54 protein-coding genes and 1 other RNA gene (2 of these 55 only partly in view) are annotated in these 57,671 nt (G+C 45.7%); 49 read left to right on the top strand and 6 right to left on the bottom strand.

From position 1 onward, the window contains the following. From ACE04G_RS24860 to rnpB, 19 genes are all read left to right on the top strand, one after another. Positions 1-295: the end of a hypothetical protein gene (locus ACE04G_RS24860; RefSeq protein WP_221821985.1), read on the top strand. The gene continues 305 nt to the left of window position 1, outside the view; 295 of the gene's 600 nt are visible here — the last part of the coding sequence; the start codon falls outside the window, past its left edge; it ends in the stop codon at positions 293-295. A 181-nt stretch (positions 296-476) separates the two neighbouring features. Continuing rightward, entirely contained in the window at positions 477-770 is a 294-nt protein-coding gene (gene yqfC / locus ACE04G_RS24855; protein ID WP_017687241.1) for a sporulation protein YqfC, read from the top strand. After that, positions 767-1,960, top strand: coding sequence for a sporulation protein YqfD (gene yqfD, locus ACE04G_RS24850; RefSeq protein WP_221821987.1), 1,194 nt, complete (start codon positions 767-769; stop codon positions 1,958-1,960). The genes yqfC and yqfD overlap by 4 nt, the downstream gene beginning before the upstream one ends. 6 nt (positions 1,961-1,966) lie before the next feature. After that, positions 1,967-2,938 carry a PhoH family protein gene (locus ACE04G_RS24845; protein ID WP_017687243.1) on the top strand — a complete coding sequence of 324 codons (972 nt, stop codon included), beginning with the start codon at positions 1,967-1,969 and terminating at the stop codon, positions 2,936-2,938. A gap of 16 nt (positions 2,939-2,954) precedes the next feature. Further along, positions 2,955-5,204 carry an HD family phosphohydrolase gene (locus tag ACE04G_RS24840; RefSeq protein ID WP_036674803.1) on the top strand — a complete coding sequence of 750 codons (2,250 nt, stop codon included), beginning with the start codon at positions 2,955-2,957 and terminating at the stop codon, positions 5,202-5,204. A gap of 115 nt (positions 5,205-5,319) precedes the next feature. Continuing rightward, on the top strand, positions 5,320-5,817 hold the full coding sequence (ybeY, locus tag ACE04G_RS24835; RefSeq protein ID WP_036615036.1) for an rRNA maturation RNase YbeY: 498 nt from the start codon (positions 5,320-5,322) through the stop codon (positions 5,815-5,817). Next, the gene (locus ACE04G_RS24830; protein WP_076211618.1) at positions 5,817-6,188 is read left to right on the top strand and encodes a diacylglycerol kinase family protein; all 372 of its coding nucleotides are present in this window, start codon (positions 5,817-5,819) and stop codon (positions 6,186-6,188) included. Before ybeY ends, ACE04G_RS24830 begins: the two co-directional genes overlap by 1 nt. Before the next feature lie 304 nt (positions 6,189-6,492). Continuing rightward, positions 6,493-6,906, top strand: a complete 414-nt coding sequence (locus ACE04G_RS24825) for a cytidine deaminase (protein WP_017687247.1) — start codon at positions 6,493-6,495, stop codon at positions 6,904-6,906. Positions 6,907-6,943: 37 nt separating this feature from the next. Next, the gene (gene era / locus ACE04G_RS24820) at positions 6,944-7,843 is read left to right on the top strand and encodes a GTPase Era (protein WP_047843779.1); all 900 of its coding nucleotides are present in this window, start codon (positions 6,944-6,946) and stop codon (positions 7,841-7,843) included. Positions 7,844-7,947: 104 nt separating this feature from the next. Beyond that, the gene (locus ACE04G_RS24815) at positions 7,948-8,088 is read left to right on the top strand and encodes a YqzL family protein (RefSeq protein ID WP_091013993.1); all 141 of its coding nucleotides are present in this window, start codon (positions 7,948-7,950) and stop codon (positions 8,086-8,088) included. Positions 8,089-8,121: 33 nt separating this feature from the next. Then, the gene (gene recO, locus ACE04G_RS24810; protein ID WP_047843778.1) at positions 8,122-8,874 is read left to right on the top strand and encodes a DNA repair protein RecO; all 753 of its coding nucleotides are present in this window, start codon (positions 8,122-8,124) and stop codon (positions 8,872-8,874) included. Between the two features lie 410 nt (positions 8,875-9,284). Beyond that, a complete protein-coding gene (glyQ, locus tag ACE04G_RS24805; RefSeq protein ID WP_145323243.1) occupies positions 9,285-10,172 on the top strand; it encodes a glycine--tRNA ligase subunit alpha in 888 nt (295 codons plus the stop codon). Continuing rightward, the gene (glyS, locus tag ACE04G_RS24800; RefSeq protein ID WP_449004888.1) at positions 10,165-12,240 is read left to right on the top strand and encodes a glycine--tRNA ligase subunit beta; all 2,076 of its coding nucleotides are present in this window, start codon (positions 10,165-10,167) and stop codon (positions 12,238-12,240) included. Before glyQ ends, glyS begins: the two co-directional genes overlap by 8 nt. Positions 12,241-12,469: 229 nt before the next feature. After that, on the top strand, positions 12,470-12,937 hold the full coding sequence (locus tag ACE04G_RS24795) for a YaiI/YqxD family protein (RefSeq protein WP_017687254.1): 468 nt from the start codon (positions 12,470-12,472) through the stop codon (positions 12,935-12,937). A gap of 47 nt (positions 12,938-12,984) precedes the next feature. Next, positions 12,985-14,805, top strand: a complete 1,821-nt coding sequence (dnaG, locus tag ACE04G_RS24790; protein WP_221821991.1) for a DNA primase — start codon at positions 12,985-12,987, stop codon at positions 14,803-14,805. Between the two features lie 43 nt (positions 14,806-14,848). After that, positions 14,849-15,988 (top strand): RNA polymerase sigma factor RpoD, encoded by a 1,140-nt coding sequence (gene rpoD, locus ACE04G_RS24785; protein WP_017687256.1) that lies wholly within the window; start codon positions 14,849-14,851, stop codon positions 15,986-15,988. Positions 15,989-16,172: 184 nt separating this feature from the next. Next, positions 16,173-16,931, top strand: a complete 759-nt coding sequence (locus tag ACE04G_RS24780) for a tRNA (adenine(22)-N(1))-methyltransferase (RefSeq protein ID WP_133385556.1) — start codon at positions 16,173-16,175, stop codon at positions 16,929-16,931. Continuing rightward, positions 16,907-18,022, top strand: a complete 1,116-nt coding sequence (locus ACE04G_RS24775) for a Nif3-like dinuclear metal center hexameric protein (RefSeq protein WP_221821993.1) — start codon at positions 16,907-16,909, stop codon at positions 18,020-18,022. Before ACE04G_RS24780 ends, ACE04G_RS24775 begins: the two co-directional genes overlap by 25 nt. Before the next feature lie 82 nt (positions 18,023-18,104). Further along, positions 18,105-18,514: RNase P RNA component class A (gene rnpB, locus ACE04G_RS24770), an RNA gene on the top strand. Between the two features lie 255 nt (positions 18,515-18,769). Here the strand turns inward: rnpB and ACE04G_RS24765 are convergent. Continuing rightward, positions 18,770-19,999: an aminotransferase-like domain-containing protein gene (locus tag ACE04G_RS24765; protein ID WP_221821996.1), complete on the bottom strand. Its 1,230-nt coding sequence runs from the start codon at positions 19,997-19,999 to the stop codon at positions 18,770-18,772. Positions 20,000-20,106: 107 nt separating this feature from the next. On the opposite strand from ACE04G_RS24765, the gene pdxR reads away from it, so the two are divergent. Both pdxR and ACE04G_RS24755 read left to right on the top strand, forming a co-directional pair. Further along, a complete protein-coding gene (gene pdxR, locus ACE04G_RS24760) occupies positions 20,107-21,627 on the top strand; it encodes a MocR-like pyridoxine biosynthesis transcription factor PdxR (RefSeq protein WP_221821997.1) in 1,521 nt (506 codons plus the stop codon). Positions 21,628-21,713: 86 nt separating this feature from the next. Then, positions 21,714-21,971: a hypothetical protein gene (locus ACE04G_RS24755; protein ID WP_076211601.1), complete on the top strand. Its 258-nt coding sequence runs from the start codon at positions 21,714-21,716 to the stop codon at positions 21,969-21,971. A gap of 100 nt (positions 21,972-22,071) precedes the next feature. Here the strand turns inward: ACE04G_RS24755 and ACE04G_RS24750 are convergent, their stop codons facing one another. Beyond that, on the bottom strand, positions 22,072-23,946 hold the full coding sequence (locus ACE04G_RS24750; protein ID WP_221821999.1) for a S8 family peptidase: 1,875 nt from the start codon (positions 23,944-23,946) through the stop codon (positions 22,072-22,074). A 283-nt stretch (positions 23,947-24,229) separates the two neighbouring features. Between ACE04G_RS24750 and ACE04G_RS24745 the strand changes: the two genes are divergently transcribed. The 6 genes from ACE04G_RS24745 (at position 24,230) to thiI (ending at position 29,081) form a co-directional block, all read left to right on the top strand. Then, the gene (locus ACE04G_RS24745; protein WP_017687263.1) at positions 24,230-24,736 is read left to right on the top strand and encodes a YpuI family protein; all 507 of its coding nucleotides are present in this window, start codon (positions 24,230-24,232) and stop codon (positions 24,734-24,736) included. Positions 24,737-24,902: 166 nt separating this feature from the next. Beyond that, positions 24,903-25,121: a DUF1540 domain-containing protein gene (locus ACE04G_RS24740; protein ID WP_076211597.1), complete on the top strand. Its 219-nt coding sequence runs from the start codon at positions 24,903-24,905 to the stop codon at positions 25,119-25,121. Between the two features lie 36 nt (positions 25,122-25,157). Then, complete coding sequence (locus tag ACE04G_RS24735; RefSeq protein WP_221822001.1) at positions 25,158-25,571, top strand: hypothetical protein; 414 nt, start codon at positions 25,158-25,160, stop codon at positions 25,569-25,571. 189 nt (positions 25,572-25,760) lie between these two features. Beyond that, positions 25,761-26,513, top strand: a complete 753-nt coding sequence (locus ACE04G_RS24730; protein ID WP_221822003.1) for a lytic transglycosylase domain-containing protein — start codon at positions 25,761-25,763, stop codon at positions 26,511-26,513. 172 nt (positions 26,514-26,685) lie between these two features. Next, positions 26,686-27,834 carry a cysteine desulfurase family protein gene (locus tag ACE04G_RS24725; protein ID WP_449004887.1) on the top strand — a complete coding sequence of 383 codons (1,149 nt, stop codon included), beginning with the start codon at positions 26,686-26,688 and terminating at the stop codon, positions 27,832-27,834. Positions 27,835-27,839: 5 nt separating this feature from the next. Further along, positions 27,840-29,081, top strand: coding sequence for a tRNA uracil 4-sulfurtransferase ThiI (gene thiI / locus ACE04G_RS24720; protein ID WP_449004893.1), 1,242 nt, complete (start codon positions 27,840-27,842; stop codon positions 29,079-29,081). A gap of 122 nt (positions 29,082-29,203) precedes the next feature. Here the strand turns inward: thiI and ACE04G_RS24715 are convergent, their stop codons facing one another. Then, positions 29,204-29,914, bottom strand: coding sequence for a TerC family protein (locus tag ACE04G_RS24715; protein ID WP_221822006.1), 711 nt, complete (start codon positions 29,912-29,914; stop codon positions 29,204-29,206). An 87-nt stretch (positions 29,915-30,001) separates the two neighbouring features. On the opposite strand from ACE04G_RS24715, the gene ACE04G_RS24710 reads away from it, so the two are divergent. From ACE04G_RS24710 to ACE04G_RS24685, 6 genes are all read left to right on the top strand, one after another. Then, complete coding sequence (locus ACE04G_RS24710; RefSeq protein ID WP_449004886.1) at positions 30,002-30,661, top strand: TerC family protein; 660 nt, start codon at positions 30,002-30,004, stop codon at positions 30,659-30,661. Positions 30,662-30,956: 295 nt separating this feature from the next. Next, a complete protein-coding gene (locus ACE04G_RS24705) occupies positions 30,957-31,451 on the top strand; it encodes a hypothetical protein (protein ID WP_221822008.1) in 495 nt (164 codons plus the stop codon). A gap of 177 nt (positions 31,452-31,628) precedes the next feature. Beyond that, positions 31,629-33,473 carry a translational GTPase TypA gene (gene typA, locus ACE04G_RS24700; RefSeq protein ID WP_449004885.1) on the top strand — a complete coding sequence of 615 codons (1,845 nt, stop codon included), beginning with the start codon at positions 31,629-31,631 and terminating at the stop codon, positions 33,471-33,473. A gap of 298 nt (positions 33,474-33,771) precedes the next feature. After that, positions 33,772-34,068 carry a YlaH-like family protein gene (locus ACE04G_RS24695; RefSeq protein ID WP_036614990.1) on the top strand — a complete coding sequence of 99 codons (297 nt, stop codon included), beginning with the start codon at positions 33,772-33,774 and terminating at the stop codon, positions 34,066-34,068. Between the two features lie 90 nt (positions 34,069-34,158). Then, positions 34,159-35,220 carry an LCP family protein gene (locus ACE04G_RS24690; protein WP_449004884.1) on the top strand — a complete coding sequence of 354 codons (1,062 nt, stop codon included), beginning with the start codon at positions 34,159-34,161 and terminating at the stop codon, positions 35,218-35,220. A gap of 98 nt (positions 35,221-35,318) precedes the next feature. Beyond that, entirely contained in the window at positions 35,319-35,771 is a 453-nt protein-coding gene (locus ACE04G_RS24685) for a pyridoxamine 5'-phosphate oxidase family protein (RefSeq protein WP_076211583.1), read from the top strand. A 7-nt stretch (positions 35,772-35,778) separates the two neighbouring features. Here ACE04G_RS24685 and ACE04G_RS24680 read toward each other — a convergent pair whose 3' ends face one another. Further along, the gene (locus tag ACE04G_RS24680) at positions 35,779-36,474 is read right to left on the bottom strand and encodes a YhcN/YlaJ family sporulation lipoprotein (protein WP_449004883.1); all 696 of its coding nucleotides are present in this window, start codon (positions 36,472-36,474) and stop codon (positions 35,779-35,781) included. Between the two features lie 152 nt (positions 36,475-36,626). Between ACE04G_RS24680 and ACE04G_RS24675 the strand changes: the two genes are divergently transcribed. Together ACE04G_RS24675 and ACE04G_RS24670 are read left to right on the top strand one after the other, a co-directional pair. Beyond that, positions 36,627-37,961, top strand: a complete 1,335-nt coding sequence (locus ACE04G_RS24675) for a PhoH family protein (protein WP_449004882.1) — start codon at positions 36,627-36,629, stop codon at positions 37,959-37,961. A 222-nt stretch (positions 37,962-38,183) separates the two neighbouring features. After that, positions 38,184-39,455 (top strand): extracellular solute-binding protein, encoded by a 1,272-nt coding sequence (locus tag ACE04G_RS24670; RefSeq protein ID WP_339305048.1) that lies wholly within the window; start codon positions 38,184-38,186, stop codon positions 39,453-39,455. 23 nt (positions 39,456-39,478) lie between these two features. Here ACE04G_RS24670 and ACE04G_RS24665 read toward each other — a convergent pair whose 3' ends face one another. Further along, the gene (locus ACE04G_RS24665; protein WP_339305046.1) at positions 39,479-40,558 is read right to left on the bottom strand and encodes a coiled-coil domain-containing protein; all 1,080 of its coding nucleotides are present in this window, start codon (positions 40,556-40,558) and stop codon (positions 39,479-39,481) included. 184 nt (positions 40,559-40,742) lie between these two features. Further along, positions 40,743-40,979, bottom strand: coding sequence for a DUF2626 domain-containing protein (locus tag ACE04G_RS24660; RefSeq protein WP_017687281.1), 237 nt, complete (start codon positions 40,977-40,979; stop codon positions 40,743-40,745). A gap of 314 nt (positions 40,980-41,293) precedes the next feature. Between ACE04G_RS24660 and ACE04G_RS24655 the strand changes: the two genes are divergently transcribed. From ACE04G_RS24655 to ACE04G_RS24590, 14 genes are all read left to right on the top strand, one after another. Continuing rightward, positions 41,294-41,944, top strand: coding sequence for an RsfA family transcriptional regulator (locus tag ACE04G_RS24655; protein ID WP_076211575.1), 651 nt, complete (start codon positions 41,294-41,296; stop codon positions 41,942-41,944). 149 nt (positions 41,945-42,093) lie between these two features. Beyond that, complete coding sequence (locus tag ACE04G_RS24650; RefSeq protein WP_449004881.1) at positions 42,094-43,074, top strand: ketopantoate reductase family protein; 981 nt, start codon at positions 42,094-42,096, stop codon at positions 43,072-43,074. Beyond that, positions 43,053-43,427 (top strand): DUF3397 domain-containing protein, encoded by a 375-nt coding sequence (locus ACE04G_RS24645; RefSeq protein ID WP_036614898.1) that lies wholly within the window; start codon positions 43,053-43,055, stop codon positions 43,425-43,427. Before ACE04G_RS24650 ends, ACE04G_RS24645 begins: the two co-directional genes overlap by 22 nt. 153 nt (positions 43,428-43,580) lie before the next feature. After that, entirely contained in the window at positions 43,581-45,278 is a 1,698-nt protein-coding gene (locus ACE04G_RS24640; protein WP_221822019.1) for a peptide ABC transporter substrate-binding protein, read from the top strand. A 189-nt stretch (positions 45,279-45,467) separates the two neighbouring features. Then, positions 45,468-46,400 (top strand): ABC transporter permease, encoded by a 933-nt coding sequence (locus tag ACE04G_RS24635; protein WP_076211567.1) that lies wholly within the window; start codon positions 45,468-45,470, stop codon positions 46,398-46,400. 47 nt (positions 46,401-46,447) lie between these two features. Beyond that, entirely contained in the window at positions 46,448-47,329 is an 882-nt protein-coding gene (locus ACE04G_RS24630) for an ABC transporter permease (protein ID WP_370511422.1), read from the top strand. A gap of 17 nt (positions 47,330-47,346) precedes the next feature. Then, positions 47,347-49,116: an ABC transporter ATP-binding protein gene (locus ACE04G_RS24625; RefSeq protein WP_091028470.1), complete on the top strand. Its 1,770-nt coding sequence runs from the start codon at positions 47,347-47,349 to the stop codon at positions 49,114-49,116. Between the two features lie 157 nt (positions 49,117-49,273). Next, entirely contained in the window at positions 49,274-50,905 is a 1,632-nt protein-coding gene (gene bshC, locus ACE04G_RS24620; RefSeq protein ID WP_449004880.1) for a bacillithiol biosynthesis cysteine-adding enzyme BshC, read from the top strand. Positions 50,906-50,949: 44 nt separating this feature from the next. Next, the gene (locus ACE04G_RS24615) at positions 50,950-52,215 is read left to right on the top strand and encodes an adenosylhomocysteinase (protein WP_449004879.1); all 1,266 of its coding nucleotides are present in this window, start codon (positions 50,950-50,952) and stop codon (positions 52,213-52,215) included. Positions 52,216-52,488: 273 nt separating this feature from the next. Further along, positions 52,489-52,926, top strand: coding sequence for a division/cell wall cluster transcriptional repressor MraZ (gene mraZ, locus ACE04G_RS24610; protein ID WP_221822025.1), 438 nt, complete (start codon positions 52,489-52,491; stop codon positions 52,924-52,926). 18 nt (positions 52,927-52,944) lie between these two features. Further along, entirely contained in the window at positions 52,945-53,895 is a 951-nt protein-coding gene (gene rsmH, locus ACE04G_RS24605) for a 16S rRNA (cytosine(1402)-N(4))-methyltransferase RsmH (protein WP_221822028.1), read from the top strand. A gap of 27 nt (positions 53,896-53,922) precedes the next feature. Then, a complete protein-coding gene (locus tag ACE04G_RS24600) occupies positions 53,923-54,351 on the top strand; it encodes a hypothetical protein (RefSeq protein ID WP_221822030.1) in 429 nt (142 codons plus the stop codon). Between the two features lie 12 nt (positions 54,352-54,363). Continuing rightward, on the top strand, positions 54,364-56,706 hold the full coding sequence (locus ACE04G_RS24595) for a penicillin-binding transpeptidase domain-containing protein (protein ID WP_405157600.1): 2,343 nt from the start codon (positions 54,364-54,366) through the stop codon (positions 56,704-56,706). Positions 56,707-56,800: 94 nt separating this feature from the next. After that, positions 56,801-57,671: the beginning of a stage V sporulation protein D gene (locus ACE04G_RS24590; protein ID WP_282320756.1), read on the top strand. It continues 1,082 nt past the right edge of the window; only the first 871 of its 1,953 coding nucleotides appear in the window; the start codon lies at positions 56,801-56,803; its stop codon lies beyond the right edge, outside the window.

The following is a 57,671-nucleotide window of genomic DNA, read 5'->3' as shown; positions in this document are numbered from 1 at the left end:
TTCTCGCCCCGCAACTGACTACAGAAGTGAGGGCACGATGAGTGCCATGGAAAATTCACTTGAGGCACAGATGAGAGGTATGGAAGAACAGCAGCGTTTGATTCAAGAGAGATTAAATCGCTTCTCTTCTGCAAATAAACCTGTTGTGTCTGATTCCAGTTGGGATATACCCAACACCGATGAATCGGGAGCATCTCCGCTTCGCCCTGCTGATATTCGTACAGGTGTGCTGTGGGCAGAAGTATTGGGTCCTCCTCGTTCCAAACAGCCGTTTGGTACAAGAGGGAAACTGTAAACAAGTCTTCATTATGAACAGAAAATAGAGCCGTCTCTGGTGCGCAGAAAGCCGCCGGAGACGGCTTTTTCTGTGTTCCTTACTTTTTTCTCAACATTCGTCCCTAACACGCTCCGGAATTTTCATAAATTCATGAATCTGCGCATAAGTTGAACTGTAGAGGAAGGGGGAAGACCTTCGAATGACCCGGATCAGCCGCAAGCTGCGCAGATGGACCAGTGAAGTGTTGGATCTGCCGCAGGATGTGCTTTATGATATGCCACGGTTAACCCTGATTGGCAGTAAGCAACTGTATATAGAGAATCATCGCGGTGTCATCCATTTCACCCCGGATCGTATCGTGTTGGCTCTTTCCCAAGGCCAGTTGGAGATCAAAGGAACTGCCTTGGTGATACGTAACATTTTGCCGGATGAAGTAGCTGTTGAAGGAACGATTCTGGATATTCATATGAATGGAGTGGAGGGGAACGGATGAAGCAGCCCAGTCTGTATAAACTGCGGGGAGCAGTCCGAATCACGGTCACTGGGGGAGACATTGAAACATTAATCAACACGGTGGCAGAGCAGGGGCTGGAAGTTTGGAACCTGCGTGCTCACGATGGACGCGTGGCAGAGATGAACATTCTGCTGCCGCATTTTTTCAGGTTGCGTCCTGTGTTGAAACGGACAGGCTGCAGGGTGAAAGTAACCCATCGCAGTGGTTTCCCTTTTTTTGCGGCCCGATTATTGCGGAGGAAGTTCTTTCTTGGGGGGATGCTGTTTTTTGTGGCAGCTTTGTTTGCGTTGTCGTCCATGGTATGGGATGTGGAGGTCAAGGGTAACGTCACCATTCCTACCGACGAGGTGCTCGCAGCAGCGAAGAAAGAGGGCATATATCCTTTCCAATGGGGGTTCCGCTTGCAAAGCCAAGACAAGCTCTCCAGGCAGCTTGCACTCGCTCTGCCGGATGTAACCTGGATTGGCGTGAGCAAAGAGGGGACAACCATCACCATTCAGGTCGTGGAATCGGCACAACCAAAGCGCGAACCATTACTGAATCCCAGACATCTGATCAGTAAGTCAGATGCTGTTGTCACTCAAATCTATGCGGAGCAGGGACGCCCTGTTGTTCAGAAGGACATGCGTGTCAAAAAGGGTCAGGTATTGATCTCGGGGATTCTCGGGGATGAGGAGAACACCAAAACCATTGTTGCCAAAGGTGAAGTTCGTGGTCTGGTATGGCGTGAGTATCAGGTAGAGGTTCCGCTGGTGCAAAAACATAATACAATGACAGGTGAGAGCAAAGAACGTTTTTACATGGTGCTGGGGAAATGGGCAATCCAACTGTGGGGGTACGGAAGTACACCGTTCAGTTCATTTGATACCGAGAGTAATCATAAACCATTGACGTGGCGATCCTTTACACTTCCCATGGGTTGGCTGACAGAGAAAGATCTGGAGACACGAGAGCATGAGCAACAACAGACGGTAGAATGGGCCAGAACGAAAGGATTGGAAGGAGCAAGGAATGATATTATGGCCAAAAACGGCAAAGGAACAAAAATTATAAGTGAAAAAATTTTGCATGAGAAGAAAGAGAATGGTAAAGTTTATATGAAAGTCTTATTTGAAGTAGAAGAAAGCATTGCGGAAGAACTTCCGCTAGTCCATAGTCAAGGAGAATGAGGATATTTGTCAGAGCAAACACGCAGCATACAAATCTCCCTCCAGAGTGCGGGAGAGGGCCAATCCCTTTTTGGACCCCAAGATACTTTTCTTAAACTGATTGAATCCGAGATTCCTGCCCAGATTGCATCCCGTGAAGCGGAGATTGTGATTTTTGGCAACGCACAGCAGGTGGAATCGCTTGAACAATTATTTGATGTGTTACTGCAATTGATACGCAATGGATATGTGTTAACCGAGAGAGATGTGAAGTATGCGATTGAACTTGCCAAGGATATGCGGGCAGACCAACTCTTGGACCTGTTCAAAGGCGAGATTACTACGACATACCGAGGTAAACCAATCCGTGTTAAAACCATTGGACAGAAGCACTATGTAACTACAATTAAAAAACGTGATATTGTATTTGGCATTGGTCCTGCCGGTACGGGTAAAACCTACCTTGCTGTTGTACTGGCTGTTGCCGCAATTAAAGAAGGCAGCGTCAAACGCATTGTACTCACACGGCCTGCTGTTGAAGCAGGAGAGAGTCTTGGGTTTTTGCCAGGTGATCTTCAGGAGAAGGTAGACCCTTATCTGAGACCGCTGTACGATGCCTTATATGACGTTATGGGGCAGGAACAGACCGCGAAGGCACTGGAGCGGGGGTTAATCGAAATCGCACCACTCGCCTACATGCGGGGGCGTACGCTGGATGACTCCTTCATCATTCTCGATGAAGCACAGAACACAACGCCTGAACAGATGAAGATGTTTCTGACCCGGCTTGGTTTTGGCTCCAAAATGGTCATCACCGGAGACGTTACACAGATTGATTTACCGCGTGGTAAGAAATCCGGGCTTGTGGAAGCGAATACGATCTTGAACGAAGTTAACGAGATTGGATTTGTCTATTTTGCCGAGCAAGATGTTGTACGGCATTCCCTTGTCCAGAAAATTATCGTGGCTTACAACCACGCCGCAGAAAATCAAGCATAGAAAGGGATTGTCTAAAGTGACCTCGAAGGAACCGTCAAAAGGCAAATCTTTTCAGAATAAGGCTACAGGATGGAAGTATAGCGTGTGGGCACGCTATCTTCTGTTTTTGTTTCTGGTGATTCTTTTCTACGTGAGTCTGGCTTCGAAGCTGCTCCCTGAGCGCTATGATATTCAGGAAGGGACACGGAGTGAAGTGGACATTGCTGCGCCCATGCAGATTCCGAATAACAAGGCCACACTCAAAGCACAGGAAGAAGCTGCTGAACGGGTACAGCCGATATTTCAGATTGTCCAGTTGCGAAACGAAAATTTGATGACTACCCTGCTAGACCGTGTAGATCGATTAAATCAGGATGATCAGATTTCAAGTCAGGACAAGATTGATATTTATCGGGATGAAATTCCGCAGCGCCAGAAGGACTTTGTGACCAACTATATCAATAATAATCGGAAAGCCGGTACATACTCCGAGACTCTTTTGGAAGAGATCAGAAATGTGGTACAGGAGCAAAGCTACCGTATTCCCGAAGAAACCTACATCAAAATCTCACGGCTGACATCAGATGATATCCAGGAGATGAAACCGGTTGCGAGGGATATTGTTGCCCGGTTAATGACGGATCAGATCAGCGATGCAACCACTGCCCGTGCCAAAGTAGCTGAGATGGTGAGTGTCAGCTCTCTTGGTAAGCGTACGCAACGTGAGGTCGTGCAAGAGCTTGCTCGCCTCGTGGTGACCGCTAACCGCTTCTACGATGAAGAGGGAACCAAGGAAGCGAAAGTTCAGGCGCGTGAGAACACGCAAACTGTCTTTATCAAGCAAGGGGACACACTAGTTGCCAAGGGTGAGATGATCACCCCGGAGATGTATACTTTGCTGGATGAGAATGATTTGCTGAAAAATGAAGTGAACTACTGGCCACAGCTTGGTCTTCTTATGTTTTCCTGCCTGTTGTCAGCAGCAATTCTGATGTATATTCAGCAAGGCAGCGGAACGCATTTCAAATATAATAATGCGCAGCTGTTGATGCTTGTTCTCATTTTTATTATTACGATTGTGGTTATGCATGTGACAGCGATTATCCAAACCAATGAGCGGTCTTATGTGGGCTTCCTTGCACCTGTTGCGGTAGGGGCGATGTTAATTGCGCTGTTGCTGGATACGTCGCTTGCCTTTGTATGTTCGATATTGATCGGTATGTTGTCCAGCATTATTTTGAATACGCATCAGGGTCAACTTTTTGACTTCGAGCTGGGTTTCTTCGCTGTATTGGTTTCATTTGTTGCGATCTTTGCAACTCATAAGGCTAGCCAGCGATCAACGATCCTGAAAGGAGCCATTATGGTCTGTCTGTTCGGGTCCATAGCCGTCTTCACCTTGGCTTTGATTGACTCGGGCGATTGGAATCGAACCACGACACTGTATGGCGTTGGGTTTGCATTTGCTGGTGGCGTGCTGACTGCCATACTGGTTATTGGGCTGATGCCATTTTTTGAAACTTCATTTGGCATTTTGTCAGCGCTCAAACTGGTAGAACTATCTAATCCGAACCATCCGCTTCTTCGCAAGTTGCTGACGGAGACACCGGGTACCTATCATCACAGCGTTATGGTAGGCAATCTGTCCGAAGCAGCAGCAGAAGCCATAGGAGCTAATGGATTGCTCTGCCGAGTGGGTTCGTATTATCATGATATTGGCAAGACAAAGCGGCCTATCTATTTTATTGAGAATCAGAACAATATGGAGAATCCGCATGATTCAATTGATCCGAAACTGAGCAAATCTATTATCGTTGCCCATGCGCGCGATGGGGTGGAAATGCAGAAGGATTATAAGCTGCCCAGACCTATTCGGGATATTGCGGAACAGCATCACGGCACGACATTTCTCCACTATTTCTATCACAAAGCACTGCGCCAGGCGGAAGAAGCAGGCGTTGAGCCTGATTTCACGGAAGAAGATTTCCGTTACCCTGGGCCAAAGGCTCAGTCCAAGGAATCGGCTATTGTTGGCATTGCCGATAGTGTGGAGGCTGCTGTGAGATCTTTGCGCAAACCGACAGTGGAACAAGTGGAGTCCATGATTGAGAAGATTATTAAAGGACGATTGGACGATCATCAATTCAATGATTGTGACCTTACGATGCGTGAACTGGATATCGTCGCCAGAACATTGAAGGAAACGGTGATGGGTATCTTCCACTCCAGGATCGAATATCCGGAGGAGATTAAGAAACCAAAGCCGACTTCACCCGAAGCAGGCTAATTTAATAATAGTTCGTGTTCAAAAAGGTCGGTTTTCAGTACCGAGAGGATGGGATGAAGCTAGAAATGCTTTTTTGAACAACCTCTAAATATGAGCAGACAGGAGTTATGAAAGAATGAGTCTTAATCTTGCATGGAATAATGAACAACAGGATAAAGAAATTACAGACCCGATGATTGCAATGCTGGAACAGTTGCTTAATCTCGCGGGAGAAGCGGAAGGTGTTGCAGACGGGGAAGTGGCTCTGACTTTTGTAAACGATGAGCAGATCCATGAGTTGAACCGTGATTATCGCGGTATTGACCGTCCTACGGATGTATTGTCTTTTGCGATGAACGAAACGGTGGATGAAGAACTAGATATTATCTATGAGCTGGACGAAGATGAAGAGATGGAAGAAATGCCGGATGTTCTTGGAGACATCATCATTTCCGTACCACGGACCATCCTGCAAAGTGAAGAGTATGGACACTCATTTGAACGTGAACTCGGTTTTCTGTTTGTCCATGGTTTCTTGCACCTGCTTGGATACGACCATCAGGATGAAGCAAGTGAGGCTGAAATGATGGGCAAACAAGAAGCGGTATTGGCCCAGGCCGGGTTGACACGATAATGAAAAGACGCTCCTGGGGTCTGGTATTCCGCAATGCTGCGGAAGGAATCGCATATGGGTTGCGGACTCAGCGTAATGTGAGAGTTCACACGGGAGTGGCTATTTTGATGTGTGTAGCCGGCTTTTTTTTCAGAATCTCAAGAACGGATTGGATGTTTGTGCTGACCGCTGTCTTTTTGGTCCTGGTGACTGAATTGATGAACACGGCTGTAGAGGCAGCGGTTGACTTGGCACACCCCCATATCCATCCGCTGGCAAAAGCGGCAAAGGATACCGCGGCTGGGGCAGTTCTGCTGGCTGCGGTATTCGCCGTCATCATCGGTTGTATCGTTTTCATTAAGCCCGTGATGAATTGGCTAGGTTTGTACTGATTTTGTTTTAACCTTGTTTTGATTTGATTTGATTTTAATACTACACAACTTTGTGAAGTTAGACCTTGTTTAAGTTGAACTTGTAGACATTACACGATAACGAAGAGGACAGAAATAAACCTGTAGAAGCGAAGCGTTCGCCTTTATCCCCGGATTTTCACATTGAAAAGTGAATCAAAAAATCTGGGGATAACAGCGATCGAAGGGTTATTCTGGACTCGGAGTGACTAGTGTAAATTTGGCTTTGGTTGAACTTAATTCGTAGGTAGTAACTTTATATTGCACCCTAAGGGAGAGAATAATGATGGATAACGGTTTGTTAATGCAAGAAGCAATTAAGGCACGTACGAAGGCGTATACGCCGTACTCCCATTTTGGTGTAGGCGCGGCTTTGCTTGACAGTGAAGGTCATGTGCATCATGGTTGTAATATTGAGAATGCTGCGTATACACCAGGTAACTGTGCTGAGCGTACAGCGATGTTCAGTGCCATTGCAGGTGGGCAGAAGCCTCGCAGCTTCAAAGCGATCGCCATTGTGGGCGACACGGATGGTCCGATTGCTCCATGTGGCGTATGTCGTCAGGTGATGTACGAACTGTGTGAACCCGATATGAAAGTCATCTTGGGGAACTTGAAAGGTGATCTGCAAGAGACCACCGTTGCTGAACTGTTACCTTGGGCTTTTGGGCCTTCTGATCTGAATTCTGCCAAAAAATAAACCAATATTCCAGGCCTAGGCGCCTGAGGAGGAACATATGAAAAAACAAGCATTCAAATCCGGTTTTGTAGCTATTATTGGACGTCCAAACGTAGGTAAATCCACACTGATGAACCAGGTGATCGGACAGAAAATTGCGATCATGTCGGACAAGCCACAAACCACACGTAATAAAATTCATGGCGTGTATACATCCGAACATCAACAAATCGTATTCCTGGACACACCGGGTATTCACAAACGTCAATCCAAACTTGGCGATTACATGAACCAGACTGCTCTGAATACGCTCGGAGAAGTAGAAGCAGCACTGTTTCTGATTGACGCTTCGGAAGGCTTGGGTGGCGGTGACCGTTATATTGCGGAACAGTTGAAAAATATCCGTACACCTGTCATTCTCGTCATGAATAAAATTGACAAAATTGAGCCGGAAGCACTGCTTCCACTCATTGAGACGTATCGCAAGCTTCACGATTTCGCTGAAATCGTTCCTGTCTCTGCCATGCTTGGCAGCAACGTCAGCACGTTGTTGGAACAGCTCGGCAAGTATTTGCCTGAAGGTCCACAGTACTATCCTGATGACCAGGTTACTGACCATCCGGAGCAGTTTGTATGTGCCGAGTTGATTCGTGAGAAAATTCTGCAAATGACTCGTGAAGAAGTGCCTCACTCCATTGCAGTAACGATCGAAGATATGAAAGTGCAGGATAATGGTGTCGTTTATATCTCAGCCGTCATTTTTGTGGAACGGGATTCGCAAAAAGGCATCATTATCGGCAAGCAAGGTGCCCTTCTGAAAGAAGTGGGTAAACGAGCTCGACATGACATTCAGAATTTGCTTGGCTCCAAAATTTTCATGGACCTGTGGGTTAAAGTGAAAAAAGACTGGAGAAATCAGGATAGAGTTCTGCGTGACCTTGGCTTTGGCCGCGACTAATCGTCGGAATTGTATCCAGTAATTGCAACACATAGTTTACCTTGCAAGACTCCATCCTATTTGGTAGATGCAGACGTCATTTCCGAAGAGAGGATGAAATTCCGATGCGAGATTTTTCGTGGAAGGTTTTTGCGATGACGGGGGATGTGGAGTCCTATTTGTTATATACCGAGGCGTGTAACTCGTTAGGACAGGAGTCGGATCATGCAAGGGAAGTGATTGAAGATGAAGAAGCCGAAGGATAATTGGCTGATTCGGGAATGGTTAGGTGACGAGGCATGCTATACAGGGTGGAAGGGATTGTCATCCGCAGCATGGACTACGGCGAAGGGAACAAAATCATTACGCTTTGCACCGAAAGCGGCGGGAAAGTAGGGGTACTCGTCCGCGGTGCCAAAAAGCCCAAGAGCCGACATGCTGCACTGGTGCAGCCGTTTACGTATGGTCAATATGTATATTTTCGCAATACAGGTCTAGGCACACTGAACGCTGGAGAAATTGTTGAATCCTATCATGAGTTGCGTGAAGATCTGGTCAAGGCCTCTTATGCTTCTTATGCGTGTGAACTATTGGATCGGGTGCTTCAGGATGAAGAGACAGGTACATTTTGGTTCAAACAGTTGAAGGCGTGTTTGCAGGCGTTGAAGGAAGAGAAAGATCCGGTTGTTATTACAAGTCTGTACGAAATGAAAATATTACAGGCATCCGGATATGGCCCACAGTTCGATGAGTGCATCTCCTGCAATCAGGAGCGACCAGATGAGCAGTTGTTTATAAGTCCCAGACTTGGTGGCGTCTTGTGTCGAGCATGCAAACATTTCGATCCTCCAGCGATGTCAGTTAGTCCAAAGGCTCTGAAGTTGTTGCGTTTGTTCGCACAGTTGGATCTGCAACGCTTGGGGAATATATCAGTGAGTGAGTCTACCCGTGATGAGATCAAAAAGTTGATGCGTGCTTTTATGGATCATCAGCTCGGTCTGAATCTTAAATCCCGTTCTTTCCTCGATCAGATGGAGAAGTACGGGATTTGAGGCGTTTTGGTGGAAGTGAAACTATATCTTGACTTCATACTAGATTTTATATATTATGAAATATAATTTCTCTTTATGAGACATGCATTGAACGAGAAAGTAAAGGACTGGATTTATTGCATTTATGGAGACAAGTCGTTGTATAACACTTGAGAATCATGAATGAGCGAGCCGGGGATGGTGGGAGCCTGGCTGAATCGGTCTTTGAAACGGCACTCGGGAGCATGAATGGACACGGAAAAGTGGGCTGGAACGAACAGGATCATCCTGTTTGATCTAAGCCAAGTAGGGTGGAACCGCGGGAATAGCTCTCGTCCCTACGTCTGTACAACAGGCGTAGGACGGGGGCTATTTATTGTTGTCTTCACCGTCCTAAGCTTGCTAACAAACCATTGAAAAGGAGCATGATTATGAATTTTCAGCAGATGATTCTAACGCTGCAACAATTCTGGGCCGAGCATAACTGTATTATTGTCCAGCCATACGATACGGAAAAAGGGGCAGGTACGATGAACCCGATGACCTTTTTGCGTTCGCTTGGACCCGAACCTTGGAAAGTAGCTTATGTGGAGCCTTCCCGTCGTCCTTCGGACGGACGTTATGGTGAGAACCCTAACCGGCTGTACCAGCATCATCAGTTCCAAGTAATCATCAAGCCTTCACCGGACAATATTCAGGAAATTTACCTGGAAAGTCTGAAACGTCTGGGCATTGATCCGCTCAAACATGATATTCGGTTTGTTGAAGATAACTGGGAGAATCCTTCCCTTGGTTGTGCAGGTCTTGGTTGGGAAGTATGGTTGGACGGAATGGAAATTACACAATTTACGTATTTCCAACAGGTTGGTGGAATCGAGACAAATCCGGTAGCTGTTGAAATTACGTATGGTATGGAGCGTTTGGCTTCTTACATTCAGGAAAAAGAGAATGTGTTTGATCTGGAATGGGTGGAAGGTATCACTTATGGTGATGTATTCCGTCAGCCAGAATTCGAACACTCCAAATATACGTTTGAAGTATCTGATGTCAAAATGCTGTTTACACTTTTCAACATGCATGAAGAAGAAGCAAACAAGGCCATGGCGCAGCATCTGGTATTCCCTGCATACGACTATGTGCTGAAATGTTCCCACACGTTCAACCTGTTGGATGCACGTGGGGCCATCAGTGTAACGGAACGTACGGGTTACATCACACGTGTCCGTAATCTGGCTCGCCAAGTCGCTGCAACATATATGGAAGAGCGTGAGAAGCTAGGCTTCCCGCTGATCAAGAAAGGGGGAGCCGAGCATGTCTAAGGATCTGTTGTTTGAAATCGGGTTGGAAGAAGTACCTGCACGCTTTATGCGCGCAGCAATCGCACAGCTGCAAGAACGTGTCGTGAAATGGCTTGACGCATCCCGCATTGCTTATGGTGAAGTGAACGCGTATGCCACACCGCGCCGTCTGGCTGTTTTGATTCAAAATGTGGCTGAGAAGCAGGAAGATATTGAGGAAGAAGTGAAAGGTCCTTCACGCAAAATTGCACTGGACGACAGTGGCAATTGGAGTAAGGCTGCACTCGGATTCGCCCGCAGTCAAGGTGTTGAACCCGACCAGTTCACGTTCAAGGAACTGAACGGTGTCGAATATATCTATGCAACAAAGAGCAGCAAAGGTGTAGAGACGGCTTCTGTGGTTGGCGAAGGATTACTTTCTGTATTACATGCCATGACGTTCCCGAAATTCATGCGTTGGGCTTCCTATGATTTCAAATTTGTACGTCCAATCCGCTGGATTGTGGCTATGCTCGGCAGTGAAGTTATCGATCTGGAAGTGACAGGTGTTAAGTCGGGTAATGTAACTCGCGGACATCGTTTCCTCGGTAAGGAGGCCGTGATCTCCAATCCGTCTTCATACGTGGAAGTGTTGCGTGCAGAACATGTCATTGTTGATATCGAGGAACGTGAACAGATGATTGTATCCCAGATTCAGGCACTGGCTGCTGAGAAAAAATGGGATATCGCGATTAAGGAAGACTTGCTGGAGGAAGTTCTGTTCCTGGTGGAAACACCTACCGTATTGTTCGGAACATTTGACTCCTCATTCTTGAATATTCCACAAGAAGTATTGATTACTTCCATGCGTGAGCATCAGCGTTATTTCCCTGTACTGGACAATGAAGGACAATTGTTGCCATTCTTCGTGACGGTACGTAACGGTGGAAGTGATTCACTGGACGTTATTGCTAAGGGAAATGAAAAAGTTCTGCGTGCACGTCTGTCTGATGCCAAGTTCTTCTATGAGGAAGATCAGAAGCTACAGATTAAGGATGCATTATCGAAGCTGGAAAGTATCGTCTTCCAGGAAGAATTGGGAACGGTTGGAGATAAAGTGCGCCGTATTCGCAAGATTGCCGATGGGCTTGCTGCCAAACTGCAAGTATCCGGTGATGTTGCTGAATCCGTTAGCCGCTCAGCAGATATTTGCAAATTCGATCTGGTGACACTGATGGTGGGAGAATTCCCGGAACTGCAAGGTGTGATGGGTGAGGATTACGCTCGTAAAGCTGGCGAAAAAGAAGAAGTGGCCAAAGCGGTATTCGAACACTATCAGCCACGTTTCGCTGGAGATCAATCCCCTGCTTCTCTTGTTGGTGCCATTGTGAGTGCTGCGGACAAAATGGATACAATCGTGGGTTGTTTCTCAATCAACATTATTCCAACCGGTTCCCAGGATCCGTACGCACTGCGCCGTCAGGCTGCAGGTATTGTACAGATTTTGCTGGATCACAAGCTTCCGCTGACATTGTCAGACGTGTTCGGAGTAGCACTTCAAGTACATGCCCAGATGAACCTGTTGAAACGTGCAGATGAAGAGGTTCGTAAAGATCTGCAAGACTTCTTTGGTCTTCGTGTGAAAAAATTGTTGTCCGAAACCGTTCGCTACGACGTAGTGGATGCCGTAATTTCTTCCGGATTCGATGATATCAGCGCTGTGGTACCAAAAGGTGAAGCGTTGATGGCGGCTGTTCTGACAGGAGACACATTCAAAACAACGGTTGAATCGTTCAACCGTGTGGGTAATCTGGCTGCCAAAGCATCCAATGCTTCCGTACATCCAGAACTGTTCACGGAAGATGGAGAACGTCAGCTCCATGAGGCATGGAGCAAAACGAATGCAGAATATCGTCAGGCGTTGACTCAGCATGATGCTGCTGAAGCACTGGCTATTGCATCTGCCTGGAAGGATGGTATTACCTCATTCTTCGATTCGGTCATGGTTATGGCCGAAGATGAAGCTGTTCGGGCGAATCGACTTGCCCTGCTCGCGGCTATTGATCGTGACTTAAAAGGATTTGCTGATTTTTCCAAGTTGGTTTGGTAATTGGGCGTATTTCATGAGTCCTTTTCCACAGACTTGGCGCAAAGCTAAAATTCAGTATTAAAGAAGGATATATGAGGGTATAAATATACGGAACGGGTTGTGAAATGTATTTTTTACAACCGCTCCGTATTTTAGCCTTTGATTTCCCTTGTTGTGCCAGAAGGATTTTGCCTGGCCGGGGTCGTATATAACAATATGCAGCTATTTTATGAAACCGGGTGGTCTGGGTTTGAGTGAGTTAAATATACGTCACATTGTTGTGGATGGTGATGCTTGCCCGGTCAAAACCGAGATTGCGCAAACCGCTCGCCTTTTCAACATCCCCGTACTGTTAGTCTCTTCATTTGATCATTTGCTTCAAGGAGGAGAAGGGGTACGAACCGTGCAAGTGGATCGCAGTGATCAGAGCGCAGACCTGTATATTGCTAATCATATTAAGCCATATGATGTGGTTATCACTCAGGACTATGGACTTGCGGCACTTGCGCTCGGCAAACGTTGTTATGTTTTGTCCTTTCGTGGTCGTGAATTCAACGATCGTGACATTGATTTCATGTTGGATTCTCGTCATACTGCGGCAAAAGCACGAAAAAGAGGCCATTACGGGAAAGGCCCAAAGCCTTTCACAGAGCAGGATCGAGAAATGTTTCAACATAAACTGACAAAACTTTTAAAAGATTTGCAGGAGAATGTGTAAGTTTATCGAATTATATTTACGTGTTGAAGAGATGAAGGTGGCCAGAGATGAGTACCGGACAAGGCGGTATACCCGAAAGTATTATTGAATCGGTGTTACAGCAGAATGATATTGTCGATACGGTGAGCCGATTTGTGCATCTGACCAAACAGGGGAAGTATATGAAGGGCCTCTGTCCTTTTCATTCCGAGAAGACGCCTTCGTTCACCGTTACACCTGAGAAACAAATTTTCTACTGCTACGGTTGCGGCACGGGTGGAAATGCCATCAAATTCAGGATGGAAATCGAAGGGTTATCCTTTCCCGAGGCTGTCAAAACGATGGCGGAAGAAAGTCACATCTCCATGGGGGACTGGCAAGGGCGTGAATCTGCTCATGTTAATCCGGAGACTGAACGTCTGTTGGAGGCTTATGAGCTTACCGCGAAGCTGTATCATTTTTTGTTGAAAAATACAGAGCACGGCAAGTCAGCTATGGAGTATTTACGCTCAAGAGGTTTTGGCGACAAATTGATCGACCAGTTCCAGATTGGTTTCGCACCAAATCGTTGGGACACACTGGTACAATTTCTCGAGAAACGTAACTATCCGCTCGAAGAGATGGAAAAGGGTGGACTTCTGTCACCGCGAAATGAAGGTCAGGGATATGTGGACCGATTCCGAGACCGGATTATGTTCCCGATTAATGGCAGGAGCGGTAAGCCAATTGCATTTGCAGGACGCATATTGGGAGATGGGCAACCGAAGTATCTAAATTCACCGGAAACCCGGTTATTTAACAAAAGCCGTGTTCTCTATAATCTGCATCATGCCAAAAATGCAATTCGCAAACAAAGACAAGCCATTTTGTTCGAGGGATATGGTGATGTCATCTCCGCATGGGATCAGGATATCCAGAATGGTGTAGCGGCAATGGGTACTGCGTTAACCGAGAATCAGGCACTGATGCTTAAAGGCATGTGCGACGAAGTCATCATATGTTATGACGGCGACAGAGCAGGACAGGCTGCTGCACTCAAAAATTTCCCTATTCTTGAGGAAGCTGGATTGCAGGTCAAAGTGGCTCTGATTCCCGAGGGACTTGACCCGGATGATTTTATCCGGAAGCATGGTGGTGAACGGTTCCGAAACCAGATTGTGGACGGTGCCGTGACAACTACAAAATTTAAACTTATAAACTTAAAAAAAAGCCATATACTGCTAGAGGGTGGCGGACAAATCGCCTATTCGAAAGAAGCAGTAAAATTGATTGCACCCTTACCTTCTCCAACAGAGAGGGAAGTGTATCTCCGTGAACTGGCTGCAGAAGTGGACGTATCCTTCGAAACATTGAAGCAGGAGTGTAATGAAGAACGGGAGGCAATGAAAAATAACCTCCAGTACGGGGATAATAACCCGAAAAGGTGGAATAATGGTAGGCAACAAAATAGGCAGGTGCCTACACCGAATCTGTTGCCGGCTTATCACGCTGCCGAACGCAAACTGATTGCCTGGATGTTGCAGGATGATGAGGCTGCCCAGTACGTGAATGAGCATCTTGGTGAAGCTTTTAACTTGGAGGATCATGCAGCTATTGCTGCTTATCTATATGCCTACTATGCGCAAGGCAAACCGTCGGATACAAGCCGTTTTATGTCTTCACTGCATGACGATCGCCTGGAAAAAACGGTCAGTTCAATCTCGATGATGGATGGTCCAGGTGAATGGAGTATTCAAATGCTCGATGATTGCATCAGGGAAGTGCTGAAGCATCCGCGTAAGAAAGAGTACGATTTGAAAAAAGAAGAAATGATTGCTGCAGAGCGGGCAGGTGATTCTGTACGCGCGGCACAGATTGCAATTGAAATGATTGCCCTAGAGAGACAGTGAACGTCTGATGATTAGATGTTTCTAGGGAGGAGGGAGTCGAGTTATGGCGAATGATCAGCATACTGAACTAGAAACAGAATTGACACTGGATCAGGTTAAAGATCAATTGATTGAATCAGGTAAAAAAAGAGCTTCGCTGAATTACAAGGAAATTATAGAGAAACTCTCTCCTTTTGAGCAGGATGCAGAGCAAATGGATGAGTTCTATGAGCAACTGAGCGATCTGGGTATCGATGTAGTGAATGAAAATAATGAAGAGGTTACACTTCGTCCTAGTGAAGATTCCGAGAACAACACCAGAGAGGGAGAGGACGAATTCCACTTTGATGATGATCTGAGCTTGCCGCCAGGTATCAAAATCAATGACCCTGTCCGTATGTACCTCAAGGAAATTGGTCGTGTGCCACTGTTGTCGGCAGATGATGAAGTGCAACTGGCTAAACGGATTGAGAACGGGGATGAAGAAGCCAAGCGTCGTTTGGCTGAAGCGAACCTTCGACTTGTAGTCAGTATCGCCAAGCGTTACGTTGGACGTGGAATGTTGTTCCTTGATTTGATTCAGGAAGGTAATATGGGTCTGATCAAAGCGGTTGAGAAGTTCGACCACAAAAAAGGATACAAGTTCAGTACGTATGCTACATGGTGGATTCGCCAAGCGATCACTCGTGCTATTGCTGACCAGGCGCGTACAATTCGTATCCCTGTGCACATGGTGGAGACGATTAATAAGCTGATCCGGGTATCCCGTCAGCTGTTGCAGGAACTTGGGCGTGAACCGACACCAGAAGAAATCGCTGCTGAGATGGATCTGAGTGTAGAGAAAGTTCGTGAAATTACGAAGATTGCACAGGAACCGGTTTCTCTGGAAACCCCGATTGGTGAGGAAGATGATTCCCATCTGGGTGACTTCATTGAGGATCAGGAAGCACTTGCTCCGGCGGATGCTGCTGCGTATGAGTTGCTGAAAGAACAGCTCGAAGATGTATTGGATACACTGACTGAACGTGAAGAGAACGTGCTTCGTCTACGTTTTGGTCTGGACGATGGACGGACGAGAACACTGGAGGAAGTCGGCAAGGTATTTGGTGTTACGCGTGAGCGTATTCGTCAGATCGAAGCCAAGGCTCTTCGTAAATTGCGTCACCCGAGTCGTAGTAAACGACTCAAGGATTTCCTCGAATAATCGAACTATGGGAGACTTTCCGCAAGACGCTTTAGCGGCGGCGGGGTCTCCTTTATTTTTAATTTAAACGTCTTGATTTCTTGGTTTTGGAAATTCATCCTTGAAATGTTTTATTGGATTTTATTTTATCGCTTTTCCTTGTTCAATGCAAATCAATAAATTAAATGAATGGTGTAGGTGCTTCATGAAACTTTCGAATCGATTACAGCGAATACATGATCAAATTCCCGATGGCAGCCGCATGGCTGATATCGGTTCAGACCACGCGTTGCTGCCAGTAGCCGCAATCCGCAGTGGGAAAGCTGCAAGTGCAGTAGCCGGGGAGGTCAATCCTGGACCTTATGATGCTGCATGCAAACAAGTCAGTGATGCTGGCCTAAAAGAAAAAATAACGGTACGCCGTGGAGACGGATTGGATGTAATCTCTGCAGGAGAAGTGGATGTCATCACCATTGCAGGCATGGGTGGTGCCCTGATTGCCTCTATTCTGGACCGAGGTTTATCCAAACTGGAAGGAGTCCAGTTACTTATTTTGCAACCAAATGTGGGAGAGGATATCCTCAGACGCTGGTTGTTGGAGCATCACTGGGTGGTTGTAGCAGAACAGTTGCTCGAAGAAGATGGCAAGATCTATGAGATTATAACGGCGATGCCACAATCCGTAAGCCCGATTGCCAATGTAGAGGTGTATCGTGCACGTCCGCTTCAAGGCGGGGCAGAATTAACGGAAGATTTGCTGCTGCGGATGGGGCCATATTTGGTGGATCGTCCAACGGATGTATTTTTTGCCAAATGGGAAAGTGAGATCATCAAACTGCAAGGGGTTGTAAACTCGATCTCCAAATCCGATCAGGATTCTTCCCGGGACAAGGCGGCTGAGGTAGAGCGTCTTATCGCAAACTTGAAGGAGGTTTTGGCATGTTTGCCAAAGGTCAAACTGTAATTCAACTGATGGAGCAACTCGCTCCCAAACATCTGGCTGTACCGGATGACCGCATTGGTCTGCAGCTCGGCAGTTTGCAAAAAGAAATCAGTCACGTGTTAGTAGCTTTGGATGTGACGGATGAAGTGGTGGACGAAGCGATTCGTATTGGTGCCAACCTGATTATCGCTCATCACGCGATCATTTTCCGCCCGGTTAAGTCACTGAGTACAGATACACCTATGGGTAAATTGTATGAAAAGCTGATTAAGCATGATATTGCTGTCTATATTAGTCATACAAACCTGGATGTGGCCGAGGGTGGTATGAATGACTGGATGGCCGAGGCACTTGGCATCGAGAGTAAAGAATCGTTGGAAGATGTACACACAGATCATCTGTACAAGCTGGCTGTCTTTGTGCCTCGTACCCATCATGAACAGGTTCTTCAGGCCATTCTGGAAGCCGGAGCGGGGAGTATCGGTCAATACAACAAGTGCAGCTTTAACACGCAAGGTACAGGAACATTTGTACCTGGTGAAGGGACTCAACCGTTTATCGGTACCCAAGGGCAGATGGAACGTGTGGAAGAAATGCGGATTGAGACCATCGTACCCCAAAGTCTGCGCAGTAAGGTCGTTCAGGCGATGCTAAAGGCTCATCCGTATGAGGAAGTCGCCTATGACCTCTATGCAATGGATTTAAAGGGCCGTACGCTTGGTTTGGGACGCTTGGGACCCCTTAGGGAACCTAAGACATTAGGTGAGCTGGTGGAGGTCGTGAAGACCCAATTCAATGTGCCTCATGTGCGTGTAGTTGGAGATCTGAACAAGCAGATCAAAAAAGCAGCGGTTCTTGGCGGCTCTGGCAGCCGTTATGCGCTCGCTGCCCGCTTCAAAGGTGCGGATGTTATTGTGACTGGAGATATCGATTACCACACGGCTCATGATGCGTTAATGGCAGGTATGTGTATCATTGACCCGGGACATAATTCCGAGAAGATTATGAAACCAAAAACAGCGGCCTGGCTTCGTTCCCGTTTGGAAGAGAAACGATATGATACGCAAGTTACGGCTTCTGAGGTAAATACGGAAGTATTCCAGTTTATCTAAAAAGACCGTTGCTATGTGGTTTCCAGTAATATTAAGCTTGTCTGGGAACCTAAATGCCTGTATACTATGTAATGTTGTTCGGAAAGTTTGACAGACAATCGCTGGTGGCCTTTGTTGCCACGAGAGGAAAGTCCGGGCTCCACAGGGCAGGATGCTGGATAACGTCCAGTCAGCGCGAGTTGAAGGATAGTGCCACAGAAATGGACCGCCGATGGCCGGATTTTCCGGCACAGGCAAGGATGGAACCGAGGTGTAAGAGACCCCGAGGAACGCTGGTGACTTCGTTCCTGGTAAACCCCATCTGGAGCAAGACCTAATGGGACACAGCCGCCTTTTCGGAGGAGGCAACCTTAGCCCGAGGTGTGTCTAGGTTGGTCGCTTGAGCTGTGCAGCAATGTATGGCCTAGATAGATGATTGTCGCTTCTGGTGGGAGGGTAGTTCCCGTATGAACCACGAAGAGCACAGAACCCGGCTTACGGTAAGCTTTCCTAACTGCAACAACAACATTATAGCAACACAATGTAGTCCACCTATCAGTCGAGGACAACTCGTATGAATCATCCGATGGCCTGACTGATCAGAAGGACCCATGAACATCTGAACAAACATAACTCCTGTTGATAACAGGTTCTATAAAATAAGGCGGCATACCCGAGATTCTCGGGCATGCCGCCTTATTTTTGTTTCTCATATCAAGTCATTAACCTTCATACGCTAGTGGATAGCAAAACGTTTATGACAGTTCATTACAGTGTAACAACACTGTCCGATGTCAAGGAAGCATGCCAGCGTTGGATGGCGCGATCCATTCTTTCCACCGCTTCCGGAAGAAGCTCAGGGTCCGTATGAGTAAAGTTGATTCGCATGCGGTTTAACTCTGGTGTACCTGCATAGAAGGAATCACCCGGGACAATGCACACTTTCTCCTGGATACCATATGTGAACAGATTGCTTGCCAGCATGCCTTCAGGCAGTTGCAGCCACAAGAACATGCCACCTTGTGGTGAATTCCACGAGATGCCTTCCCAGGCTTTGGCTGCCATGAGAGTCGTCAGTGTTTTCATGCGTTGTTCGTAATCCTCTGAAATATGGCGGATATGCGCATCCAGATCGAAAGATTCAAGCAGTGCATGAAGCGCTCTTTGGTCAATGCTGCTGGAGTGCAAGTCGGCACCTTGTTTGGCTCGTGCTGCCATTTTGACAATATCGGGAGCAGCCAGTATCCAGCCCGTACGAAGGCCAGGTGCTACCGTTTTGGAGAATGTACTGGTGTATATAACGTTGGAAGGGCCGTCATAGGATACTGCATCCAGTTCTGCGAGAGCAGGGACATCCAATTGCTCCGGATTGAACCGAATTTCACCATAGGGATCATCTTCCAGAATGAGTACACCATACTTGCGGCACAGATCCACAGCCTGCTGTCTTCTTTCTCGTGACCACACTTTTCCCGTAGGATTGGAGAACGTGGGATTAATGTAGACAAGTTTTGGACGATGCGACTGGAGCTGTTCCTCCAGAGATTCAGGCAACATGCCGTGATCATCACAGGCTACGCCGTGAGATTCAGCCTGATAGGAATGAATGACTTGCAGAGCAGCGAGGTAGGTTGGTGATTCAACCAATACGCGGTCACCTGGGTCAAGAAGGATGCGGCAAACCAAGTCAATGGATTGCTGTGAACCCGTAGTGAGAAGCATGTGATCGGGTGAAGCGGGAATGCCCTTGGATTCAAGACGTTCCGCAATTTTGGCGCGAAGAGGACGGTAACCTTCAGTCTCCGCATATTGAAGAGCGGCTGCTCCGCTCATAAATACTTTTTCATATGCAACGCGGATGGCTTCCAGCGGGAATGAAGTCTGGGCTGGTAATCCACCGGCTAGTGAGATCATTCCAGGTGCCTGAGCGGCCTGGAGCATGTCGCGAACGACAGAGGACGGGGTGTTTTGTGCCATTTTGGACCAAGGGATACTCATGTTATTCTCATCTCCTGTTATTCACTGTTATACTGATATTATAAACTATAATAGACGGACTACACTATAACAGTAAAATGAAGATCATAACAGTTGGGGGAGCACACATGCATATTGAATTAAAGCGGGGAAGCAGTACCAAATTGTACGTGCAGATTGCGCTAACGATTGCCGATCGCATCAGATCAGGACTCATTGAACCCGGAACCCGGCTTCCTTCTGTTCGTAAAATGACCGCGGATTTGGGTGTCAGCCTGGTTACTGTATCCAAAGCGTATGCTGAACTTGAAGCGATTCAATTGATCACCTGCTCCCAGGGGAAAGGTTGTTATGTGAGAGGTACATTGAACGTGGATCAGATGGAGGATGTGGACCGAGCGCAGCGAAACCATGCCAACAGTGAATCTAGTACGTCATGGAATTGGCAGATGGCACTGGTGGATTATTTACCGCGAGCCCAGCTCTGGAGACATTTTGATACGTCACCACAAGTACGGTATGAACTACATATGTCAGCGATTCAGCCTGAACTGTTGCCTACACGCGAGATTATCGACAGCGCCTACCGACTCTCCTCTGATCATACAGAGCGTATGGCAGCTTACGGATCTTTTCAGGGGGATCGGGAACTTAGACAGATCTTTGCCGAACATTTTGCCGAGCGTGGACTACAGGCTGCACCTGAACGCATGTTAATTACAAGTGGTGCTCAGCAGGGGATCGATCTTGTGGCACGAACTTTTGTCGGACCTGGGGATGTTGTGTACATGGAGGCACCAAGCTATACCGGAGCTATTGATGTATTTACGAGTAGAGGCGCGAAGATCATTACGGTCCCGATGGATGACGAAGGCATGCGTATTGATCTGTTGACCCGATTATGTGATACCTATCCGCCCAAACTGATCTATACGATCCCGACCTATCACAATCCAACAGGGATCACGATGAGTGCAAGAAGACGGGCACAGCTTCTTAATCTCGCGCAAAGCTACCACTGCCTTATTCTGGAGGATGACCCTTTTGCCGATCTTTATTTTCGTGAGCCTCCTCCGGCGTCGATTAAATCGATGGATGGGACAGGTCATGTCGTATATATCAAAAGCTTCAGCAAGGTGTTGTCTCCCGGTTGCCGTATAGCCTGCGCCATCGCAGACGGAAGTGTATTGACCCGGCTTGTGGCCGCGAAATCTACGGCGGATTTGGGGAGTCCGCTGCTTACACAAAAGGCGCTGCAATCTTTCATTCAGAATCAGTATGGTGCCTATGTATCCCGATTGAGGGATGAATTGTATTCTCGCTTGTGCGCAGCATCCGAAGTGCTGGAACAGCATGCTACTCCGGGTATGCAATGGCGCTTGCCAGAGGGAGGACTCAATCTGTGGCTCCAACTTCCGAGTAACCTGGATATGCGTGAGTTGCATCATCAGTCACTTGCTGCAGGGGTCTCTTTCCTCCCAGGTTCCGCCTGTTATGTAGGGGAGATGGATACACCAAGTCTGCGTATCTGTTTCACTGTAACAAACGTTGAGCTTTTGTGTGAAGGACTCCGTGTACTGTGCCAAGTCATTGACAGAGTAACACCTGGGCAGGGTGGGACAGTGGCTGACAGGCTACCGCTCATATAATTTTTCGGACTATGGACATACATCCAATCCACTTTCGATCTGCTGCAATAGGTTATAGTATCACCAGAAAGGGAGTTGGTTTTGAAATGAACCATTACTGTCCACCGCTTTGCCCGATTGTCTGTGACCCGATCCAGGTTGTTGAGGATTATTACATCCCACAAATCGTGCCTGTAATCCACCCGATTGAAGTGATCAAAAAACATCACTGTGTTCCGATTCATCACCACATGTATCCTGTTGTTGTCAAAGAAGAAGACCCTTGTTATGTATCCAGCCATAATCCGAAGAAAAAATCCGTAAAAAAATCAAGTAAAGCCCGCACATCTTCTCGCAAGCGCTAAGCGCAGCGGGTGCCCCGGGGAATTGGATATAAACCAAAAGAGCAGCGTACGCCCCGGGGCGCAGCTGCTTTTGTATTTTTACTGAGTAGAGTTATTACGATTAGGGAGTATACTTTTTCATCGTATTATCCATTTGTTGTCTGACATGTTGCGGCCAGAACTGCAAAGGAGCGCTGTTGCCTGATGCGGCTTGCAGTGCCTTATAGACATCGATTTGGCCATAGCCGAAATACTTGTCGTGACCCGGATCACCGAGGTCAATAACACTTTGGCGCATCAAATCCATCACTTCCGTGTTGGTCAAGTCCGGGTTCAACGAACGGATCAAACCTGCAAGTGCGGCTACATGAGGGCTAGCCATGGACGTTCCAGACAAGGCCGCATACTGATTATTTGGATAGGTACTGGCGATACTGGACCCTGGAGCCATCACATCTACATAATCCCCATAGTTGGAATAGGAAGCTTTACTCATATCCGGGTCCGTAGCAGATACGGCAAATACTTCCGGATAAGCAGCAGGGTATCCTGGACGCTCTGTATTATCGTTCCCCGTGGCTGCAATCAGGACGATATCCCGGTCAAAAGCGTATTTAATGGCATCATGAAGAAATTGCGCATCAGCATAATTGCCCAGACTCATGTTGATAACTTTGGCTCCATGATCGGCTGCCCAGATAATGCCTTCGGCAACGGCATACGTGGTACCAGAACCTGAGTTGTCGAGTACTTTAACCGGTAGTACCTTGTTATACCAGCTCATGCCTGCCACGCCTTCATTATTGTTGACAGTAGCGCCGATAATGCCTGCGACATGTGTTCCATGTCCCACATCATCCATCGGTTGGCTTCCCGGCTCGACCACATTATAACCCTCAAGGAGCTTGCCCTTCAGGTCAGGATGATTCATATCAACCCCCGTGTCGACCACCGCAACGATGACATCTTTGTTTCCTTTGGTAATATTCCAACCTCTGTTTGTCTCAATCGCAGGCAGGTTCCACTGATAATCGGAGAACAAAATGTCATTGGGTATCGTTACATCTGTTTGTTCAGTTACAGTATCATTGGTTAAATACATATAGTGGGGCTCCATATAGAGTGGATTCCATTTGCTATCGAAATAACTATGCAATTGTTTGTAACTCATGTGTTCTGACCGAAAAACATACGTGTATCCCAGCTTGCGCGCAGATTGCGCTCTCAGATCAGATTTAATGATACGCATGTCCCGTTCACCGGGATCCTGGCGAAAACGGATGACGATTTCATTTTCATAAAAATGACTGGCATTGGCATTATCATGTCCGGTCTTCACTGTGATTTCGTTAAGCGTATCCGGGTGAACAGATTCAATTTTGAATTTACCCTCACGGGGATAAGGGATCATGCGCAGATTTTTGCGCTGATGTTGTTCAACAGCATTTAATACGTTCTGGCTGAACAAGGCAATGACAGCTCTTTTGCCATCTTTGGAGGGTTGCCCCATAACAAAATATTTTTCTTTTCCCAAAGGAAAAGAAGAGGATTCAAAACTTTGACGTTTGTTTACCGCTTTTTTGGCAAGATTGAGCGCATGTTGAAGTTTTTGTTGTTCCAACTTGCTTCCTTGTGTGGAGGCTTGATCAAAGGGTTTGTTAAAAGAGCCATTGGTATTCATGAGATGAATGGATCTGATATGTTCATGTGAACTTTGGAGATCATTCACATATCGGCTAACCTGCGCAGCATTCATTGTGGCGGTTTTCTCCAGCATGATACTGAGATGTTGCTTGGCATCCATACGGGTCAGAAGATCGGTTGCTTTGACATCCTGCACTTTCAGACGCTGCTTACTCGTGTGCTCTTCATGAGCAGAATCTGACAGGGCACGTGGCTTGGGTTCTTGACGATTTGATGTTGGAAGCAGAAGCGTCAGGGCGAGTGCTCCTGCACCAGCTGCAAGGGCCCAGTTAATCCATTTCGGTCTGGACATGGTGGATGGAACCTCCTTCGTTCATTTTGGACAATCATTAACAGTGCTTCATCGTTGTCACTGGTTATATCTATCGTTAGAAAAAGCGGATATTTTTATGCAGGCGAGTTCGAGTCTGACTGCGTATAATAGGCATGTTTAACGGCAGAAGCGGAAAGCATGATTAAGGGATACCGCTCGTCATCTTTTTATGGTAGGATTATAGCTGAGAATTCAAAGGTCAGGGGAAAACCACCGTTGGCCGACCTATATGTAAGGACTTATTTAAGGGGGAGCTACCTTTATGTCAGCAGCCAATGTACAGAAAACATGTGAGTCAACTAGGGAAAAGTTAAAACCGGCTATCGATCGGATTGAAAATTTTTTGAATGAGAATGCTTTGCCTGAACTGGATCAGAATCAGACGGAAGAATCAACAGCCTTCTACAAAGGATTTCTTTCAGATCTCCGTCATTTGCTCGTTTTTTCTGAAGTTTCTTACGAAAAACTTGGCGTTGTGCTGCGTCGTGCCAACTTTGATGTCGATTTTGCCGAAAAGGCTCTTTATAATACGTATCACCAATGCGTAAACAGCTTTTTCTATCCCAAAAATGAATGTTATTCTGAAGACGGAAGATACGCTTACACAGGACAAGATGCCATTCGTTTCCGTGACAAGCCAATCCGTGCAGTACGGGATGTCATTCTTGAGGTTTCCAAAACGTACGAAGAATTGCGCGATGATCTGGCATATTACGAAAGTGATTACCTGACTCAGCGCCGTATGCAAAATCAACGGAATCACGCCTAATGAACGTTTAAACCTGAATATGAAATTGGACGAAACCGCCCTTGTGGCGGTTTTTTTGTGTTTTCAGTAAGGATCAGACGAGGTTGATCATGTCATCATCTGGCATTTTGACGGGGGAATATCAGGTTTGTGGCGGGGAGACAATAGTAGTCGAGGTGATAAAAAAATGAGCCAAGACAAACCTATAGTCAAATGCAGCGTCTCCAACTGCAACTTTTGGGGAGAAAACAACTTCTGCCAAGCTGATGCCATCATGATTGACATTGACCAACATGCCACCCGTCGTCTGCATGAGGAATTTGCTGGTGAGACATTTGACTCCGATCACCATGATCATGCACGCACATCCTCTGCAACATGCTGTCACACGTTCAAACCCAAGTGAGCAGTCATCCCTATTTCATAACGGAGGTGCTTCCAAATGGAAAATGACGATAATAAGTTTAATTTTAAAGATCGCCCTGAAACCAATGTTGACGGTGAAAAACAGCGTATGCGCGTCGATTATCCCAGAAAAACACATCGGGAAGAATACGGGGCAGAGGTTGCTCCTCCGACTGTCGTAAGAACTGGAGGTACCGAACGCTCAGAACCTGTACCTGAGAAACATGAGGCAGACCGTGTCATGGAGTCAACAGGCAAGGTCGCAGGTTATATGGGGCTGGCCTTCGGCATCGCGTCCTTGTTCATGTGGTCAATCGTACTTGGACCAGCGGCAGCCGTTCTGGGTTACTATGCTTATGTGAATGGTCGTAAGACAGCGGGAGCTTGGTCCATCGGACTCGGTATTGTAGCCACGCTGAGTTATTTTTTCATGATTCCATTTGCTCGCTAGATTGTAAAATGTTCATTCAACAGCCTTCTGTTTTCACCCAAATGCGGTGAATTACAGAAGGTTTTTTTCGTATATGTGCAGGTTAGGTGGGAAGATTCATATATTTTTTTGAAAACAATGGAACCTTGCTGTAAAACCATGTAGAATAAGGTCATAATACGCTTAATTATACGGGAGTGGGTATAACTCATGCAGATTGATCCAAGCGGATCGCGGCAGTTATTGGAACTGCAATTGTCCAATGTGAATAACCAAACTAGTGGATCACAACCAAATGCTGGTTCAACTGTGGATTTCGCCAATGTTATGGACGGGCTGATAGGTACGGGTACCAATTCGATGAGTAATACGGATTCCACCGCTACGGTCTCCAAAAGATCCAGTGATGGTTTGTTGTGGCTGCAACTCGGAAGCACGTACAATCCGGATATAAATACGGCAGGATCGTCCTCTGTCTCCAATAACATCGTTGGGTCTTTATTATCTTCATCCAATACAGGAATCGTGGATTCCGGTGCATCTGTACCTACGGATTATGAATCTTTGATTGCCGAGGCAAGTGCCAAATACGGTGTTCCTGAATCATTGATCAAGGCCGTCATTGACACAGAGTCCAATTTTAACCCAAATGTCGTGTCCTCCGCGGGTGCCAAAGGGCTTATGCAATTAATGGATGGTACGGCTGCAGGGCTGGGTGTGAGTAATTCATTTGATCCTGCCCAGAACATTGATGCGGGTACGAAGTATCTTTCCCTTCAGCTCCAGCGTTTCGGTGGAGAAGTGAAGATGGCACTTGCTGCATATAATGCAGGACCGGGCCGTGTTTCACGTCTGGGCGTGTCTAGTGATAGCGAACTGATGAGTGTACTTAACCGTTTGCCTTCCGAAACACAGAATTATATCTCCAAGGTGGAGAAGGCACAGTCGAAATATGTGATCTAAACTCACAGATAGACATTTGTGAAAACACATGATAGGCAGGATGAGATCAAATGTGGGAGCAGTAGCGCTTGAAACGCCTGTTCCCGGTTGGTCTCTTTGTGTTGTATGGGTATCATGTTACAATGCTCACTGTAGGTTATGAACGAAGAGATAAAGGGAGGTCTAACCTCATTTGAAATATTTTGATTATGCTGCAACCACACCTCCCCATCCCGATGTGATTCGTACGATGGCCGAAATTATGGAGACACAATTTGGTAACCCGTCCTCCATCCATGGGTATGGAGAGCGTGCTCATCAGTTGCTGCGTCGTGCACGATCTGGCTGTGCTGCGGCAATCGGCGTTAAGCCTGAGGAGATTGTATTTACTTCCGGTGCGACCGAGAGTAATAATCTTGCGATAAAAGGTGCGGCATTACGTTATCAGTCACGAGGCAGACACATCATCACTACGGCTACCGAGCATGCCTCGGTGTACGAAAGTTTTATGCAATTGCAGCAGTGGGGATGGGAAGTGACATTAGTTCCTGTGAATTCCGATGGAGTGGTCAACGCTCAGCAGGTTGTAGACGCGATCAGGCCCGACACGGTGCTTGTAAGTCTGATGCATGTAAATAATGAAACTGGACTCATCCATCCGATTGCAGAAATCGGCAAACAGCTCAAAAAGAAAGCACCACGGGTGCTTTTCCATGTGGATGGTGTTCAAGGCTTTGGAAAAATGAAGGCAACACCTGCCGCTTGGGGTGCAGATCTGTACAGTCTGTCTGCTCACAAGATTCGTGGACCGAAGGGAGCAGGTCTCCTGTATGTGCGAAGTGGAGTGGAGCTTACGCCACTATTGTCAGGAGGATCACAGGAACAAGGCCTAAGAGCAGGCACTGAAAACGTGGCCTTGCTGGTAGGCATGGCAAAGGCCATGCGAATGGCAGCAGAAGATCAGGTTGATTTTGCCCGGCGTACAACGGTGCTCCGTGATCGGTTGATGGACACGATACGTGACATTCCTGAATTTGAATTGAACAGTCGCACAGAGGGTGCACCTCATATTGTGCACTTCTCTTATCCCGGGATGAAGGCAGAAGTGGCGCTGCACACCTTGGAGCAACTTGGCGTAACCATATCGACTCAATCTGCCTGTTCTTCGCGTTCGGCTGAACCGAGTCGGGCTCTACTTGCGATGGGCAGAGATGCAGCTTGTGCTGGTGGCGGATTGCGTATTAGTCTTGGAGATGAACATACAGAAGAAGATGTAGCCTTGCTTGAGCGGGCTTTACATCAGATGGTGGCGCAGTTGCGGCCCCTCGAAAGGCGGATGTAATGGATATGAAATATGATATGCTGCTTCTCCGTTTCGGAGAGTTTATGTTAAAAGGGAAAAATCGTGCCCGATTTGAAAAAACGATCATTACACAGGTGAAAGCTTTGCTTAAACCTTATCCAGGAGCGAGCCTTCGCAAAGAATATGGCCGTGTGTATGTAGATCTTGGCGGTGAATCACATACTGAACTGATTAAGGTGCTGAAGCGGGTATTCGGTGTGATGTCGATTAGTCCGGTTAAAGTTACTCCATCCGAGCTTGATGAGATTGTGAAAACAGCAGTTGCATTTATGGACGAAAGGGAAGACGAATTCAAGGAAGGTACCACATTTAAGGTGAATGTAAGGCGGGTATGGAAGGAGTTCCCGAATTCTTCCCATGAAATGAACCATCTGGTTGGTTCCCCGATTCTTCGGAAGTTTCAGCGATTAAGTGTTGATGTTCGTCAACCTGATATCGAACTGCGAGTGGAAATTCGGGATCAGGGCACCTATATTTTCAACGAAACCATTCCGGCAGTAGGTGGCTTTCCACTGGGTACGAATGGAAAAGCGATGGTACTGTTATCAGGTGGAATAGACAGCCCGGTTGCAGCCTGGTCTTCCATGCGCCGTGGACTTGAAGTGGAATGTGTACATTTTTACAGTTACCCGTTCACAAGCCAGCTTGCCAAAGAAAAGGTCATTGATTTGGCGCGTGCCCTTGCTGATCATGCAGGAACAATCAAGCTGCATCTGGTTCCATTTACAGAGATTCAAACGGCATTTACCCAGCTGGGTCAGGACAATCTTATTATTACGTTGATGCGACGTTCAATGCTGCGAATTGCATCCAAACTTGCCGAGCGTGAGCGGGCATTAGCACTGATCACCGGGGATAGCCTGGGCCAAGTAGCGAGTCAGACTCTTCCGAGTATGAATGTCATTGGTCGTGCGACGGATCTGCCACTGTTGCGACCACTGGTTATGATGGATAAACAGGAGATCATTACCCTGTCCAAACAGATCGGAACGTATGACATATCTATTTTGCCATATGAGGATTGCTGTACTCTCTTTGTGCCAAAGTCACCTTCAACCAATCCAAATCTTCGAATTGTGGATAAAATAGAATCAACAATGAGCCATCTGTCAGAATGGGTGGATCAGGCGGTGGAACAAACTGAAACGATCACCCTGCATGCCGGTGAAACTTCTGTGGTAACGAATCCGACAGGCGACAATGGCATGAAGGATGATTGGTTCTAAACTCAATAAAAATTAGCATGGCTGACATAATAAGGGCTATGTTAACTGCAAAAAGGACTGTCCGATGAAATATCGTTCAGTCCTTTGCTGTATTCAGGATGAAATTTTTAGTTTAAATTAGCCTACGAATAGGAGCGCTGCTGTTCCCCGTCAGATCCCTTGTGGCTGGAACTGCTGGAGCGTTTGCGATAACCTGCAAAGACTACACCTGCAATAACCACAACGATAAAGAGAATGCGCAATGCCGGATGTTCAGTAAAGTAAGGCAAGAGTCGCTGTTCCTCCGTGATCATATTAGAAGCCGTATACCCGAGAACAATGGCTCCGACATAGATAATCCAAGGAAAATGATTAATTAGTTTGATAAACAGGGTACTGCCCCAGACGATAATAGGGACACTAATCAGGAGTCCAAGGATGACAAGCACGAGATGCTGCTGGGCTGCTCCAGCAACTGCGATCACGTTATCTAATCCCATGGCTGCATCCGCGATTACGATGGTACGAATTGCGGTCCACAAGGAAGTTCCCGCCTGGACATCATTGTGTTCATCACCCTGATCCGCCAATAATTTATAGGCAATCCAGATCAGAAGTATGCCTCCCACAAGCAAGAGCCACGGAACTTTAAGCAACCATAAAACAACAACTGTTGCTAAAATTCGAATCAAAAGTGCGCCGCCAGTTCCATATAGAATCGCCTTTTTCTGCACAGAAGGGTGCAAATTTCGAGCTGCGAGACCAATGACGATGGCATTATCTCCAGCCAGAATTAGATCAATAAAGACAACGTTCAGCAAAGCCAGCCAGAATGTGGGACTAAATAGCTCCATGAGATATGTCACTCCTTATATACGGTTCAATCATTAAGAATAGCATGGACAACTCCGACATACAAGTTAATGTGGGGGGATGAGGACATGGATACACTATGGCTTTTAACTGAAATTTTAATGATCAATCTGGTATTGAGTGGAGATAATGCGGTTGTTATTGCGCTTGCCAGCAAGGATCTGCCACCAATACAACGCAAAAAAGCGGTATGGTGGGGAGCTTTTGGTGCGGTGCTGCTGCGTTGTGTATTAACCTTTGTAGCGGTATTGTTGCTGGGAATTCCCTTTATCCAAGCGGCAGGTGGGCTGTTGCTACTCTGGATTGCAGTAAAGCTACTGCTTCAAAATGATGATGAAGTACATACTCGAGAAGCATCTACGACTTGGAAAGCCATTCAAACCATTCTGATTGCCGATTTTGTAATGAGCTTGGATAATGTTTTGGCCATAGCGGCTTTGGCTGATGGGGATTTGGCTTTGATCGTCATTGGTATTGCAATCAGTATCCCCATCGTCGTATGGGGGAGCGGGTTAATTGTTGGTTTGTTGAAGCGATTTCCGATTCTTGTATTCGTCGGATCAGGCATTCTGGCCTTCACAGCAGGTGAGATGGTGATGAAAGACCCCAAGTTAGGAGAATGGCTGGGAGGTATGGCATCAGAGGTGCATACGCTGCTTCCCGTAGCAATGGCTTGTCTTGTGGTTGCGATTGGAGGCGCACATAAATTTGTGCGTAAGAACGCATAGTTTAATTTTGGATAAAAGTTTGAATTAAGACCGTCTGAACCGTCCGGTTTAGGCGGTTTTGTGTTGAGAGAATACACTTGTGAATACAACAACTAATGGGCTGTCATAAGTTGCACATTTTAAGGTAATACAGGTAAAGGGCGCACGCAAAGTGCGACATAAAGTATAGTTTTTTGCCGAAACATCGGATACACTAGTAGCAGGATTACAGGTTTGGAAATCAACAGTCAGCATGGAATGCGTATCGCTTAAGGAGAAATAAAGTACATAGCCATAGTATAAGAGGTGATTGATGATGAGGATGAGAAATGAAAAAGCGATTGGACTATTTATTGTAGCTGCGGGAATTGTTATTCTGCTTGGCAAGTTTGGCGTGTTTGGATTTATTGGTCGCAATTTCTGGCCTTTGCTGATCCTGCTGCCAGGCATCGCCCTTCATGCGTTATATTATGCGCGTATTTCACCATCATGGTCACTCGTTCCTGCCGGCATACTAACGGTGTATGGTGTTTTATTCAGTATAACGAATACATGGGGCGCTGGACTTATGAGCAGGCTGTGGCCAGCATTCTTGCTTGGGATCGCCATAGGGTTACTCGAATATGGAATGGCTGAGCGGCGAAGACCGGAATATGTGTTACCTGCAGCTTTGATCCTTGGTGCGGTGTCCATCATATTATTCGGATTTACCTTGCTGCAAACGGGAATAATCTATGTACTTGCTGTCCTTTTGATCTTGGGCGGAGTCTGGTTATTACTTGGACGAGGACGTCAAGGGAGAGGCTGGTAACATTCCCAGTGGTCTTCTCGTGCGAAATATCTTGATTTTTACCTATAATAAACTATAATATAAGGGATATAGACATGCGTCGGGATATCACCGACGCTTATTTTGTGAGTAACCTGCGAAATTGCGGGAAGTTTAAGTAGATATGATTTGAAATTGGAAAGGATATGGATACAAAACATGCATTCAAGAGAACACATTCGCAATATTGCGATTATTGCCCACGTCGACCACGGAAAAACAACACTCGTTGACAAGTTGCTCCAGCAATCCGGTACTTACCGAGATCACGAAACGGTACAGGAGCGCGTAATGGACTCCAACGATTTGGAGCGTGAACGCGGTATTACGATTTTGGCCAAAAACACGGCTATAACTTATAAAGATTACCTGATTAATATTGTGGATACACCAGGACACGCCGACTTCGGTGGTGAAGTTGAACGTATCATGAAAATGGTTGACGGTGTATTGCTCGTTGTTGATGCTTATGAAGGCTGTATGCCACAAACGAAGTTTGTACTTCGTAAAGCACTTGAGCATAACCTGACACCAATCGTTGTTGTAAACAAAATTGACCGTCCAGCGGCTCGTCCGACTGAGGTTATTGATGAAGTATTGGACCTGTTCATTGAACTGGGTGCCAACGATCAACAACTCGAATTCCCTGTTGTATATGCTTCCGCATTGAACGGAACATCCAGCATGGATAATGATCCTGCCAAACAAGATGACAACATGATGGCGATCTACGATACCATCGTTAGTCATATCCCACATCCTACCGAAAATGTTGAAGAACCGCTTCAATTCCTCGTTACTTTGATGGACTACAATGAATACCTTGGCCGTATTGCCATTGGTCGTGTTAACCGCGGTGTGATCCGTCAAGGACAATCGGTAACGGTTATTATGCGTGATGGTAAGAGTAAAACTGCACGTATCGAGAAACTGTTCGGTTTCCAGGGTCTCAAACGTATTGAGACGGAAGAAGCAGGAGCAGGCGACATCGTTGCCATTGCAGGGATCAAGGACATCAACATTGGTGAAACCATTGCCGACCCTAACAACCCGGAAGCTTTGCCAGTTCTGAAAATTGATGAGCCAACACTGCAAATGACGTTCCTCGTGAACAACAGTCCATTCGCAGGTCGTGAAGGTAAATGGGTAACTTCCCGTAAACTTCGTGAGCGTTTGTTCAAAGAGTTAGAAACAGATGTTTCCCTTCGTGTTGACGAAACGGATAGCCCTGATGCATTTATCGTTTCCGGACGTGGTGAGCTTCACTTGGGTATCCTGATTGAAAATATGCGTCGTGAAGGATATGAGCTTCAAGTATCCAAACCAGAAGTTATCGTAAGAGAAGTTGACGGTAAGAAAATGGAACCTGTTGAGCGCTTGTTGATTGATATCCCTGAAGAGAGCATGGGTTCCGTAATGGAGAGCCTGGGCGCACGTAAAGCAGAGATGGTTAACATGGTAAACACAGGTAGTGGTCAAGTTCGTCTGGAGTTCCTGATTCCAGCACGTGGTTTGATCGGATATAGCACAAACTTCCTGACATTGACTCGTGGTTACGGTGTAATGAACCATGCATTTGACAGCTACGCTCCAGTAGTATCCGGTCAAGTGGGTGGACGTCACCAAGGCGTGTTGATCTCAACTGAAACGGGTACATCCACGTTCTATGGCATGATGGGCGTTGAGGATCGCGGTACGCTCTTCTTGGAGCCGGGAACTGAAATCTACGAAGGTATGATTGTTGGTGAACATACACGTGACAATGATATCGTTGTTAACATCTGCAAAGAAAAACAACTGACTAACGTTCGTTCTTCCGGTAAAGATGATACGGTTAAAATTAAAACTCCGATTATCTTCTCATTGGAACAGGCGCTTGAATATCTGAATGAAGATGAATATTGTGAGATTACACCAAAATCTATTCGTCTTCGTAAAAAGATCCTGAACAAATCCGAGCGTGAGCGTGCAGAAAAACAACGCAAAATGGCTTCTAAAGCCTAATAACAACAAAAAAATATATATAAGTTAGCATTTGATGGAATACAGAAGTTAACGATGTTGTGCACAGTGGAAGTAGTGAAGGGATCGGAATCGATTCTGTAGAAGCGAAGCGTTCGCCTTTATCCCCGGATTTTACCATTGAAAAATGGATCAAAAAAATCTGGGGATAACAGCGACCAAAAGAACGATCCGAATCCGGAACGGTCACATGCAGAGCTTTGTAATTAATGTTGTTGTTGGTGCTCCATCAACCAGTTAACTTATATCCTAGCATGAACACGAAAGGAGCTGGCTGTGCATGCAAGCATGGTTCGCATCACACCCGATCGTAGCCTACATCGTCATCTTTGTATTGATTACTTACGTATATAACAAGGTGTTTCGGGTACGTCAGAAATTGCCACTGGGTAAGGAAATTGTTCTCTATATTTTGATGGCGATGGGCACATTCATGCTTCTTATTTTTCAGATCGACAAGCTGCCCATCATTCAATGTTTGTTGGTCGCGGTTGGTTTGATGTTGTTAGTGAGAGTGCGTTATTTTATTGAAGGTCGTCAAAAGAAAAAAGCGGAAGCTGCCGCTCGAAACTCATAAATCCTGTCTTGTACAGACCATCCGTTTTCCTTAGGGAAAGCGGTTGTCTTTTATTTAGACAAAAACAGATGTGATAAAGGTGTTGAAGATATGAACTCAAATTCGAACGGACTGCCTCCACGGAGACAGGCACCAACGCAATCCGGTGCTTCTGGATCGAAGAATGGCAAGGGTAAGCAGCCTAAGAAGAAAAAGAGAATGAATGCTTTTGGCAGAATCCTTTTAAGTCTATTGGTTATTGCCATTGTGGTAGGCGGTGGATATGCGTACTGGGTATATAATCAAGTCGTGGATACAGGCATCGATAAACCGGTACCTCCCGGGATGTCAGCCACAACCAAACCGATCACGATGCTGTTATTAGGTACAGATAACCGTCCTGAAACTGGCACATATCTCTCGGATGTTGTTATGGTGGCTTCGTTAAATCCGGAGACCAAGACGGCAACCATTGTATCTTTGCCTCGAGACACGCGTATTCAATTGGATGGGTACAAATCCAACAAGCTGAATTCCTATTATCCAAGATTCAAAGCACAGGAAAAAACCACTGGCAAAAATGCAGAGGATCAGATGAAAGAAATGATGGGCAAGTATTTGGATATAGATATTAATTATACAACCGTCCTGAATTTCCAGGCATTCCGTGATGCTGTCAATGCCGTGGGTGGCGTGGACGTGACTGTGGATAAAAATATGTGTTATAGAGATACAGCCGATGGTACAGATATCAATCTGGTCGCAGGCGCACAACATCTCGATGGTAAAGCGGCACTGGATTTTGTTCGTTACCGCAAATCCAATTGTAATCCAAAGACGGATGAATCCAATGACTTTGATCGTAACAAACGTCAAAACCAAGTGCTGAACTCCATGCTGGATCAGATGAAATCTCTTGGGGGCATTACAAAGATCAGCAAAGTGATTGGTGCAGTTGACAAGAATATGACGACAGATGTGGAATCGGAACAAATGAAAAACTTTATCTCGACGTATTGGAACATTTCCACTTCGGATGTGCACTATACTCCGGTTACCGGAGAGTGGAGAAGTCCATATGTGTATATTAATGAGACGGAACTCGCCAATGCAAAGCAGGCTTTACAAGATACACTTTCAGGTAAAGTAACGGCTTCACCTTCAGACGAATAACCTTCATTCTTTTGGGATTGGAAGCACGTTAAACGGTATGCTATAATAACATAAACCAAGTACAAGAATTGCATAAAGAAGGTTAGGGGGCTGGTTGAATGTCCGAAGCCGTCACACAATTAACTGAATCTCTTTTACAGCAATTCAAGAATGAGACCTTTGTGCTTCTTAGCACAGTGGATGTAGAATCCGGAGGTCCGACTTCAACAGCCATCTCCTGGATTTATGCGGAGAATGCTTCTACTTTTCGTTTAGCGATCGATCATCGTTCACGTTTAGTGAATAACATGATTACTAATCCGCTCATTACAGTGACTGTCTTTGGAGAAGAGACGGTGTACGCAGTGAACGGACGTGCTGCGGTACGACAAGATCCGCTGCAGGACGTTCCATTTAATATGTGTTGTTTCGACATTACAATTGAAGCGGTGAGGAATGCTCTGTTTTACGGCGCTCAATTGTCCTCTGTGCCTCAATATGTCAAAATATATGATCAGCGTGCTGCTGAGAAATTAGATGAGCAGGTTTTTGCTGCCATGAAAAAAGCCTAGTGAGAGATCACTGGGCTTTTTGTTGTCTTTTGTCCGTTGAATGCTGCTGCATTTGTTGTTCTTGATCCTCGTGTTCATCCGGATTTTGACGGACTTTGACGTCTTTCGGGAGTTGAGGGATAATTCGTCCCACCATGTCAGCAAGTTCTGAAGCAAAACCGGAGATTGGATGCCCTTGACGAATATGTTCACCGATTTCTTTAATTCGTTCAGTGACATCTGCATCTGCAGTAACGATGGAATCTACACCTTCGGGGTCTTTGCGAAGTGCTTCGGCAACAGCGTACTTAATGGTACCCACCCGAGCACGTTCCAGTTCACCATCAACATCGATGCCAACTACGGCTGTATTACCGAGTATGACGCAGTTCGCATCTTCAACACCTTCCACTTGCTTGGCAAGGGCTTTAAGGTGATTGATTCGTTTTTCATTGGGCATCCGGCCACTCTTTGCATCATCCGCAATGTTGGTATCATGGACTTCACCTGTATCCTCATTGAGGCGGTCCAAACGTGAAGGATTCATCCGATCTTCCTGTGCATTGAGCATGTGAGATCCTTTCCTTTGATCTTGCTGAGTTGTTATATTTCCTCCGTAACTTCTTGGATGCGATGTATGTGGCTCCTGTGAAGCACTGCGTGTGGAACTGTTGCAACCTGTAAGTATAAAGATCAGAAGCAGCGTGCAAACCCATTTTTTCATAAATGTTCATCCTTTCTTGGAGTTTTTCAGAATGGTTGACAATTATTTTGCCCTAGTCGAATACATTTATGTATGGGATCATGATTGTCCATGCCGCTGCTGAAAGATCACACTATCCATGCCTTTAACGACGCCGCTTTGGAGGGGATTGAATGAAAAAGATTTTTGTATTGGATACCAACGTGCTTCTGCATGACCCCAATGCCATATTTGCCTTTGATGAACATGAGGTAATCATTCCCGCGGTTGTACTGGAGGAGATTGACTCCAAAAAAAGAAATGCCGATGAAATTGGGCGTAATGCCCGTAATGTGTCCAGACTGTTGGATGGATTACGTGAGCTGGGTCACCTGCACAGTGGGGTACCTTTGGCTAATGGAGGTAACCTGAAAGTAGAGCTGAATCATCGGAGTTTCGTGAAAGTTCAGGAAATGTTCGGTGAAGTGTCCAACGATAATCGCATTTTGGCTGTCGCACTGAATTATCAGATTGAGGAGAACGAAAAGGAAGTAGTCGAACGTCAGGTCGTGCTTGTCAGTAAAGATGTACTTGTGCGTATCAAAGCGGATGTACTTGGTCTGTTTACACAGGATTACTTATCAGATCGGACGGCAGGACTCAGTGAGTTATATCCAGGTTATACGGCCCTAAAAGTTCATCCGTCAGTGATTGATGAGTTTTACACATATCGTTTTTTACCAATCAAACCGTTGCAGTTGTCTTATTCGTTGTATCCGAATGAATTTGTCATTCTCAAGGATGAGATGGGAACCAATAAATCGGCTTTGCTTAAAGTGAACACAGAGGGAACAAAGCTGGAGCCGCTTTTCCTCAGTAATGATAATGTCTGGGGTATTAGTGCACGTAACGCACAACAACGCATGGCATTGGAACTGCTTTTGAATGATGACATCCCGCTTGTTACCATCACCGGTAAAGCCGGAACAGGGAAAACCTTGCTGGCACTTGCAGCAGGTCTGCTTAAGGTAGAGGATGATCATAAATACAAAAAACTGTTGATCGCTCGTCCTGTCGTTCCGATGGGGAAAGATATCGGTTACTTGCCTGGTGAGAAGGAAGAAAAACTACGTCCTTGGATGCAGCCGATATATGATAATCTGGAGTTTTTGTTTGATACCAAAAAAGCCGGAGATATCGATAAAATTCTAATGGGGCTTGGCAGTATTCAGGTGGAAGCTTTAACGTATATTCGTGGAAGATCGATACCTGGACAGTTTATCATTATTGATGAAGCCCAGAATCTGTCGCGCCACGAAGTGAAGACCATTGTATCAAGGGTCGGTGAAGGCAGTAAGATTATTTTGATGGGAGACCCCGAACAGATAGACCATCCGTATCTTGATTCTGCCAGTAACGGTCTGACCTATATCGTGGAACGGTTCAAACAAGAGGGAATCAGCGGACACATCATGCTCGAAAAAGGAGAACGGTCCAAGCTGGCACAACTTGCAGCTGATTTATTGTAATATTTAGGGGATTTATTTCCCGGAAAATGTTGTTATCGAAGCCGGCTCCTGGAGCCGGCTTTTTGCTGAAAAAATAAGTAAGCGTTATTACACAGAACACGATATGCTCGTATTATGCAAAAATCCGAAAAAAGTGTTTTTCGGCAGGGTAGGACAAGAGTACTACTTATTTGTTACAATAATTGCTGCAGGAAAAAACTAGGTGAGCGGGGAGGGAAGTTAATGAAGCGTAGACATCAGGTTGTTTTGTTCGCGGTATTGCTGCTTTCGTTAACGATCTTGTCACCGAGTTTTGACTTTAGAGGTTCACAGCTTAATCAGGAACGCGATCAGGAGAAGGATGCTTTTCCTGGGTCTTCGTCCCGTAATGAAGATGCTCAAGCTCTGCTGGAGATTGTAGTGGCCATGTCGGATGAGGAGTTTCAAGCTTTTCAAAAAATAGCCAAAGAAGTTGCTGCTTCCCAGCTGGTAGAGATTAATCTTCGGAATGAGAAGCCGGATACATATAAACAAGTTTTGGATCTTGAATTTTCACTGGGAGAGAACGGTGATGTTGTTCTGCTTGATAGTGAGGAAGTGCAATACTATGCCCAAAAAGGGTACTTGTATCCGTTAAATGGAACAACATTATCAAAGTCACTAGGAGATACGATAGTGGGGTTACGGGGAATGACAGAGTGGAATGGTTATCAGTGGGGAATGCCTTTTGATTTTGATCCGTACATTCTGGCTGCACAATCTTCATTTCTGAAGAGAGCTGGTCTGGAGTCATTACCTCGCAATAAAGATCAGTGGGTCAAACTTACTCAACAAGCCATTGCGGAAAGCATCCCTTTAATTACAATGAACATCAATGATATGTACGGAACGAATGCGTGGCTGAATCATTTGGAACCGAGGATGGCACCAGATCAAGTTAAACGAACGAAAATAGATTCGCAAACGGGGGATCTTCAGCAGGGGATTCAGTTGATGAATCAGATTCAGCCCCTTATTAGGCTTGATTCTACCAATTCGGGGTTCTCTCCGACTGCTGACCCGAACGACACACCGATGGTTGTATCATTGTTATCTCAATTATTAAATGCGGATCAAGCGAGTACAGTTGATAAAGATTCTTTGGAGCGGATTTCTTTCGAAACCTTGGATACTGTAAAATCTAGAAGCCTTGTCATTACTGCGGGTTCCGTTGAGGCAGAGGAGGCCAGTAGATGGATTGAAGGAATGACGTCCGCTACGACACAGTTGAAATGGTACCAACAGGTTAACCGGTTGCCCGCAAAGCAGCAGGAACTGGATCTGGAGTCTGAGAAACTCGTTGGACGTTATGACATGACAAAGGGACAATCCTGGTTCTCAACCACCCAAGATGTCCCCGCTGCAACGATCAAAAGTCATGCTCTAATAACTCGTTTTCATCAAAAAGTACAACAATTCTTAAAGGGAGAAATTACAGCGAATCAATACGTAGACAGTATTAAAACGACGAATTAACTTTAAGTTCGTGTTCAACCTCTTTAAAATGATATAGCTAGTTTTACTTCCAGTACGCCTTCATTTGTTGAAACATCGGTTGCTTTGACAAACGACAGGATTTTCTGCGGATAGAACCCAAGGTCAAATTCTCTTTCCAGCATTCCACGAGTCGTATCTGGTAATTCAAGCTGGTTGAATACAAGTTTGTCCACATGAAAACGAATGGAGTTTTGAGGTTCATTTTCTACCGTATAATGTCCTTCAATGCTTAATTGCAACTGATCCCGCTGACCGGAAGCTATAATCTTATCCTGGTTAAACTGAAAGGCAAAGTCTTCAAAGATTGAATTTTGGGAACGCAGAAATGCATTAAGCTCATCCTGCCCAATTCGAATCGTATAGGTTGTTCCAGTCGTGGATATGCCTCCGTTTTGTTTTTGGATAAAATCGGGCAGGTTCTGCATGGCAGATGCCAAAGCTTTGAAATATCGTTTCACCTCATAGATGCCGATATTCTCCCAATAAAGGGTAAGTTCATCCATCAGTTTCTGAATCGCTGCCGCATCTCCGCTGGTGGCTATTTGGGCATCCATTTCTTTTTGCAAGGTGACTACACGTTCCCGCTGGTTTTGAAGATTAGTCTTCATTTCGGTTAATTCTGTTGTAGTCTGACGAATCTGAGTGGAAGTCTGTTGCAGGTTGCGATAACGGTCCTGATACTTGTCCAGCACAGCCTGATCCCGTCCGATAATAATCTGGTAATAATCATACAGTACAAACAGGTCTTTGAATGACCTGGCTCCCAGGACCGTCATGAGGAGGCTGTCTCGTTCTCCTGTGTAGTAGGATCTTACTACAGCTCCGGCCCGATCTTGCTGAATATGTATCTGTTCTTCCTGTTCCTGAAGCTGGACGGATAATGTCTCGTATTGTTGAGCCAGCTGCTTCTGCCTTTCGGCGATGCGTTCGATTTCGTGATCGATTTCAACAATAGATAGACTTTTTTGCAATATCTCACGTGTATCCTCAGGTGAAGACTCTCCATAGGCATGGGCTAAAGGTAGCTGGAGGAATAAAATGATGCATAATATAAAGGCGGCAATGCCGTATTGACGTTTCACCGATCCATTCTCCTTTCCACTTCTTAAATGACTATCGTACAGGCTGGTTGCCTTCCAGACAATATATGAAACAAATACGTGAAATATCCTTAGTGGTTACATAACACCACGAACATTCATTTAATCTGAACACAACAAAAAAGCAACCCGACAGATATCGGATCACTTTGATGCTGCAGGTGGATTAGAGCGGCAACCCCATTTCGAATACGGTCCAGTAGCTGAACCCCGTGAATGTTACGATCATATAACCCCAGAAGAGCAATATGTACGTTCGCTCGGTAAATTTCAAGTATCCCAAAATGACAAAAAACGCAGTCTGCAGGAAAAAAAGCAAAGCCATTTCGACCAGATCTCCCGCAAAAGCCATCAGGCCAATTGCAAGCGTGAAGAACCCGAGTACCCGAAACATGCGTGCCACGGTAAATCCTCCTCTCCTAAGTACGTTCATAGATTGTCTACACAACATTATACCGGGAAAGGAAAAACGTGTAAACAAATTTGGATATGAAAGCGAATTCTTTTTTTGCTAAAAGTAAGTATAGAGGGATATGTTTTGCATATGTCACGTATGAGCAAGCCTGAATGTGGAAATACATTTTAGTATGAAATCAATTCTATGAACTCTATGAGAGGCATAAGAATGAATGAAGCAGCTTTTATACCTAATTCACATACCGGGCTTCCGGTAATGCGGACGGTTATTTTAGGATGTTGTTAGGAGGGTATTATAGCATGACTGCAGTGAGACAGGATGCTTGGAGTACAGAGGACGATTTGATATTGGCTGAGGTTACTTTGCGTCATATTCGGGAAGGCAGTACACAATTGGCCGCTTTTGAAGAGGTGGGCGAAAAAATAGGCAGAACATCTGCCGCATGCGGTTTTCGCTGGAACAGTTGTGTACGTAAAAAGTATGATTCGGCCATCAGTAACGCCAAGGCACAACGACAAAAACGAAGTTATCTCAGAAAGCAGCCAGCTATGCTCGGACCACAGGTTGCAGCATTGTCTACACTGGACACTGAAGAACATCTGTACAAATCAGATGGGATCTCAGACGATTCATTATCGATGGATGCAGTAATCCGCTTCCTGCGACAATGGAAGGGAACAGTGCAGGAGAGTAATCGTCAACTCAAGATGCTGGAGAAGGAGCTTCGGGAGAAAGAAGATGAATTGCTTGAACTACGTCTTGAGAATGACCGTCTCTCCAAGGAAGTGAATGAAGTACAGACGGATTACCGTGTGGTGAATGACGACTACAAAGCTTTGATTCAGATTATGGATCGGGCTCGCAGACTCGCATTTTTGTCCGAAGAAGAAGAGGAACTTAAGACACGTTTCAAGATGGATGCCAACGGGAATCTGGAACGAATTGAATAACAAGTTCAGACGTTTGATTTGTGAAAGTCAGGTATGAACCCGCCACACCTCCGTTACACAACGGCAGGTATGACGGGTTTTTAGTTTGGTGTTTTTGTTCTATTATAGATATTAGAAGGCAACTACTGAAGCGGAGAGGAGTGCATCATATGATCATTGACATCGTAGGAGCGGGGGCACTTGGTCTTTTGTATGGCGGGAAACTGCTGGCATCAGGTAACCAGGTCAGATTTTGGACCAGAACAACAGCTCAGGCAGACCTCCTCAGTCATAATGGAGTAACCATTGTGGAACAAGACGAGGAGATACATATTCTACCGGATCAAATACAGGCGAAACCAGTAAGTGAGCTGACTGACACTTGGAAGAACACACCAGGAGAATGGTTACTGCTCATGGTTAAGCAGACAAGCATTGATGATTTCATTCATGAGATTAGTCAATTACAAGATCATGTGGTGAATATCGCTTGTTTTCAGAATGGGATGGGCCACCTGGCAAAACTTCACGCAGCTTTGCCAAAGTCGCTTCTGTGTAGTGCGGTTACAACAGAAGGTGCGAAGCGTACACAAAGTCAGGTGATTCGTGCAGGTACAGGTGAAACCAGGCTGGGGAGGTACAACACACATATAGTAGCTTCTACCTCTATAGAGGAGAAGAGAACATTTACTCTGTCGGGATCGTTGCAGCAGGCAGGATTTGACTGTACAGTGTCGAATGAAATCGATAAGCTGATATACAGGAAACTATTGATTAATGCAGTCATTAACCCGCTTACAGCACTATGGCGAATCCCTAATGGAGAATTGATCGTCAAGGAAGAACGAAAGAGGTTAATGCGCCAGTTATATGATGAAGTATTGTTAATCTATTCTGCAAGTGGAATATGTTTGGATCAGGATATGTGGGATCAACTACTATCGGTCTGTCGTTCTACTGCCACGAATACTTCCTCCATGCTTGCAGATGTTCTCGCTGGACGTGGTACAGAAGTGAGGTCAATTAACGGTCATATTGTAAGAATGGCACAGAAGTTGGACCTTGTTGCACCTACACATGAAATACTGCTTCATCTGATTGAAGGAATGCAACCGGAAGGAGTGAATGAATGGGACTTTTTATTGTGTTGAGCATATTGCCCTTTTTTCCGTTCTTTCTTGTTTATTGGGGAATGTATGTGTGGAAAAAAGACAAACGCAAAGCATTGCGAATGGCAATGGATGTAACCACTTTTTTTCTTGTATTTTCAGTTTCAGCGTTATTCAACTTAACATTTGATTCGAATTTTGGTTTTTATCTGACATTAATACTCATACTAGTAGCACTTGGATTCATCGGGGGTGCGCAAAATCGACTAAAAGGGAAGGTTGATAGGGGTAGAATGTTCCGGGCCGTATGGCGCATGTCTTTCGTCATCATGAGTTTCGGGTATGTTTTGTTTACTTTATTTGGATTATTTAGATACTTCATGCAACAGATGTAAGGATACATAACGCAAAAAGGCTAAAAAATGTGTCGATTTTGTCGAAAACTGAAAAAAACATTACTTTCTGAAAAAGTAATGTAGATTTTTTTGACCGGTGGTTGTATAATCTATAAACATATAAACCATATCAATTTAGGGGGAACGTGTTAGATGAAAAGGAAAAGTCTATTAGTCCTTTTGACGCTGATTTTGGCGTTCGGTACCGTACTTGCAGCGTGCGGATCGAAAAACGAAGGCACAGGTAACACCGATACTGGTTCTGCAAGCGAAGGAAATGGTCTTGCTAAAGATCAAATTCTGAAAATCAACCTGTCAGCTGAACCTCCTACGTTGGACCCGGCTCAAGCAAAAGACAGCCAAACCAACACAGTTCTGAAATTCTTGTATGAAGGTCTTGTACGCATCGATGCTGATGGCAAAGAACAAGCTGGCGTAGCTAAAGACTGGACAATCTCCGAAGATGGTTTGAAATATGTTTTCAACCTGAACCCGGATGCTAAATGGAGTAACGGTGATGCAATCACTGCCGAAGACTTTGTTCGTTCTTGGGAACGTGCTTTGAAACCGGAAACAGCTTCTCCATATGCATACCAATTGTACTATATTAAAGGCGCTGAAGGTTACAACCTCAGCAAAGATGAAACATACAAAGGTACTAAAGTCACAGATTTCTCACAAGTAGGCGTTAAAGCTACTGATGAGCACACATTGGAAGTAACATTGGAAAACCCAACACCTTACTTCTTGGGTCTGACAGCATTCTACACGTACTACCCAGTACATGCATCTGCTGACACCAATGACAAATTCTTCACAGACTACAAAAACATGATCGTTAACGGACCATTTGTAATGGATCAATACTCTAAAGGTCAAAAAATTGTTGTGAAGAAAAACGATGGTTACCATGCAGCTGCCGATATTAAATTGGCTCAAATCGATATGTCTCTGACAAACAGCAGTGCTTCCGAACTGCAAGCTTACAAATCAGGACAATTGGACTACACTGGTGCACCTAACGGTGAAATTCCATCCGACCAAATTCCTTCTGTAAAAGCGGAATTGCCGGACGAGTTCAAAGCTACTGGTATTGCAAGTACGTACTACTATCAGTTCAACGTAAACGAAGCACCATTTAACAACGTTAAAATCCGTAAAGCATTTGCAATGGCAATTCAGCGTCAGCTGATTGTTGACAAAGTTACACAAGGTGGACAAATTCCAGCATTCGGCTTCGTACCTCCAGGTATCCGTGGTGAAAACGGCGAATTCCGTGATGAGCACAAAGACGATTACTTCACAGAAAATGTGGAAGAAGCTAAAGCATTGCTTGCTGAAGGTATGAAAGAAGAAGGTTACACAACATTGCCAGCTGTTACGTTGATCTACAACACTAGTGATGGTCACGCGAAAATCGCTTTGGCGGTTGCTGACATGTGGAAACAAAATCTTGGTGTTGATGTGAAAACAGAAAACCAAGAGTGGGGCGTATTCCTTGAGAACCGTCAAAACCAAAACTTCCAAGTAGCTCGTGCAGGTTGGTCTGCTGACTACAACGATCCATACAACTTCTTGGAAATGTGGACTACTGGAAACACAAACAATGATTCCAAATTCAGCAACGAACAGTATGACAAAGATGTTAAAGAAACTGTAAAATCTGCTGATCCAGCTGCTCGTATGGCTGCATTTGCTGACGCTGAGAAAATCCTGATTCAAGATGAAATGGGCGTTATGCCAATCTATTATTACACTAACGTATCTTTGACTAAGCCTTACCTGAAAGGCGTACAACTTGATTTCAGTGGAGCTATTGACTACACTCGTGCATATCTGGAAGAGAAATAAGTTGTTCTGAAGTCTAATATGAATACTTCGGGATATATATGTGGAATTCCATATATATCCCGATTTTTTGTATGTGCACCGATTTTCCTTATAATTCTTGAAATTTCCGATAAATGGATTGGACTTTATTTCTGTCTAATTCTACAATCGATTTGTATACAAAATATTGTTTGTGGAGGTGTGCAAGGGTTGGTTAAGTATGTGTTGAAAAAACTATTATTTATGCTGCTATCGCTTTTCATACTCGCATCTGCAACCTTCTTCCTGATGAAGGCTATTCCGGGTGACCCTTTTACATCCGAGAAAAAAGTATCGCCTGAAATTCGGGTCTTGCTGGAACAGAAGTATGGATTGGACAAACCGATGTATGAACAATACCTGAAGTATATGGGTGGAATCCTTAAGGGAGATTTCGGAGTCTCAATGAAATATCTCAATCGAGATGTAGCCGGAATGATCGGCGAAACATTCACCGCTTCGTTGAAACTTGGAGTGTTTGCAATTGTTATCTCCATTATCGTGGGTGTTCTGCTGGGGCTTATTGCTGCAGTTTACCATCGTAAACTCATTGATGATATCACGATGATCCTGGCTGTCATAGGGATAGCTGTTCCGAGCTTCTTGCTTGCGTCACTATTGCAGTATCTCTTTGCTACTAAATTAGGCTGGTTTAACGTTATGGGCTTTGATGGTCCATTGGATTACGTTCTTCCGGTTGCAGCGTTATCTGCATCTCCAATTGCTTTTATCGCTCGTTTGACGCGTTCGAGCATGCTTGAAGTCTTACATGCAGATTATATCAAAACAGCTAAAGCCAAAGGTCTGAAATGGCCTGCAATTATGTTTAAACACGTTGTAAGAAACGGTATTCTACCAGTAGTAACTTATGTTGGTCCAATGACAGCGAATATCATCACAGGTTCCGTTGTAATTGAACAGATCTTTAACATCGGGGGAATTGGTAAAGTATTCGTAGAGAGTATCACAAACCGTGATTACACTATGATCATGGGGATTACGATTTTCTATGGTATCCTCCTGATGTTGGCTCGTTTCTTTACGGATATCGCTTACGTGCTGATTGATCCTAGAATTAAGCTGGAAAGCCGGAAGGGGGCATAACGTTGTCTGGCACGAATAATAAAAAGAATGAAACGGCGAACACGAACCTGACTAGTCAGGCAGCGGTTAAACCGCAAGAAAGTGTATCCCTTTTTAAAGATGCCATGTACAGACTTGCAACCAATAAGGCTGCAATGATCAGTCTGAGTGTGTTGGTTCTTGTCGTGATTTTCTCTTTGATTGGTCCAACTTCTTTGTTTACAAGTTATAATTATTATTCCAATGATTTGTTGAATGCCAATGCAGCACCGAGTGCGGAGCACTGGTTCGGTACGGACGAGCTTGGTCGCGACGTGTGGGTAAGAACTTGGGTAGGAGCACGTGTATCCCTTACTGTAGGTTTGGCCGCAGCCTTGATTGACCTTGTTATCGGGGTTATTTATGGAGCGATCATGGGTTTCTACGGTGGACGTGTAGATGGAATTATGAACAAGTTTTCCGAAATCCTCTACTCCTTGCCATACATGCTTGTTGTAATTTTGTTGCTGGTTGTACTGGAACCAAGTCTAACAACGATTATCATTGCCCTCACCATCACAGGCTGGATCAGCATGTCATGGATTGTGCGTGGTGAAATTATGCAACTCAAAAACAGAGACTTTATTCTTGCTGCAAGGTCCATGGGAGCAAGCACAGGGCGTCAATTGTTCCGTCATTTGTTGCCCAATGCAATAGGACCGATTCTTGTAACATTGACGTTGTCCATTCCAAATGCAATCTTTGCCGAAGCGTTCCTGAGCTTCCTTGGATTGGGTGTATCTGCACCAAGATCTTCACTAGGTTCTATGATCAATGATGCACTTACAGGCTGGACGCTATTCCCGTGGCGGATGTGGTTCCCAGCAGGTCTGATGGTTCTTACAATGCTTGCATTTAACTTGCTCGGAGACGGTCTGCGTGACGCACTCGATCCGAAATTACGTAAATAGAAACAGGAGGTGGGATTATGGAGCCGATTTTAACTGTCAAAGACCTGAGTGTGTCGTTCTCAACACGTTCTGGTGAATTTGATGCCGTTAAACATGTGAGTTTTGAACTTGGCAAAGGAGAGACGCTGGGGATCGTAGGTGAATCGGGTAGTGGTAAGAGTGTTACCGCCCAAACCATCATGAAATTGATTCCCTCCCCGCCTTCGAAGGTCAAAAGCGGAGAAATTACTTTTCACGGGCAAGACCTGCTGAATAAGACAGACAAACAAATGGAAGCGATTCGTGGTAAAGATATCGGTATGATCTTCCAAGATCCAATGACTTCATTGAATCCTACCATTAAAATTGGTAAACAAATTACCGAAGTATTGCGCAAGCACCAGAACATGTCCAAACAAGCGGCGAATAAAGCGGCTTTGGAGATGCTTGAACTTGTAGGTATTAAAAATGCGGCTATTCGCATGAATCATTATCCTCACCAATTCTCTGGTGGTATGCGTCAGCGTGCCATGATTGCAATCGCGCTTGCTTGTCGTCCATCTCTTCTGATTGCAGATGAGCCGACAACTGCACTTGACGTTACAATCCAGGCTCAAATTCTGGATGTAATGAAAGACATGCAGCAAAAGCTTGGAACATCAATCATGCTCATTACGCATGACCTTGGTGTTGTAGCAGGTATGTGTGACCGTGTGGTTGTTATGAAAGAAGGCGAAGTTGTTGAAACAGGAACAACCGCTGAAATCTTTAGTAACCCTCAACATCCATATACGATTAAATTGCTAAATGCTTTGCCTCGCCTGGACGAGCCCAAAAAGGAAAAACCAGCTCCGGCTGGTATTATCAAAGGCAGCAACAAGCCTCTGGTACAAGTGAAAAACTTGAAACAGTACTTTAATTTGGGTAAAGGTAACATTCTCAAAGCGGTCAATGATGTAAGCTTTGATATCTTTGAAGGTGAAACACTTGGCGTTGTAGGCGAGTCCGGCTGTGGTAAATCCACAACAGGTCGTACTATTCTGCGTCTTTACGAGCCAACGGGTGGAAATGTTAACTTTAACGGAACGGATATCTACAAGTTGTCTCCGCGCAAAATGAAAGAAATGCGTAAAGATATGCAGATGATCTTCCAAGATCCATATGCATCCCTTAACCCGCGTTTCAACGTAATGGATATTATCGGGGAGTCCCTGGATATTCATGGCCTGGCTTCCAGCTCTAAAGAGCGTAAGAGACGAGTGGAGGAGCTGCTTGATCTGGTAGGTTTGAACCCAAGTCATGCACTGCGTTATCCACATGAATTCTCCGGTGGTCAAAGACAACGGATCGGGATTGCGCGTGCGCTTGCTGTAGACCCTAAATTCATCATCTGTGATGAGCCATTGTCTGCACTGGATGTATCCATTCAGGCACAAGTCGTGAAGTTGCTTGAAGAACTTCAACAACGTCTCGGCTTGACTTACCTGTTTATCGCGCATGACTTGTCGATGGTTAAACATATCAGTGACCGTGTCGCTGTAATGTACATGGGTAAAGTGGTTGAGCTCGCAGAAAGTGAAGAACTGTATGCGAACCCTATCCACCCTTATACCAAAACATTGCTCTCAGCAATCCCTGTACCTGACCCGGAAGTGGAAGCGAACAAACGTCGCATCTTGCTGCCGGAAGAGCATATGAGCCCGATTCAGAATGGATCTGGTGGTCCTGCAAATGACCCGTACAACTTGGAAAATGCTCAATTGATTGAGGTTTCCAAAGGTCACTGGGTTGCAGAACCTTACGTATAATAGGAATATTAAAGCGATATGCTATTATTGATGTATTAAATGCCGCCGACTCGTTCGGCGGTTTTTTTCGTATTTTAATCACTTTCTTTTGACGAAGCGGCCTTGAATTCGGTACAATCAAGAAAGGCTCTTTGAAGCAGAATAGGAGGCAGACCTCATGAACGGTATTACCGAGGCACTCCGCAGCGGATCAAGACTTGCAGAAGAATATATCTGTTCAAGAGATGCTGCGCGTGGCCTTTACGAGTATGACATTCGCTGGGAATCAGGACTTCAGGCGCGTGCCGAGTGGCTGGACCAATCGGAAAACACACGTATTGATCGTCGTGATCTGGCAGAGTATTTACGTATATATAATAAGCGGGTGAACGACCATGGAGAGGTTCATGCGTCTATCACACGTCTTGCAGAACAAGATGCACTCGTGGTTACAGGAGGACAGCAGAGCGGTCTGCTCACCGGACCCCTGTTCGTCATATACAAAGCCGCCAGCGTAGTGGCAGCTGCGCGTGAAGCGGAAGAAAGACTTCAACGCCCGGTAGTCCCAGTATTTTGGATTGCCGGTGAAGACCATGACTGGGATGAGGTTAACCACACATATCTACCTGATCATCAGGGAGACATGAAGAAGGTTAAGTTACAAGGACGATTCGCAGGAAGGGATTCTGTGAGTAATGTTCATGTGGATAAACAGCAGTGGATGAATGTACTCGAACAGGTGGAACATCTTTTACCTGATACGATACATAAACCAGGACTGATGAAATGTATCACAGAGATCCATCAATCCAGTTCAAATCTGAGTGATGCATTTGCCCGCATGATATCTGCCTTGTTTGCCAGCAGTGGACTTGTTCTAATGGATGCATCGGATCCAGATTTACGCAGGTTGGAACAGCCCGTGTTTGAGCGGTTGATACGAAAAAATGCAGTGCTGCGCAACGCATACACACAAGGTGCTTCGCAGGTACAACAAGCTGGTTATGCTATGCCTGCCGAAGTAGCAGAGGATGGAGCCAATCTGTTCTACATTCATGAAGGTGCGCGTCTACTCTTGTTGTTGAAGGACGGGTTATATAGTGATCGCAAAGGTTTGGTTTCTTTTACAGAGGAACGTTTGCTTCAAGAACTGGGAGAACATCCGGAGCGCTTCAGTAACAACGTACTGACACGACCATTAATGCAAGATTCCGTGCTGCCTGTAGCCGCTGTTATTTTGGGGCAAGGTGAAATTGCATATTGGGGTTTGACTCGGGAAGCATTCCGTCAGTTCGGACTGCAAATGCCCATTTTGTTGCCGCGGTTGTCTTTCACCATTATGGAAGATATTCATCACAAACATATGAAACAATATGGACTTTCTTTTCAGGATGTTCAATATCATATGGAAGAAAAGAAAGAGCAGTGGCTCGCACAGCAGGAGACGTTCCAGGTAGATGAACAGTTTGACAAGGTTCAGGAAGGGTTTCTTGATCTGTATGGACCGTTGCTTGATGAGATCGCGGAGATTCATCCGGGGCTGGAACGAATTGGGGATACCAATTTGAGTAAAATCAACGAGCAAATGCAGTATCTGAAACAGCAGACTCACAAAGCTATCGAAGATAAACATAACGTGAGTCTAAGGCACTGGAACGGCATTCAGAACTCCTTATTCCCAACGGGCAAACCACAGGAACGAGTACATAATGCACTCTTTTACCTGAATCGTTATGGCACCGAGTGGATCGATGAACTGATTAAGGCCTCAAGCGAATTCCTTGGAGAGCACAAGGTCATTGCACTGTAGAGCCCTTTATAATAGAAGAAACACATAAATGAGGAGGATATGAAATGACTACACCTGCGTTGCAAAATAGTATTGTTAAAGATATGGGACTCGCTTCAGAGGGGCACCTGAAAATTGATTGGGTAGAAGCGCATATGCCGGTACTGAACCGCATTCGTCGCCAGTTCGAACAGGATCTGCCCTTCAAAGGTTTGAAGGTTGCCATTTGTCTTCATCTGGAAGCGAAAACAGCTTACTTGGCAAAAGTGATCCAAGCGGGTGGTGCAGAAGTAACAATTACGCATAGCAATCCATTGTCTACACAAGATGATGTTTGCGCAGCATTGGTGGAAGACGGCGTTACGGTGTATGCGAAGTACAATCCGGAGCCTGCGGAATTCAAATCATTGCAACTGCGTGCGCTTGAGGTGAAGCCTGATCTCATTATTGATGATGGTGGAGACTTTGCAACCATTATTGCATCCGAGCGCCCTGACCTCGCAGCAACAATTCGCGGAGGAGCAGAAGAAACGACAACGGGTATTATCCGTTTGAAAGCATTGGCGAAAGAAGGCCAATTGAAGTTTCCGATGGTTGCGGTTAATGACGCATACTGCAAGTATCTGTTTGACAATCGCTACGGTACGGGACAATCTGCATTCGACGGGATTATTCGTACAACAAACTTGGTTATCGCTGGTAAAAACGTAGTGGTAGCAGGTTATGGCTGGTGTGGTAAAGGTGTAGCGATGCGCGCCAAAGGTCTTGGTGCGAATGTGATCGTAACCGAAATCGATCCAATCAAAGCGGTAGAAGCACACATGGACGGATTCCGAGTCATGACGATGGTGGAAGCCGCCAAATTGGGCGATTTCTTTATTGCAGTTACAGGCAATAAAGATGTTATCACAGGGGAGCATTACGATGTAATGAAGGATGGAGCGATCCTGAGTAATGCGGGTCACTTTGATGTTGAAGTGAATAAACCTGAACTGGCTAAACGTTCCGAATCGATTCGTACAGTTCGTCGCAACATTGAGGAATATCGTTTCAAAGATGGTCGTAAAATGTACCTTCTTGCAGAAGGTCGTCTTGTGAACCTGGGTGCAGCAGATGGTCACCCTGCCGAAATCATGGATACGACGTTTGCCCTGCAGGCACTTGGTCTGCGTTATGTAAGTGAAAATTATGAAAACTTGGGTAATAACGTTGTTAATGTACCTTATGATATTGACCAGCAGGTTGCCAGCTATAAACTTGAAAGCCTGAATATTGGCATCGACTCCTTGTCAGCTGAGCAAGAGAAATACCTGGATAGCTGGAAATTTTAAGCTTTATCCAATAATTACAAGCTGATGAAATGATTCAATAGGTATAGAATAGTTTATTGATGATATGGCTCATGTGCGGGTAGACATACGATTGCCCGTTTACGGGAAGCGTCTTTGATCCTGAGTGACAGGATCAAGGACGTTTTTTTATGCTGAAAAATTAAAAAATCAAGTCATGCAAGAAGGGTTTTGATTTTTTTGTGCGAATCTATTATGCTTAGGTGGTGGAAAGTGGGGCAAAGTGGGAGAAACGGGTGAGGAGTGAGTGGGCCAATGTTTATGGGGGAGTTCCAACATAGCATTGATGATAAGGGTCGGGTTATCATTCCGGCTAAATTCCGCGAATCTCTGGGACCGTCTTTCGTTGTCACACGGGGTTTGGACCAGTGTCTTTTCGTGTACCCCGTGGAGGAGTGGGGGGTCATGGAACAGAAGCTCAAAGCACTGCCATTGATGAAATCTGATGCACGTGCGTTTACCCGGTTTTTTTTCTCGGGTGCAACCGAATGTGAACTGGACAAACAGGGCAGGGTAAATCTGCCGGGAAACTTAAGAGAGTATGCCAAGCTGGACAAGGATTGTGTTGTTCTTGGCGTGTCAAACCGGGTGGAGATTTGGAGCAAAGGCATATGGGAGAGTTATTTCAATCAATCCGAAGAAGCATTCAACGACATTGCCGAAAAGCTGGTCGATTTTAATTTTGATTTATAAAGTCAGGAGGGGTGCAGGTTGTTTCACCACATAACCGTACTCAAAGAAGAGGCAACAGAGGGATTAAACATCAAGCAGGACGGTATATACGTGGACTGCACTTTAGGCGGTGGCGGACATAGCTCCGTGATTGCTTCCAAGCTCGGTCCAGGGGGACGTCTGATCGCACTTGATCAGGATGATTGGGCTTTGGATAATGCTCGCGAGAAGCTCGCTGCTTATGGAGAACATGTAACATTGGTGAAAACCAATTTTCGAGATCTGGAACAGGTACTCAAGGATCTGGATGTACCAATGAAGGATGGTGCACCACAGGTCGATGGTATTTTGTACGACTTGGGTGTGTCATCTCCGCAATTTGATGAAGGAGAACGTGGGTTCAGCTACAATCACGATGCTCCGCTCGATATGCGAATGGACCAGGATGCAATGCTGACGGCTAAAGAGATTGTGAATGAGTGGCCAGAAGAAGAGATTGCTCGAATTTTGTATCGCTATGGTGAAGAGAAGTTTTCGAGAAGAATTGCCCGTGTTATCGTCGGAAAACGAGCGCAGTCTACCATTGAGACGACAGGAGAACTCGTGGAACTGATCAAGGAAGGCATCCCGGCGGCAGCTCGCCGTACCGGTGGACATCCTGCCAAACGCAGCTTCCAGGCATTACGCATTGCCGTCAACGATGAGTTAGGTGCCTTTGAAGAAGGCTTGCATCAGGCTGTTCGTTGTCTGGCACCAGGAGGACGTGTATCTGTTATTACCTTCCACTCCCTTGAGGATCGGATATGTAAACAGATTTTCAGCAGTTATCTGGAAAAATGTACATGTCCACCCGATTTTCCGTTGTGTGTATGCGGCGGCAAAGGGACCCTGCGTTTAGTTAACAGAAAACCGTTGATTCCAACGGAAACGGAATTGACCGAAAATTCACGTGCTCGTTCAGCCAAGCTGCGCGTAGCCGAGAAATTGTAGATCAAGAGTGGAGGAGAGAATCGGAGTATGGCATATACACGTGGTAATCTCGCTGTAAAAGAAAAAGCGTCCCAGGAACGTGTGACCCAGCAACGATACAAAGAAACCACCAAAGTGGTGACCCGTCGTACGGGTCTTCCGGCACGCGAGAAGATTCTGTATCTGATTACCCTGGTTGCAGTTATCCTGGTTGGAGGAGCCTTGATGTCTCGTTATGCTCATATCTATGATCTGAACAAGCAGGCGCAGTCCACTATTTCGGATATCAAGGGGTATGAAAAGACGATTGCAGACCTGCAGGTGGAAAAAGAAACATTGAACAACCAGGTCATCGAAAATGCAAAACAACTTGGTTACGTTGAAGCTTCCGGTAAGGATGTCATTTATGTACCTCGCTCAACAAGTACGAATTTAACTGGTACTGAGTCGTCCTCGAATACAGCAAGCAGTAAGTAAAGAGGTGTTCCGATGATAAAAAGAATAAAGATGCGCACGTTGCTTATAGGGGGATGTATTACCCTCTTTTTTCTTGTACTCGTAACCCGAATCTTTTTCATTCAAGTTGTGAATGGCGGTGTATGGCAGGAACGGGCAGCCGGTTTGGTAGAGCGGGAACAGACGATTAAGGCTGCACGTGGAACGATTACGGATCGAAATGGTAATATTTTGGCTACCGATGCGCCTGCATACACGGTCTCGGTCAACCCCCTCTTGATCGATGAACTTGGCATACAGGATGTTGTCACGGAGAAACTCTCTACCCTTCTAGGGAAAAATGAGAGTGAGATGCGTGCTCTGGTAACAGCCAAAAATAAAGATGGAATTTTCTATCAGCAACGTGAAGTACGCAGTGAAGGTTATAAAATAAGTCCTGAACTTGCGGCACAAGTCAACGAATTGCGTGAAGAACTGCAAGATGAATATAAGGCGCGTAATGCAATTGTGATGGCTCAGGAGTCGAAGCGTTTTTACCCTGAAGAAACACTTGCTTCTCACCTCTTGGGATATATGAGCCGTGATGGGAAAGCTGTCAATGGACTTGAAGTCTCATATGATGAAGCACTGACAGGTACAGATGGATATTTGAATTATCAGAAGGATGCCAAAGGCATTAAACTTCCGGATTCACAGGATAACTATCTGCCACCTCAGAACGGTAAGAACCTTACGCTGACCATCGATGATACGATCCAGTTCTACATTGAGGATGCAATGAAAGAAGCCGTTGCCAAGTATAATCCACTGAGCATGACGGTCATTGCCGCGGACCCAAACACGATGGAGATTCTAGGGATGGCGAACTGGCCAACCTTTAACCCGAATACGTATGGGAGTACACCTGATCAAAAGAATTTTATCAACCATGCTACTCAATCCATCTATGAGCCAGGTAGTACATTCAAAATAGTTACTCTAGCAGGGGCTGTTGAAGAAAAACTCTTCGATCCCAATGCAAGTTTTGAATCCAAACGCATGTATATCGGTGGTTTCCCGATTAGTGATAATGGTCATTCCTATGGTTGGATCTCGTATCTCGAAGGTGTCAAACGGTCAAGTAACATTGCTTTTGTTAACTTGGGTTACAACATGCTTGGCGGCGAACGTCTGCGTCATTACATAGACGAATTCGGCTTCGGCAAAAAGACGGGTATTGATCTGCCAAATGAGGCAGCGTCCCCGATCAAGCCACTGGTTTACAAATCCGAGATTGCTACTGCTGCTTACGGTCACGGTCTTGTACAGGTAACACCAATTCAACAGGTCGCAGCCATCTCTGCGATTGCCAACGGCGGCAAATTGCTGGAGCCACATCTGGTGAAGGAGATCAAGAACCCGAATGATGGAACAACGGAAGTCATCAAACCCAAAGTTGTTCGTCAGGTGATTTCCAAGGAATCTTCCAAACTGGTGAGCGGTTATCTGGAACAAGTGGTTGCAGACCAAACGATTGGTACCGGTCGTAACGCCTATATTGAAGGTTACCGTGTAGCTGGTAAGACAGGTACAGCAAGAAAGGTTGTTAACGGAGCATACAGCAAGTCAAAAGACGTTGTATCGTTTATTGGATTCGCGCCTGTGAATAATCCGAAGATTGCTATACTTGTTGTCATTGACCAACCGGATGGAACCAACATTGGGGGAGGAACCGCAGCTGCGCCGGTGTTCAAAAAGATTGTCAGCCAGACTCTTCAATACATGGGAATACCCAAAGATACAGCCAAAACTCCTGACAAAAAGTCAAAAGAAGTCTCTGTCGTGCAAGCCAAGGCGCCTGACTTAAGTGGCAAAACAGCCAAACAGGCCAGAAGCCAGCTTCTAAGCGCAGGTATTGCTTATGTGACTCTTGGTCAAGGTGATAATGTAATTCGGCAGTATCCGGTTGCTGGCGCCTCTATGAATCCAGGCCAACGAATCTATCTGCTAACGGAAGAAAGCAGCAAGATGAAGATTCCCGATCTAACAGGTGAATCTCTCCGGGATGCCCTTGAAGTACTTTCTCTCATGAAAGTGGGGGTTACGGTCAAGGGCGAGGGTTATGTCGTGAAGCAAACCGAGCAGGTCGCAGGTGAGCAGAGAACTGTGCAGTTGAACTTGCAAACTGCCAAAGCTGCAGTGACAGGTATAGCCGATGAGGCTCCGATCTCTTCTGATCCGTCGTCAGAAGCTGAAGTGAAGGAACAAGAGCCTTCGGGCGGAGAAGGTAAAACCGACGGAACAGACGAAACAGACGAAACAGATAACAACAAGACTCCTGCCAATGAATCCGAATCCTCTGACGATCCAGCAACAAACGGAGCTACGCTTCCTTAGAGAGCTCTGACAGCTTGTTCTAACCCCCGGTTGTCCTGAATATTCATGAATGGAACGAATGTCATGATTTTGGGACGAGTGGGGGGATCTTTTCGTGAAGGGATCAAGCGTAAATCTGCGACGCAGGTTGCTATGGAGTTTAATGATTTTAGTTTTGTTATTTTCGGCCCTGATGATCAGGCTTGCTTATGTACAGCTCGGGGAAGGCCCTGAATTGTCAGCAAAAGCAGAAGAATCCTGGCGGCGTAATATTCCTTACTCAGCTAAGCGAGGGGAGATCCTGGATCGAAATGGAACCTCTCTGGCCTATAATGTGACAACACCAACCATTATGGCCATTCCGGCTCAGGTTAAAGAAGCTGAAACGACGGCTAAAGCACTGGCCCCATTGCTTGGGATGACGGAAGAAAAAGTGCTCGCAACCATCAAGAAACGAGAACTCATTGTACGACTACAACCCGGCGGCCGCAAAATTACGATGGAGAAAGCTCAGCGCATCCGTGATTTGAAGCTTCCGGGTATCGTTGTTGCTGAAGACAATAAACGTTTTTATCCTTATGATGATTTGGCTGCCCATATTCTTGGTTTTACGGGCATTGATAATCAGGGCTTAACGGGTGTCGAGAAGAAATATGATGATAAGCTGAATGGTTTGAATGGCAGTGTGTCCTACTTGTCCGATGCGGCCGGAAGGCTAATGCCGGGCTCATCCGAGAAGTATGTGGAACCGAAGGACGGCCTTAACCTCAAGCTGACCATTGATAAATCCATTCAGTCCATCATGGAGAGAGAACTGGATCAGGCCATGGTGAAGTTCCAGGCGAACTCAGCATTGGCCATAGCGATGAATCCGAAAACGGGTGAAATTTTGGGGATGTCCAGCAGACCGGGATACGAACCTGCCGATTATCAGCAATATCCCGCGGAGATATACAATCGCAATTTACCGATCTGGATGACGTACG

The organism is Paenibacillus sp. AGC31, assembly GCF_057334655.1.
The sequence above is the reverse complement of the archived record's forward strand: the minus strand, read 5'-3'. Positions and strand labels throughout refer to the sequence as shown.

Excerpts from the sequence above, each read along its gene's own strand:
- ACE04G_RS24645 (WP_036614898.1), top strand. The coding sequence starts at position 43,053 with ATGGGACTTTTTATTGTGTTGAGCATATTGCCCTTTTTTCCGTTCTTT.
- ACE04G_RS24715 (WP_221822006.1), bottom strand. The coding sequence starts at position 29,914 with ATGGAGCTATTTAGTCCCACATTCTGGCTGGCTTTGCTGAACGTTGTC.
- ACE04G_RS24735 (WP_221822001.1), top strand. The coding sequence starts at position 25,158 with ATGGAAAATGACGATAATAAGTTTAATTTTAAAGATCGCCCTGAAACC.
- ACE04G_RS24765 (WP_221821996.1), bottom strand. The coding sequence starts at position 19,999 with ATGAGTATCCCTTGGTCCAAAATGGCACAAAACACCCCGTCCTCTGTC.
- bshC (WP_449004880.1), top strand. The coding sequence starts at position 49,274 with ATGAACGGTATTACCGAGGCACTCCGCAGCGGATCAAGACTTGCAGAA.
- pdxR (WP_221821997.1), top strand. The coding sequence starts at position 20,107 with ATGCATATTGAATTAAAGCGGGGAAGCAGTACCAAATTGTACGTGCAG.
- ACE04G_RS24745 (WP_017687263.1), top strand. The coding sequence starts at position 24,230 with ATGTCAGCAGCCAATGTACAGAAAACATGTGAGTCAACTAGGGAAAAG.
- ACE04G_RS24710 (WP_449004886.1), top strand. The coding sequence starts at position 30,002 with ATGGATACACTATGGCTTTTAACTGAAATTTTAATGATCAATCTGGTA.
- ACE04G_RS24780 (WP_133385556.1), top strand. The coding sequence starts at position 16,173 with ATGAAACTTTCGAATCGATTACAGCGAATACATGATCAAATTCCCGAT.
- era (WP_047843779.1), top strand. The coding sequence starts at position 6,944 with ATGAAAAAACAAGCATTCAAATCCGGTTTTGTAGCTATTATTGGACGT.
- ACE04G_RS24830 (WP_076211618.1), top strand. The coding sequence starts at position 5,817 with ATGAAAAGACGCTCCTGGGGTCTGGTATTCCGCAATGCTGCGGAAGGA.
- dnaG (WP_221821991.1), top strand. The coding sequence starts at position 12,985 with ATGAGTACCGGACAAGGCGGTATACCCGAAAGTATTATTGAATCGGTG.
- ACE04G_RS24755 (WP_076211601.1), top strand. The coding sequence starts at position 21,714 with ATGAACCATTACTGTCCACCGCTTTGCCCGATTGTCTGTGACCCGATC.
- ACE04G_RS24815 (WP_091013993.1), top strand. The coding sequence starts at position 7,948 with ATGCGAGATTTTTCGTGGAAGGTTTTTGCGATGACGGGGGATGTGGAG.
- recO (WP_047843778.1), top strand. The coding sequence starts at position 8,122 with ATGCTATACAGGGTGGAAGGGATTGTCATCCGCAGCATGGACTACGGC.
- ACE04G_RS24625 (WP_091028470.1), top strand. The coding sequence starts at position 47,347 with ATGGAGCCGATTTTAACTGTCAAAGACCTGAGTGTGTCGTTCTCAACA.
- rpoD (WP_017687256.1), top strand. The coding sequence starts at position 14,849 with ATGGCGAATGATCAGCATACTGAACTAGAAACAGAATTGACACTGGAT.
- ACE04G_RS24775 (WP_221821993.1), top strand. The coding sequence starts at position 16,907 with ATGTTTGCCAAAGGTCAAACTGTAATTCAACTGATGGAGCAACTCGCT.
- thiI (WP_449004893.1), top strand. The coding sequence starts at position 27,840 with ATGAAATATGATATGCTGCTTCTCCGTTTCGGAGAGTTTATGTTAAAA.
- ybeY (WP_036615036.1), top strand. The coding sequence starts at position 5,320 with ATGAGTCTTAATCTTGCATGGAATAATGAACAACAGGATAAAGAAATT.
- ACE04G_RS24655 (WP_076211575.1), top strand. The coding sequence starts at position 41,294 with ATGACTGCAGTGAGACAGGATGCTTGGAGTACAGAGGACGATTTGATA.
- ACE04G_RS24740 (WP_076211597.1), top strand. The coding sequence starts at position 24,903 with ATGAGCCAAGACAAACCTATAGTCAAATGCAGCGTCTCCAACTGCAAC.
- ACE04G_RS24685 (WP_076211583.1), top strand. The coding sequence starts at position 35,319 with ATGTCCGAAGCCGTCACACAATTAACTGAATCTCTTTTACAGCAATTC.
- ACE04G_RS24825 (WP_017687247.1), top strand. The coding sequence starts at position 6,493 with ATGGATAACGGTTTGTTAATGCAAGAAGCAATTAAGGCACGTACGAAG.
- ACE04G_RS24640 (WP_221822019.1), top strand. The coding sequence starts at position 43,581 with ATGAAAAGGAAAAGTCTATTAGTCCTTTTGACGCTGATTTTGGCGTTC.
- ACE04G_RS24650 (WP_449004881.1), top strand. The coding sequence starts at position 42,094 with ATGATCATTGACATCGTAGGAGCGGGGGCACTTGGTCTTTTGTATGGC.
- ACE04G_RS24680 (WP_449004883.1), bottom strand. The coding sequence starts at position 36,474 with ATGAAAAAATGGGTTTGCACGCTGCTTCTGATCTTTATACTTACAGGT.
- ACE04G_RS24600 (WP_221822030.1), top strand. The coding sequence starts at position 53,923 with ATGGCATATACACGTGGTAATCTCGCTGTAAAAGAAAAAGCGTCCCAG.
- glyQ (WP_145323243.1), top strand. The coding sequence starts at position 9,285 with ATGAATTTTCAGCAGATGATTCTAACGCTGCAACAATTCTGGGCCGAG.
- ACE04G_RS24595 (WP_405157600.1), top strand. The coding sequence starts at position 54,364 with ATGATAAAAAGAATAAAGATGCGCACGTTGCTTATAGGGGGATGTATT.
- ACE04G_RS24705 (WP_221822008.1), top strand. The coding sequence starts at position 30,957 with ATGAGGATGAGAAATGAAAAAGCGATTGGACTATTTATTGTAGCTGCG.
- ACE04G_RS24670 (WP_339305048.1), top strand. The coding sequence starts at position 38,184 with ATGAAGCGTAGACATCAGGTTGTTTTGTTCGCGGTATTGCTGCTTTCG.
- typA (WP_449004885.1), top strand. The coding sequence starts at position 31,629 with ATGCATTCAAGAGAACACATTCGCAATATTGCGATTATTGCCCACGTC.
- ACE04G_RS24690 (WP_449004884.1), top strand. The coding sequence starts at position 34,159 with ATGAACTCAAATTCGAACGGACTGCCTCCACGGAGACAGGCACCAACG.
- ACE04G_RS24695 (WP_036614990.1), top strand. The coding sequence starts at position 33,772 with ATGCAAGCATGGTTCGCATCACACCCGATCGTAGCCTACATCGTCATC.
- mraZ (WP_221822025.1), top strand. The coding sequence starts at position 52,489 with ATGTTTATGGGGGAGTTCCAACATAGCATTGATGATAAGGGTCGGGTT.
- ACE04G_RS24750 (WP_221821999.1), bottom strand. The coding sequence starts at position 23,946 with ATGTCCAGACCGAAATGGATTAACTGGGCCCTTGCAGCTGGTGCAGGA.
- glyS (WP_449004888.1), top strand. The coding sequence starts at position 10,165 with ATGTCTAAGGATCTGTTGTTTGAAATCGGGTTGGAAGAAGTACCTGCA.
- yqfC (WP_017687241.1), top strand. The coding sequence starts at position 477 with ATGACCCGGATCAGCCGCAAGCTGCGCAGATGGACCAGTGAAGTGTTG.
- yqfD (WP_221821987.1), top strand. The coding sequence starts at position 767 with ATGAAGCAGCCCAGTCTGTATAAACTGCGGGGAGCAGTCCGAATCACG.
- ACE04G_RS24615 (WP_449004879.1), top strand. The coding sequence starts at position 50,950 with ATGACTACACCTGCGTTGCAAAATAGTATTGTTAAAGATATGGGACTC.
- ACE04G_RS24730 (WP_221822003.1), top strand. The coding sequence starts at position 25,761 with ATGCAGATTGATCCAAGCGGATCGCGGCAGTTATTGGAACTGCAATTG.
- ACE04G_RS24675 (WP_449004882.1), top strand. The coding sequence starts at position 36,627 with ATGAAAAAGATTTTTGTATTGGATACCAACGTGCTTCTGCATGACCCC.